Raw genomic sequence first — 49590 nt, 5'->3', positions numbered from 1 at the left:
TCAGTGACAAGGACCTAGCCAAAGAATTGGAAAAATCAGGCTACAGCTGGATTCATGACGCCCCTGAAGGTGTTGGCGCATGAAACAGCTCGCCGAAATCCACACCGCATTTATCGAGCGTGCCGATGATGTGAGCTTGTTAAACACGCCAGCAGTCAATGCTCTGCGCCACAAGGCCAAAGCGCAGTTCGAGCGTCATGGTCTGCCGGGTAAAAAACAGGAAGACTGGAAATACACCAGCTTATGGCAACTGGGTCAGGAACAGTTTGTTTACCAGGCTGCCGAGACGACACTCGACGCTGAAACAATTGACCGTCTGGCATTAGTTTCTGAGGCGTATCGTCTGGTTATTGTTGATGGTGTTTTTCAGCCTGAGTTGTCTCGCCTTACGGATTTACCGCAAGGTGTGAAATTACAGGCCATGTCACAGCTTGATGCCGATATTGCCGATCAACTCAATCAGCAAATCGATTTGGAAAAACCGGGCTTTAATGCACTGAACACCATGCTGTTCAGCGAGGGTCTTTACCTGCATATCGCCAACGATATTCGGCTGTCACAACCCATTGAGCTTGTGGTGGTTAATTCAGGTAAACCCGCCAATCTTGCCGTGCATCTCCGTCATCTGGTTCGGCTTGAAAAAGGCGCAAAAGCTACACTGATTGAGCATTATGTGTCAGCGAATGACGCCGCCACAGGGCTTAACGATATCGTGACTGAAGTTGCGCTTGCACAAGATGCTCAACTAGAACATTACAAACTGCAGCAGGAATCTGTTGCCAGTTATCACGTAGCGACCATGGCGGCCCATCAGGCGGCGGGCAGTCACTGGCATAATGCCAATATTTCTCTGGGTGGCAAGCTGGCTCGCAATGATGTGCACAGCAGACTGGAAGGCGAAGCAGCCCATGTCACCATGAGCGGTCTTTATCTTGTCGCTGGTGACCAGCACGTCGACAACCATACTCGTATCGATCACAGCGTAGCCAATACTTCCAGTGATGAAGTCTATAAAGGCGTGCTGGACGAAAAAAGCCACGCGGTTTTCAACGGTAAAGTATTTGTTCACAAGGATGCACAGAAAACAGACGCCAATCAGAGCAACCACAACCTGTTGCTCTCCCGTGGCTGTGAGATTGATACCAAACCCGAAATGGAAATCTACGCGGATGATGTGAAATGCGGTCACGGCAGCACTGTCGGGCAGATCGATATGGATCAACTGTTTTTCCTGCGCGCGCGTGGTCTTGATGAAGTTAGTGCTCGTAGTTTGCTGACCTTTGCCTTTGCTGTTGATGTGCTTGATCGTCTGCCATCAGACGAAATAAAACAGGCATTGTCCACCGTGATCGAACAGCGCCTGCCGCGGGGTGCCAAAGTCTGATGAGAGCTTTTGATATTGAACAGATCCGTGCAGATTTTCCAATTCTGCATCAGCAGATCAATGGTCAGCCTCTGGTATATCTGGACAATGCGGCAAGCAGTCAGAAACCGCTGCAAGTGATTGAGGCCGTTGATCATTACTATCGAACCGATAATGCCAATGTACATCGCGGTGTTCATCGCCTGAGCCAGAGAGCAACTGACGCGTTTGAAGCATCACGTTCAACTGTGCGTGACTATCTCAACGCCAGCAGTGACCGTGAAATTGTCTTTGTACGCGGTGCGACCGAAGCCATTAATCTGGTTGCACAGAGCTTTGTGCGTCCGATGATTGTCGAGGGTGATGAAATACTGATCAGTCATCTGGAGCATCATGCCAACATTGTGCCTTGGCAGATGCTTTGTGAGCAGACCGGAGCACAACTCAAAGTCATCCCGATGACGGATACTGGTGAGCTTGATTTGACTCAGATAGACGAGCTGTTGAATTCACGCACCAAAATATTGTCCATCGGTCATGTTTCAAATGCACTGGGAACTGTCAATCCAGTGAAAATGCTGACTGAAAAAGCCCGTGCCAAAGGCATTCCCGTATTGATTGACGGGGCGCAGGCTGTGCCGCATCTGCAAGTTGATGTGCAGGCGCTGGATTGTGATTTCTATGTGTTTTCCGGCCATAAACTATTTGCCCCAACCGGTATCGGCGTACTTTACGGACGTCAGCAGCTGCTGGAGGCAATGCCACCCTATCAAGGTGGCGGCGACATGATTTTGTCTGTCAGTTTCTCAGGCACGATCTATAACGAACTGCCTTATAAATTCGAGGCAGGCACACCACACATTGCTGGTGCTATCGGTCTGGCTGCAGCGATTGACTATATCCAGCAGTTTGGCATGGAGGTATTGGCTGCACATGAACATCACCTGCTTGATTTGGCAACAGCCAAACTGCAGGCAATGGACGGTGTGCGCATCATTGGTACCGCCAAAGAAAAAGCCAGTGTGCTGTCGTTTATGATCGATGGTGTCCATCCACACGACGTCGGTACCATTTTCGACCAACAAGGCGTGGCTATTCGTACTGGACATCACTGTGCCCAGCCAGTGATGGAGTATTTCGACATACCGGCGACCGCGCGTGCTTCGTTTGCTTTCTACAATAGCGAGCAGGAAGTTGATGCACTGGTCGCGGCCATCAAGAAGACCCAGGAGTTGTTTGGCTGATGAGTGATCTAAGAGACCTTTACCAACAAGTGATCATGGATCACAACAAAAATCCGCGTAATTTCAGGGAAATTGAAGACGCAAATCACTTTGCGCACGGCAATAACCCTCTGTGCGGTGACAAGCTGGTTGTCTACGTCAAACTGGATGGAAACGTCATCACCGATGTCAGTTTCAAAGGCAGTGGTTGTGCAATTTCCATGGCTTCAGCTTCATTGATGACTGAATCACTGAAAGGCAAAACACTTGAGGAAGCTGATGCGATTTACGAGCAGGTTCATAAAACCATGACAGGTGAAACTGCTGATCGACATCTATTGGGCAAACTGGAAGTGCTCAGTGGTGTGAAGGAATTCCCGGCGCGGGTAAAATGCGCGACTTTGTCCTGGCACACGGTGCATGCGGCCGTTGACAGCGATCACGATATCTCGGTCAGCACAGAGTGATGCTCATGAATGATAACGAAGTAAAACCCCATACCTACACAGCGGATGAATTGAAAGAAGATGTGATCGAGATGCTCAAAACTATCTTCGATCCAGAGATTCCGGTCAATATCTACGAACTTGGCCTCATTTACCAGATTGATGTCAGTGCATCAGGCAATGTGGTCATTCAAATGACATTAACTGCCCCGGGATGTCCGGTTGCTCAATCGTTTCCAGGTGATATTGAGGCAAAAATAGGTACCATAGCAGGCGTTAACAAAGTACACGTTGAGCTGGTGTGGGATCCACCATGGACCCGCGATATGATGAGCGAAGCCGCCCAGTTGCAGCTTGGCATGTTTTGATAAAAAAACCGCTTCGGCGGTTTTTTTATCAGCGGCTATTGATCTCTCATGGACGTCTGCAGTTATGAACGAACTTTAGTGTGCTGACAGCTTCAGGCCGCTCAATTGACACGCCGGGCTGTCTGCGGATTCGCAAATCATCGTGCTATCCATTTCAGCGGTCAATACGGCCTTTGCCGCAAAACCACTCAGCAGAGCGACTATCAAGATCAAGGCGGGAAGGGGTGAATATTTCATGGCAGCTTCCGTTGTATCGTGGCAACAGACAGTTTTAAAAAAACTGTGGGTGGTTTTACTCACCCACATAAGGGGCAGGATCGAGAGTCATGACCTGCAGGACAACATTACGAAAAACAAAGGTGGCTGGTTTCAGCACCTACAATCAGCACAGACAGATCCTGTGAAGTGCCAGGAGTCTATCTGCTTGCGGCAAGCTGTATGACCGCACATCCTCTGCCAACTGTTGGAGTCAATCATAGTGATCCGCTGGCGACGGAGCTATAGGAGGATTTCCTTTTGACCGCTGGCGTCGACTGAAATGAAAAATGCCTGATGGCGCTTGTTCTGAAGGCTGTGAATAATCAGGGAATATTTCCTATAGGTGGCTTGTGAGCGGCTGACTATCATTGATGCTACTCCACATCCAGATGAGTCAGTTGATGACCAACCAAACAGCATTGCTTGATGAAACAAAACAAATCCTCATCGAGCTCTTCGATGACGCTATTCAGCATGATGGTTATTCCGATATCGGTATTCAGATAAGAATTCTCAAGCGCGGTCAGAAAGAAGTTATTTTTCATTACGGAAAGCAATATCGCTTTGTGCTTGACGTGCCAAACAATATGATTAATTCACAAGCTGGTTGAAAGCACAGTGGCATCAGTGTTGATAACTGATTGCATTTTTAAAAACATGTCGAAGCATACCTAACTTTACAGGGCTGACCAGGTTAACGGCTCCCATGGAATATAGCGTTATGATTGAGCTTTTCTGTTGGAGTGAATAAGGTGAGCAGGGTAGAGCCGTTGTAGAGAGAACTGTATGAGTCTTACTCGTCTGATTAACTTGCGCATATTGTTGAGCGTTGTGGTCATCATGTGCCTTGGAAGTTTTTTTGCGATCTGGCAAGCACGTCAGTCAGTCGAGCATGAAGTTCAGTCTTCATTTAATTTAGCGGTGCAGTTGTTTGATCTGAGTTTCAAACAGTTTGCTGAAGCAGGACAGTCAGAGCAGGACTGGTTACGTCATCTGAGTGCACTGCGCGAGACACGCCACTTGAATCTGGCGCTTGAAAATGATCAAGGCGAACAGGTTGCGCTGTTTACAGAACCCACTGAAGACTTTTATGCACACTTGCCTCGCTGGTATGTGTATCTGGTGATGACCGAGCCCCTGGCCGTTGATTACATGCTGACACTGGATGACGGGCGTATCAAAAGACTCGTGTTAAGTGCTGATCCTATGGATGAAATTGATGAAGCATGGCAGGAATCTCAAGCTTATTTCTGGTCAGTAATCGCGATGATTATCGTCATATTTGTAGCGATTAACCTGGTATTTCATAGTATGTTGAAGGCTGTTCGAAGTATCTTGAGTGGTTTGCGACAAATTGAATCCGGGCAATATGGATTGAGCCTGCCACAGTTCAATATCAGTGAGTTTGATGCCATCTCAACCGAGATCAATAGCCTGTCTTCAGCGTTGAATACTGCGCGCAATAATAATCAGGCGCTGGCACGCCACAGTATGCAAATTCAGGAACAAGAGCGTCGCAACATGTCACGTGAGCTGCACGATGAAATGGGGCAGTCATTGACAGCGATCAAAGCCATGGCGGTTGCTGTACGACAACCGGCGGCAGACCGTGAAGCTGCTGGAACAGCGATCATTGATGTCTGTAACCATCTGTCAGGTGTCGTAAGATCGATGATGCGTACATTGCATCCACTGAGTCTCACAGATCTGGGGCTGGGCGCGACCCTAACTGACCTGATTAACGAGTGGCAGCGACGCGATACATCAGTCAGCATACAACTTGGTTATGATGAACGAGTAGATACACTCCACCCGGAACAGGCAATTCATGTCTATCGCATCGTTCAGGAGTGTCTGACCAATGTGGTGCGTCATGCGAATGCTACTGAGGTGATAATTGCCGTCAATAAAAATACCTATGATGACGGGCGCTGCCTGGTCAGCGTTGTGGTTGAGGATAATGGTATCGGTAAACAGAATAACAACGTACAGGGCTTTGGTTTGCTGGCGATGCGAGAACGCGTTGAAAGCATGGGTGGAGATTTCAAGTTTGAATCGGTGTCCGGCGTAGGCGTTCGTGTCGAGGCCTGGATACCTTATACCGAGAAGCAGGAACAGAATGAATCAGAACAAGATTAGCGTTTTACTGGTCGATGACCATGAAGTGGTGAGAGCCGGATTTCGCATGCTGCTCTCAGCGCAGTCCTTTATCGGTGACATTTCCGAAATTGACCGCGGAGAGTTGGTCTGTCACGAGTATGGTCGGGTCAAACCCGATGTCGTTGTGATGGACTTATCAATGCCCGGCATTGGTGGGCTTGAGGCAATCAGACGTCTTAGACGTCAGGAGGCCAATGCAATTGTGTTGGTCTACAGCATTCATGATGAATCAATTTATGTTGAGCGTGCACTTCAGGCCGGTGCACAGGGCTACGTGAGTAAAAACAGTGCTGCCGATGTTCTGGCTGAAGCCGTCCAAGTCGTTGCAAAGGGGAGTCAGTATATCGAGGAGGGCTTATTACCCGGTTCACACGACCTCAAACGCTCAAACTTTGATGCCAGTAACGAAATTACTGATGTCTTATCTCCTCGTGAGTTTGATGTCTTTTGTCGTCTTGCTAGCGGGATGACTGCCCATGAAGTGGCTGCTGATCTTCATCTCGGTTACAAAACAGTTGCCAACTATAACACTACAATCAAAAACAAACTCAAAGCTGATACTGCTGCAGATTTAGCGCACATTGCCGTGGCGCTGGGCATTATCAAGCCTGGCTAAGATGCTGTTATAAAAGGCGATGCTGATCTAGATCATCAATCACGCTTTTTCCCATTTCGCCTGCTTGAAAAGCAAAATGATCGGCCACATTATTGTTGCCGAGGCAGAAATTGACTGCCTCGATTGTCTGGTAATGATAAGAGGTGTCTATATGGCTATTCAACGATACAGACCTTTGACTTTGCTGGATCAGTTGCAGCGGGAAATGACAAGCCTGTTCAATGCGCAATCGCCAGCTACCGAAGTTAACTTTAGTAGTGAGGAGTGGAGTCCGGCGGTTGATATACAGGAAACGGATGCGGGTTATGTGATTCACGCTGATTTGCCCGGTGTCAAATCGGCAGATATTGAAGTTACGGCTGAAAATGGTTTGTTGACCATTAAAGGTCAACGTGAGAGCAGCAAGGAAGAAGACAAAGATAATTACAAACGCATAGAGCGTTTCAGTGGCAGTTTTATGCGTCGTTTTACCCTGCCTGAAACAGCGGATATGGATAATATTAGCGCCAAAACCAATGACGGCGTGCTGGAGTTGGTGATTCCCAAAATTCCACAGTCGCAGCCCAGACGCATTGAAGTCAAAGTTGATTGATTTATAACAAAGACTGGTTATTGGCCAATAACCAGTCTTTTTTCCCGGTCAATACGGGAATTTTTCCTGGTCAAAAAAACCTTGTTTCTGTACAATAAATTAACGGCTATTTGTCGTGATCTATTGCTCTTGTGGGTAGAGAATGGAAGCAAAATAACAACACAAGGACAATGTTATGAAATCAAATAAATCTACCCTGGCTGCCCTGATCTCTGCGGCAGTGTTATTCGCACCAGCCCTCGCGCAAGCAAACAAGCATGATTCTGCATTGGATAAATGTGTCGCTTCTGCGATGGAATTACATCCAGGCACTATCCTGGGTATGCGTGCTGAGCTCGAAAACGGCAAACGCCAGTACGAGCTGGATATTGCTGGCAATGACGGTCAGCATTGGGAAGTGGAGTGCAGTGCTAAATCTGGTGAAATTCTGGAAGTTGAACGTGAAGTCGCGCCAAATGATCCTGAATTCACATCAAAAGCAAAAGTCAGACTGGATGAAGCGCTGAAAACAGCACTGGATGCCTATCCAGGTGCTGTAATGAAGATTGAGTACGAAATCGAAGCGGATGACAGCGTTTCCTATGAATTTGACATCTTGATGGCTGATGGCAAGTTAATGGAAGTTGAAGTCGATGCTGTTACCGGTGCTTTGAAAGATCCAGAAGAAGTGCTGTATCAAATTGGTCAATAAACGCCGATAGGTACACGCTTTCTATAGTGACAAAATAAACCCCGGTCTTGCCGGGGTTTATTGTTTCTGGATGTTGTTTTTTCTACTTCAGAGCAGCACGTTGTTGTTGCAACTGACTGAGCGCCTGTTGCAGTTCTGCCAGTTTGGCGCGTTCTTTTTCAACCACTTCTGCTGGCGCCTTGGCGACATAGTTTTCATTTCTCAGCTTGCCGGATGATTGTTGAATCACTTTGTCCAGTTTGCTGATTTCCTTATCCAGTCGGGCGATTTCGGCTTCTTTGTCAATCAAACCTTCCAGCGGGATCAGGATTTCCATTTTGCCAACCAGCGCCGTCGCAGCCGCCGGGGCCGCACCATCCAGCAATTGAATATCACTCAAGTTGGCCAGACGACTGATAAAGTCCCGATTGGCCTGCAGGCGCTGCTGATCCTGCGCTGAAGCCTCGTTTAACAACACAGGTAATTGTTGTTTGGGCGCGATATTCATTTGCGAGCGAATCGAACGTACGCCGGTAATGAATTGCATCACCCATTCCATATCGGCAACGGCGGTTGCATCGATCTTTTCAGCATCGGCGACAGGGTATGGCTGACGGGTAATGGTTGAACCCGATTTACCGGCCAGTGGTGCAATCGTTTGCCAGATTTCTTCGGTAATAAACGGCATGATGGGATGTGCCAGGCGCAGCGTTGTCTCCAGCACTCTAACCAGCGTGCGGCGTGTGCCACGCTTCGCGGCGGCTGTGGCACTGTCACTGTTTAAAACAGGTTTGGACAGCTCCAGATACCAGTCGCAGTAGTTGTTCCAGATAAATTCATAGATAGCCTGTGCAGCCAGATCAAATCGATAGCTGTCGAGCGCACGCGTGACATCCTGTTCGGTCTGCTGCAATGTGCTGATGATCCAGCGATCGGCAAGGCTTAGTTCAACTTCGGCATTATCAAGGCCCGTGTCCTGACCTTCGGTGTTCATAAGCACATAACGCGCGGCATTCCACAGTTTATTGCAGAAATTACGGTAACCGGCGATGCGATTCATATCAAAATTGATATCGCGGCCGGTGGTAGCCAGTGATGCAAAAGTAAAGCGCAGTGCATCGGTGCCATGCGGTGCGATACCCTCCGGAAACTCCTTACGCGTGGCCTTGTCGATTTTGGCGGCCAGTTGCGGTTGCATCATGCCACTGGTGCGTTTTTTGACCAGTGTTTCCAGATCAATGCCATCAATGATGTCGATCGGATCGAGCACGTTACCTTTCGATTTGGACATTTTCTGTCCCTGGGCATCACGAACCAGACCATGGATATACACTTCACGGAATGGCACATCGCCCATGAAGTGAATACCCATCATCATCATTCTGGCGACCCAGAAAAAGATAATGTCGAAACCGGTGACCAGCACACTGCCCGGATACCAGGTTTTCAGGGCGGTATTATCTTCAGGCCAGCCGAGTGTTGAGAAAGGCCAAAGGGCCGATGAAAACCAGGTATCAAGCACGTCTTCATCTTGTGTCAGTTCAAGGTCGGCTGAGAGCTGATATTTTTGACGTGCTTCAGCTTCATCATGCGCGACATAGACATTGCCTGCTGCGTCATACCAGGCCGGAATGCGGTGGCCCCACCAGATTTGCCGGGAAATGCACCAGTCCTGAATGTCTTCCATCCAGTTAAAGAAGGTCTTATCCCAGTTGGCAGGAACAAACTTTACTTTGCCTGATTTTACGGCTTCAACTGCTGGTGCTGCCAGCACATCAGCTTTGACATACCACTGGTCCGTGAGCAGGGGTTCGATAACCGCGCCGCTGCGATCACCACGAGGCACCATGAGTTTGTGATCCTGAATGTCTTGTAGCAGTCCCAGTTCTTTAAGATCATGCACAATGACATCACGAGCTTCATAACGATCGAGGCCACGATATTTCTCCGGGGCGTTATCGTTGATGGCGGCATCAATGGTCAGGATGTTAATGACCTCAAGCTGGTGACGTTTGCCGACCTCGGCATCGTTAAAGTCATGTGCCGGGGTAATTTTGACACAACCGCTGCCAAACTCCGGATCGACATATTCATCGCCGACGATGGGTATTTCGCGTCCTACCAAGGGCAAACGGATGGTTTGACCGATGAGATGTTTGTAGCGTTCGTCTTCCGGATGCACCGCAACGGCAGTATCGCCCAGCATGGTTTCCGGTCGTGTGGTGGCGACGACCAAGTGGCCACTGCCATCGCTGAGTGGATAGCGGAAATGCCATAAATGGCCAGATTCTTCTTCAGAGAGGACTTCCAGATCCGAAACAGCAGTGTGCAAGACCGGATCCCAGTTGACCAGTCGTTTGCCTCGATAAATCAGGCCTTCCTCATGCAGCTGCACAAAGACACGTTTAACGGCCTCAGAGAGTTCTGCATCCATGGTGAATCGATCACGAGACCAGTCCAATGACGAGCCAAGGCGACGAAGTTGGCGGGTGATGTTACCGCCGGATTCTTCCTTCCATTCCCAGACACGGTTGATAAAGTCATCGCGGCCCAAATCATGACGTGTCTTGCCTTCAGCATTAAGTTGGCGTTCAACCACCATTTGCGTGGCAATACCGGCATGGTCTGTCCCTGGTTGCCACAGCGTGTTGTCACCTTTCATACGGTGATAACGGGTCAGGGTATCCATGATGGTGTTGTTAAAACCATGCCCCATATGCAGACTGCCCGTGACATTGGGAGGTGGCAGCATGATCGCATAAGGTGTGCCTTCGCCGGAGGGCTTGAATTCTCCGTTATTTTCCCAGTGTTGGTACCAGCGTTGTTCGATTGCGTCGGGGTTGTAGGTTTTGTCCATGCGTCTCTGCGTCAGGTTATTCGGAAGTAAGAAAAGCGGGCATTATACCCGCAGATGACTGCGAGGTCAGTGCTCAGCCACTTGTCTGCAGATTGATGTTGTGTGTGTCGATGTGATAGCCGCGGTCTCTGTAGAACTGGTAGCGCTTGCGTCCGTGGTTTTTGATATCCGGATTGTCGTCAATAATTTCCAGTAAACGCTCGAACTGACTGAAAAATCCGGGCTGTTCAGGACTCAGATTAATCAGCACATCCATCAGTCTTGGCGGAGCCGTTTGGTGGCTGATCAAGATAGGGGCAGGGTGCTCATCATGCTGCTCAAGCTGTTGATGCGGCACAAAACTGTCTGGTCGAAACTCCCACAAAATAGTGTCCATCGCAGCGCTTTGTTGAGCGTTCTCTGTATGAATAAATACCTGATGGCCTTCCCGCCAGGCTTTTTCAGCCAAGCGGCAGGCAAAAAGCTGCCGCTCTTGTTCTGACAGGCTGTTGATAACGTAAAAACTGACTCTGGTCATTCAGTCAGCTCAATTTTCCAGTCGGTTTAGCAGGTATTGCATCAGCAATGGAACCGGACGGCCAGTGGCACCTTTTTCTTTGCCGCTGTTCCATGCGGTACCGGCGATATCCAGATGTGCCCATTTGAATTTTTCGGTAAAACGTGACAAGAAACATGCTGCGGTGACGCTGCCGGCCTCTTTACCACCCACATTGGCAATATCAGCAAAGTTACTGTCCAGTTGTTTTTGATAGTCATCCCACAGCGGCAGTTGCCATGCCCGATCAAAGCTGTCGTTGCCTGCTTTGAGCAAGTCAGTAGCCAGCGCCTCATTGTTACTCATCAGTCCGGTCGCGTTATTACCCAGCGCGACGATAATAGCGCCTGTCAGTGTGGCAATATCAATCACTGTGTCCGGGTTAAATCTTTCGCTGTAAGTCAGTGCATCACAAAGCAACAGTCGACCTTCTGCGTCAGTATTGAGAATTTCGATGGTCTTGCCAGCCATGCTGGTGACAATGTCTCCGGGCTTGTTGGCATCGCCATCTGGAAGATTCTCAGAGCTGGGGATTACGCCAACAACGTTAATCGGGAGTTGCAGTTCGGCGACCGCTTGAATTGTTCCCAGTACACTCGCAGCGCCACACATGTCATATTTCATCTCATCCATGCCCTGTGATGGCTTGAGTGAAATACCGCCGGCGTCGAATGTCAGACCTTTACCGACCAGAACAACCGGTTTGCTGTCACCACCACCGCCGTAGTTGAGCGTAATCAGTCTGGCAGGTTGTCGACTGCCACGTGATACAGAGAGAAAGGCCCCCATGCTCAGCTCGGCGATATCGTCTTCATCCAGTACATCTACCGCCAAATCATCAAACTGCTTTTCCATTTTCAAAGCCTGATCAGCCAGGTAGATTGGGGTGCAGATATTGCCTGGAAGATTACCCAGCTCGCGGGCCAGATTCATGCCGCGTCCGATAGCCTGACCAGTTTTGGTTTCAGTTTCAGCTTCGGCTGGAGAGGCATCAGCACAGGCAACAGTGAGTTTTGCCAGCGGCTTTTTGATTTCTGCAACCTGACTCTTGGTCTGGCTGTAGCGATACAAGGCGATTTCGTTGTTGATAACCGTTTGGCGAACCAACCAGCCTGCACTGCGGCCGTTAATTGATACTTCGGTAGCAAAGCTGACTGCGTCCACACAGGCACTGTCATTCAGCCATTTGCTGACAGCAATTGCGGTGCTGTTGAAGTCATTTTCAGTGGTTTTACCCGCCTTGCCAAAACCTGCCAATAACACGCGTGGACTGGTAATGCCTGGCAGATCATTGAGCAGCAGCACTTGACCGGGTTTGGCAGCAAAATCACCACGGTTGATAATCCGGCTCAGGCTTCCTTCACTGGCGGCATCAAGTGCCTGTGCAGTTGGGCTCATTTGTCCGTCTTCATGAATGGCAACCACCAGACAATCGGTTGCGATTGTGACGGGATTATCGTTGGTAACAAAATACTGCATGGATTTCTCCTGTGACTGTAGATAGTTTAGACTGCGTGTTTGTTGCAGCGTCTGTGAAACGTATTCTAACCAAGACCTTTTGATAATGCGCGTGTCTTCTCGAGTTTTGCCTTTGCGGTTGTCGCTGATAGACCGCTATATGTTCAGAGAGTTTTTACTCAACTTGATCGCAGTGACCAGTGTCCTGTGGTTGATTTATGTTGCGACTCGATTTGCGCGTTACCTGGCTCAGGCGGCAGTAGGTAATTTACCCGCTGAGGTTATTTTCAGTCTTCTGTGGTTCAGTTCTCTGGGCGCCTTGTCGATCTTGTTACCGATTGCGACTTTTCTGGCCGTGATGCTCTCTCTTGGCCGGATGAGTTCCGACAGTGAGCTTACGGTCATTGCCGCCTGTGGAATTTCTGGCAATCGCATCATGCGCAACGTCGCCGTGTTTTCCGGCGCCATGGCCATCATCATCGCATGGCTGGCATTGTTTGTCGTGCCACAGATGAATAATGATCGCTATGCTATTGAGGAGCGTGCCAGGGTTGCGGCCAACACCGGGGGCGTGGTGGCTGGCAGCTTTAAGGAAAGCCGAGACGGACAGTGGACTTTCTACTCTCAGGGTGTCAGTGATGACAAGCAATCGATGGAAAACATATTCATCGAGATTCATCGTTCGCAGCGGCCGCTGATATTCAGAGCTGAGCGTGGTCATTTTGAAGTCGATAGAATGACCGGTGATAAGTATTTGGTTCTTGAGAATGGTTATCGCTATGAGGGCGAGGCGGGCGACCTGGACTTTGTGATTGCTGAATATGAATCGCACAGCATGCTTATCGAAAAAGGTCAGCAAACCGAGGTACGTGAGCGTCAGAGAACCATGTCCAGTATGGAGCTTTGGCAGCGCGGTCATATCAGGGATCTTGCAGAATTACAGTGGCGATTCTCTTCGGCAATCATGACCGTCATTCTTGGCTTGATAGCTATTACGCTGGCGAACGCTGGCCCCAGACAAGGGCGCTATGCCGGATTTTTCCCAGCGGTGCTGATCTACATTATCTACAGCAACTTATTGGGTGTCAGCAGAGCCTGGATTTCGGCAGGTACTTTACCTCCGTTGTTTGGGGCACTGTGGGTGCATGTGTTAATGCTTGGGGTATTTGCAGCACTCTATTATCGTCAGCGATTGAGAATCTACTGGCGTCAACTGAAGAATAACGCCACATGAAGATTTTGCATGTCTACATCACCAAAACCATTATCAGCAGCACCTTGCTGGTGCTGGTCGTTTTGATGGGGCTGTATACCTTCATGGACTTCATCAATGAACTTGATGATTTGGGCAAAGGAAGTTACGGACTGACAGATATTTTCAGTTATCTGGCTTTGTCCATGCCAAAACGCATATACGAACTATTACCCGTTGCAGCCTTGCTTGGCAGTGTATTGGGGCTTGGTAACCTTGCCTCACAGAGTGAACTGGTGGCTATGCGCGCAGCAGGACTTTCGGTTGCCAATATTAGTCGAGCGGTGCTGACGGTGGCGGTGATGTTGTTGCTGTTTGCGGTATTTGTGGGTGAAGTGATTCGACCTACTGCAGAGCAAAAAGCTCGACAAATCCAGACCATGGCGCAAACCGGCACGGAAGGGGTGCAGACGGAGCATGGCTTTTGGACACGTGATGGCAACCATTTCAATCACATCGAGCGAATCCATGCGGATGGCCGATTTGTCGGTGTGACAATTTATGAATTTGATGATGCTTTTCGACTGAGAATTCTGACAAGAGCGGCACAGGCTCACTATGAGCAAGGCAGCTGGATATTGACAGATGTACTGCAGAGCACCATTGACGAAGCAGGTATTGAAGTGCGCTCGGTCAATCATGCTCGTTGGCGATCAAGGCTCAATCCGGGAATGCTAAATATCGTGGTGATGCCCCCCGAGTTTCTTCCGGTCTGGAGTTTGGTCAGCTATATCGATTATCTGCAGGATAACCATCAGGCGGTCGATCAGTATCAGCTGGCATTCTGGAGCAAAATCATGATGCCGGTCAGTGCCGCAGTGATGGTGTTCCTGGCGGTACCTTTTGTCTTTGGGCCGCTCAGATCGGCGCCAGTCGGTGGCAGGATTTTAGCCGGTGTTTTGGTAGGTATCGGTTTTCACCTGTTTAATCAGACTTTCCAGCACATGGGGTTGGTATTTGGCGTGATTCCCTGGCTTGCAGCCTCTTTCCCCACCATGATGTTTGCCGTTTTAGGGCTTTATTTGCTCAGGCGCGTCAAGTAACTCACTTCGCGGGTTAAAACTCCAAAGCTCTGTTGAGTTTCAATTCTTCAATCACCTGACGATTTGTGTTGAGTGTGTTGCGAGCATTCTGTATCGCTTCGAAGTCTTGTTCAACAAAGCCTTGCATCACGTCGACGGAAAAACGCTCCAGACTGTCAAACACTCTGAAAACTGGTTCGAGTTGCTGGGTTTCAATGAGTTGGCGGTTGTGTTCCAGCATCGCCTGATAAAACGCATTACGGTTTCTTACGGTGGGCGAGAATGCGTTCTGCCTCCACACCATATAGCCTCGGTGGTCGCCTCTTTCCTCGTAAAAGCGGCGATAATCAATCACTTCTTGTTGAAAGCGTTGATAATCGCTGATCATTTCGACCAGAAACGTGTCGACACTGTCGTCATTCAGGGTGAAGATTTGGTCAACGGTTTCTGCTTTTAGTGGAGCTGTCAGCAGGAGCACAATCGACGCACACAGTGAGAATATGACCTGGTGGAATTGTTGGGTGGAGAGTCGCATGGAAACCTCGAGCAAATGAACTAATTATTCGTTGCTTTTGAGACGAGGTAAATAAGGAAAGTTCGTGCTACGGAAAAAGTTGGCGTCCCCAAGGGGATTCGAACCCCTGTTACCGCCGTGAAAGGGCGGTGTCCTAGGCCTCTAGACGATGGGGACCTAAAACAATTTTGTATCTGTAAAGAAAAACCCCCGACCAGGTCGAGGGTTTTTGTTTGGCGTCCCCAAGGGGATTCGAACCCCTGTTACCGCCGTGAAAGGGCGGTGTCCTAGGCCTCTAGACGATGGGGACCTAAAACGTTTCTTTCGAGTATTTGGTGGAGCTAGGCGGGATCGAACCGCCGACCTCTTGCATGCCATGCAAGCGCTCTCCCAGCTGAGCTATAGCCCCCGAAAGGAAGCGCATACTATATGGATTGGCAGGAATACTGTCAACACAATATTCAAATTATTTACTCCGTTACAGGCGCTATTCGTGCAAGCTGAGAGTTCGTTGCCAGCTGTCAAACTACGGATGATGCAACTAAGTTATTGATGTAGTGAGATCGGGCTGTCAGAGATTTGATGAATAGTGATTTCTGTGCGATAAATTAGCCTCTGAATCGGCATGTTGGGCGGCCTGTGTCGATACTCGAAATCTTTGCTTGAGGGTGGTCATGCGCAAACTGGTGTTTTTTTCTGCAGGAATCGTTTCCTGCTTGAGTTCCGTCAGCTTTGCCCAGGAAGACATGCTATGCAAGCGTTCTACTCAAGATGTGTTCCTGCCTTTTGCCGTTTATCCTGAGGAACCTGAAGTCCAGGTTGAGGCGGACACCGCTCAAATCAGACAGAGTGGGACATCCGTTTTTACCGGCAATGTTGATGTGATTCGTGGCGGGCAGCAATTGAATGCTGATCATGCTCGTTATAATCAACAGACTGGTGAAGTACATGCCAGCGGCAATGTTCGTCTTCGGGATAGTGACATTGTGTTGCGTGCTCAAGAAGCCGAATGGTCAATGGTGGATGACGAGGGCGCATTGCTTGACGTTGAATATCAGACAAGGGAAATGCACGCTCGAGGCCGAGCTGACAATGTCTATCGACAGGGCATGAGTTGGACGTCGATGAAAAACGCTACCTACACCACCTGTATGGAAGGTGATGATACTTGGCTGCTCAGTGCGGGCAGGGTGTACCTCGATCATGATAGTGCGGTGGGTGAGGCCACCAATGTGGTTGTGCGTGTCAAAGGGGTACCGATCTTTTACACGCCTTATATCAACTTTCCCCTCAATGACGAACGAAAGTCCGGCTTTTTGCCACCGTCCATTGGTAACTCCAGCAAAAATGGTTTTGATGTCAGCACTCCCTATTACTGGAATATCGCCCCCAATCGTGATGCGACCATCACGCCCCGATACATGGGCGACCGTGGTTTATTGTTAAGTGGTCAGTACCGTTATCTATACGAAGGTGGGGAAGGGCAGATTGAAGCCGGATTCTTGTCCAGTGATAACAAACGACGTGATGGCGAGCTGCTTAACCCCAACTATCGTGATGATCGCAAACATTTTACATTGCAGCATCTTGGCGATAGCGGTTCCAACTGGTTTACCGAAGTTGATTACAACTATGTGTCGGACAGACAATATCTGGAAGATTTCGGTACTAATCTGAGTCTGACCAGCACGACACATCTCAATCGTTTGCTGCGTGTCGGTTACAGTAACCCGAACTGGACACTCAATGCCCGACTTCACGGTTATCAGACGGTAGCTGACGTCAGCAGGCCTTATCAGCGATTGCCGCAAATTGTTTTCAGAGGCAACTTGCCTGACCAGGCATTCGGGCTGTCATACGAAATGAAAGCCGAATATGTCATGTTTGATCATTCAGACAGGGTGCGTGGTCAACGTGTGGATCTTGAGCCTGGTATCAGTTTGCCGATGGGCACGCCGGGCATGTTTCTGACCCCAAGAGTGGCCGTGCGTCATACTCGTTATGATCTCAACAACACAAGCGATACCGACTTTAACCGTAATATTAACCGGACCCTGCCGGTATTGAGCCTGGATTCGGGGCTGTTTTTCGAGCGACCATTGAGTTTTCGTAATGGCAGATACACACAAACACTCGAACCAAGAGCCTTCTATTTATACATACCGGAGAGAAATCAGGATCGCATCCCGGTGTTTGATACCAACCTGAGAACATTTGGCATGGCCAGCCTGTTCTCGCATGATCGTTTCACTGGCACCGACCGGGTGGGCGATGCAAATCAGTTGACAGTGGGGCTGACCAGCCGGTTCATCAATAATCGCACTGGCCGCGAAGGCTTCAGAATGACGGTAGGACAGATTCGCTATTTCACTGATCGAGATGTTGTGCTGCCTGACAGAGGAGAGGTTGGTCGTCGATCTGATTCTGATATTGTTGCCGAGGTGGTTGCAGCGGTGACACGTAGCTGGTCGGTTGCCGGTGAGATGCAATGGGATGCGCGGGATAGCAAATCGAGCATGTCGTCAGCCCAGATTCGTTATCGTGGTGATGACGGTGGTGTATTCAATATCGGTCATCGCTATCGCAGAGATTCAAGTAATTTTCTTGAAGGCCTTGAACAGATCGATGTATCTGCGGCCTTGCCAGTCAATGAGCGCTGGAGCGTAATTGGTCGATACTATCGTTCAATCAAGGATGGCCGTAATCTCGAAATGTTGGCCGGTTTTGAATATCGCAGCTGTTGCTGGGCGACCCGCTTGGTGTACAGAGATTATCTGAAGTATTCATTTAACGACGCTTTTGACGATGCGCCAAGAAATAGCGATCGTCGTGACAAAGCGATTTTCCTGGAATTTGAACTCAAGGGACTGGGCAGTTTCGGCAAGCGCTCAGACTCTTTGTTGCAGCGCAGCATTATCGGCTATCAGAACTGAGTTTGTTGTCGTGCAGTCAAATCCTGAAAGGTGTTGATTCCCTTAAAACCCGACGTGTCGATGAGGCTTGCTGTATCCTTGTCGGCGATATTCGTCTGATACTGGAGTTCTGGAACTAGATGTTGAAGCACATATTATTCACGTTACTGTTGATAAGTCCCGCTGCGATGGCAATGCAACTGGATCGTATTGTCGCAGTGGTTGATGATGAAATTATTCTGGAAAGCGAGTTGGCAGAGATGGAGGCCAACGTTCGTCAGCAGCTGCGTCAAAGAGGTTCAAGCCTGCCATCACCGGATATGCTGCGACGGCAAGTACTGGAACGACTGGTAATGCAGAAGATTCAACTACAGCATGCCGATCGAATTGGTATCCGCGTTGGTGAAGATGGCCTGAATGCCGCGCTTCGTCAGATTGCCGACAACAATCAGATGACATTGCGTGAGTTCAGGGACGCGCTTGAAGCCGATGGTTTCAGTTTTGCTGAATTTCGTGAGTCTATCCGTGAGGAAATGCTGATTGCGCGTTTGCGCAAGAGTGAAGTTGAAGATCGCGTCATCGTTTCTGAACGTGAAGTAGACAATTTCCTGGCGACTGTTGCCAGACAGGAAGGTAATCCTGAAACCAGTTACCTGGTACAGCATATTTTGATCAGTCTGCCGGATGCTGCTGAGCCAGAACAGGTACAGGCAGCACAGGCCCGGCTGGATCAGGTCTTGGCTTTGCTTAACGACGGCGCAGATTTTGCCGAAGTGGCAGCAGGCTACTCAGATGGTCAGACAGCCTTGGAAGGCGGTAGTCTTGGCTGGCGTACCGAGGCCGAAATTCCCAGCTTGTTTGTTGATCATGTGACCAATATGCGAGTCGGACAGATCAGTGAACCCATCCGTGCCGGAAGTGGCTTTCATTTGATTCGACTTGAAGATCAGAAAAGTGAGGAAACTTTTCTGGTACGCCAGACACGGGCGAGTCATATTTTAATCCAGTCCAATGAGCTACTTACTGACGAAGATGCCAGTGCCCGTCTTGAGCAATTACGTAATCGTATCATCAATGGTGAAGATTTTGCCGAGTTGGCAAGAGCCAATTCAGATGACACTGGTTCGGCTATTGACGGTGGCAGCCTCGGTTGGGCCAGTCCCGGCGTAATGGTGCCCGAGTTCGAAGAAGTGATGGACTCGCTGGCACCAGGTGAACTGAGCCATGTGTTCCAAAGTCGTTTTGGCTGGCATCTGATCAAGGTGCATGAGCGTCGTGAACAGAATATGGCGGATGAATATCGACGCAATCAGGCACGTGAAACGCTTCGTCAACGCAAAATTGAAGAAGAAATGGAAAGCTGGATGCGCGCACTTCGTGATGAGGCCTATGTCGAATATCGTAATCTCTGAGTGATGACTCACCGGATTGCTGTTACCGCGGGGGAGCCGGCAGGAATTGGACCTGATTTGTGCCTTCAGCTGGCACAGTCCGCTTACCAGGATGAGTTGCTGGTTATTGCGGATGGCGACGTACTTCAACAACGTGCGGAAATGCTTGGCCTCAATGTTCGTCTCGAACAAGCTGATCTTGAACAGCCTGCCAGGCCCTCTGAAGCAGGACTGCTCCGTTATATTCATACTCCGACTGCGGTTTCAGTCTCAGCGGGTGTTTTGTCGGTAGACAATGCAGCAGCAGTCATTAACGGCTTGCAAATCGCGCTTGATGGTTGTCTCGATAGACGGTTTTCAGCCGTTGTCACAGCCCCCGTTCACAAGGGTATCATCAACGACTCAGGCTTAAACTTCAGCGGACATACCGAATTTTTTGCTGACGGTGCTGGTGTCGATAAAGTAGTCATGATGCTGGCGACATCCTCACTCAGAGTGGCACTTGTCACAACACATCTCCCGCTGCGACAAGTTGCGGATGCGATCACCGAGTCAAACTTGCGCCGCACAATTGAAATTACCCATCACTCCCTGCAGCAGCAATTTGGCATTGAAAGTCCAAAAATCGCTGTGTGTGGCCTCAATCCGCATGCCGGTGAAGGTGGACATTTGGGGGACGAGGAGCAAACCATCATTACGCCGGTGATAGAGCAGCTTGTTGAGCGTGGAATGCAGCTCACTGGTCCCTGGCCTGCAGATACGATTTTTGTGAAAGAAAAGTTGGGTGACTATGACGCCGTGCTGGCGATGTATCACGATCAGGGCCTGCCAGTACTTAAACATCAAGGCTTTGGGCAGGCGGTCAACATCACCTTGGGACTGCCATTTATCAGAACTTCGGTTGATCACGGTACAGCACTTGTACTGGCAGGCACTGGTCGGGCGAATGCGAGTAGTCTGATCCATGCCATTGGCATGGCACAGTCAATGATTCACGCATGAAATTGAGGCTCAGCTGAATGGACTATCCAAGGGCACGCAAACGCTTCGGGCAGAACTTTCTTCACGATGATTACATCATCAATGAGATTATCGAAGCAATCAGTCCAGAGCCTGGCGATCATATAGTAGAGATAGGTCCAGGACGTGGGGCACTGACCAAACCACTGCTTGAACGATGCAATCATCTGGATATTATCGAACTGGACAGAGATCTGGTACCGCTGTTGCAGCAGCGACATGCCTCACATCCGGGGCTGAAGATTCACCTGGCTGATGCGTTGCAGTTTGACTATCGAAGTCTGAGGGTATCGGATGAGCAACTGCGCATTGTCGGTAATCTGCCATACAACATTACTACTCCATTGCTGTTTCATCTTCTGGACTATTCTGACATCGTTGAAGACATGTGTTTCATGCTTCAGAAAGAGGTTGTCGAGCGCATTTGTGCGCAGCCGGGCAGTAAACAGTATGGCAAACTCAGTATCATGATTCAGCATCGCTGTGATGCACAGTTATTGTTCCTGGTACCCCCAGAGGCTTTTGACCCAGCACCCAAAGTGGATTCAGCAATCATTTATTTGCAACCACTCAAACATCGAGTCGGTGGCGAAGTTGATCTTGTCCTACTCGGTCAATTGGTGAGTCAGGCTTTTTCACAGCGTCGCAAGACAGTTTCTAACACGCTGAAAAATATGGTTTCTTCGGAAACACTTCGTGCCTGCGGCATTGATCCGGAGCAACGTCCTGAGACTATTGATGTTACTCAATATGTCGAATTGACCCGGACACTTTGCTGACGGCTTTACACATGTCAGTTGTGTACGACTATTTTGCTGTGTTTTACTCAGTTTTTATTGTGTTGATGACCCCGTGATAAAAATACCGAGAACACGTTCAAATCCAGATGGAATCTGTCTTGACAGTGCAAATTTGCTGTAGTTAGATACTCACAACCAATGGCCGGGACGCGCTGGGTCGTCATTGGGAAATACATAACAGATAAATAACGAATATGAGGAATTAAGCTGTGAATAAATCTGAACTAATCGATGCAGTCGCTGCCGCGGCCGATATCTCAAAAGCAAAAGCAGCTCTGGCCGTTGATGGCGTGACTGCTGCAGTAACATCAGCACTGAGCAAAGGCGATCAAGTAACGCTGGTTGGCTTTGGTACTTTTTCTGTACGTGAGCGTGCTGCCCGTACAGGCCGTAACCCACGCACTGGTGACGAAATTAAAATCGCAGCTGCAAAAATTCCTGCATTTAAGGCTGGCAAAGCCCTTAAGGATGCTGTAAACTAGTCGTTTTTCTGGGGTGCTTAGCTCAGCTGGGAGAGCATCGCCCTTACAAGGCGAGGGTCGGGGGTTCGAACCCCTCAGCACCCACCAGAAATACAGGAGCGGTAGTTCAGTTGGTTAGAATGCTGGCCTGTCACGCCGGAGGTCGCGGGTTCGAGTCCCGTCCGCTCCGCCATTACGAAGAAAGGGCGCATTCAATGCGCCTTTTTTTTTGCCTGAATTATCGTTAGGATTGACTCGTTTTTTCTTGAAGGTTCTCTTCTTATGCTACATATCATACGAGATCGCGCCCAAGGCTGGGTTGCCTGGTTTATTGTCGGCTTGATCAGCATTCCATTCGCGCTTTGGGGCGTTAACTCTTACATGACAGGGCCTTCCGATGTGGTTGTTGCCAAAGTCAATGGCGACAACATCACTCAAAACGAGTTACAACAGGCAATTTCACGCTACAGAGAGCAAATGAGAAGTATGCTTGGCGATGACTTTGACCCCTCCATGTTCGAAGGTGCAAACGTTCGCAGTACTATTCTCGACAGCCTCATCGAACAACGTCTGGTTCAGGAAACCACACGCTCACTGGGACAAACAGTGGACGATGCTGCGGTGGCCAGAATTATTCGTTCCAATCCTGCGTTTCATCGTGACGGCGTTTTCGATCCGGATCTCTATTCGATGATGTTGTTGCGTGCGGGCTTCTCACCCGCAGGTTATGAGGCTCAACTGCGTTCCGAAATTCTGACAGAGCAACTGAGTCAGAGCATTCAGAACAGCACTATCGTGACCGAACAGGAAATGAATCACCTGTTAGCGTTGGATATGCAAACACGTGAAATCGCTTTTGGTGTGTTGCGTGCGCAGGATTATCTTGATGAAGTTGAAGTCGCTGAAGATGATATCCGCACCTACTATCAAGTTAATCAATCGATGTATACCGCGCCTGAACAAATATCGGTTGAATATCTGCAACTTGATATCTCAGTGGTTATGGCCGATATCGATGTAGATGAAGCTCAACTGCGTGGCTATTACCTGGATAACAGAAATCAGTTCAGTGGTCCTGAGCAACGCAGAGCCAGCCATATCTTGATCGAATCTTCACCTGCAGAAGCTCAAGCTATTGTTGAAGAAATCATGGCAAAGCTGGAGTCTGGTGAGGACTTTGCAACACTTGCACAAACCTACTCTGCAGACTCTATCTCGGCAGCTAGTGGCGGTGATTTGGGCTTCTTCCAGATGGGCATCATGGACCCGGAATTTGATGAGGCGGTGTTTGCACTTGCCAACATCGGCGATATCTCTGAACCCGTGACAACCGAATATGGTGTTCATTTGATAAAACTCACTGATATCGAACGTGCTGAACAAGTCGAGTTTGAGGATGTTCGCGAAGAAGTTGAGACGATGTACCGTCGTCAACAGGCTGATCTTCGCTTCTTTGAAATGGCTGAAACACTGGCCAACCTGACCTATGAACATCCTGAAAGTCTGGACACAGCGGCCAATGCACTTGGCCTTGAAATTCAGACATCGGAGTTGTTTACCCGTAATGGTGGTTCAGGTATTGCTGAAAACGCTGCCGTCGTTCAGGCTGCTTTCAGCGATGATGTAGTCAATCACAATCTCAACAGTACTGTAGTCGAGATTTCTGACACACATTACGTAGTTGTTCGTAAAGATAGACTCATTCCTGCCACAGCATTGCCGTTCGAATCTGTCGCTCCGGCAATCGAAGAGCAATTGCGGTTCGAGCAGGCAAGTGACAAAGCGCGGGATCATGGCTTATTGAAGCTAAGCCAACTGGAAGGTGGCGCTGATCCGCAGTCACTCTTCCTGGAGGCGAATTGGCAGGAAAGCCAGACATACTCCCGTGACAATACTGATATCAGTGTTCAGATCCTGAATCGTGCCTTTGGCATGCCCAAGGTAACTGACAGACCAAGATTCAGTGGCTTTACCGCCAATAACGGAAACTTCATTGTCATCAAGCTGACCGCAGTGAATGACGGTGATCCGTCGACTGCATCAGAAGAACAGCGAGATGGCCTGCTGGCTCACCTGCATCGTCTGAATGCCAATGCTGAGGTACAGGCATTTATCGACAGTCTCAAAGCCTCTGCAAAAATCAGGATTTATAACCAGAGACTGGCTGAAGAGCAGTTCTAATCCTGACCTGTAGTCTGGCCATGAATGGTCAACAAGTCCTGGTTAAAAAGGCGCCTTATAAGGCGCCTTTTTTATGTTGACTGTTGATAGCCACTTTTTCAAGTACTGCGGCACCTACACTGTCACCCCATACATTAGTCACCGTTCTGAATCTGTCCAGAAACCAGTCAACTGCCAGTAATAATGCAATACCATCAAGAGGCAGACCAACCGCAGAAAGTACAATTACCATGGTCACCAGCCCCGCTTCTGGGATACCTGCTGCACCAATGGCTGCGAGGGTAGCGGTAATAAAGACGATAATCTGTTGGGTAGTGGTCAGATCGATGCCATAGGCCTGCGCGATAAACAGAACTGCCACAGCTTCATATAAGGCCGTGCCGTCCATATTGACCGTACTGCCAAGCGGCAGCACAAATTTGACTGAGCGATCATCAACACCGCTTTCACGAGCACATTCCATTGTCAGTGGCAGGGTTGATGACGAGCTGGCGGTACCGAAGGCGGTGATCAATGCTCTGCCCATGGAGACAAGATAATCAAATGAGCGGCCTGTCATTGCAAACAGCAGACCCAGTAGCAAGCAAAAATGTATTGCGAGACCAGCAATCACACTGACCACATAAAGCCCGACGGCACGGATTTCAGCAAAAAAAGCTTCACCGCCCCCAGCTTGTCCAAGTCTTGAGGCAATCAAAGCGAAAATACCGATGGGGGCGAATACCATGATCCAGGTGACCAGCTTCATCATGGCCTCATTGACACCATCAAAGAAGCTGAAAACAGCCTTTGCCCTGTCACCGATAGTGGTCAGAGCCATTGCAAACAAAATGGCAAACACGATCAACGGCAACAGTTGCATATCACTGGCAGATGCGACCAGGTTGGGCGAAATCATTGACAGAAAAATATCACCAACGCCTGTTCCCTGTTTTTCCAGAATATGTTCCGGGGTAGCTGCGGCACTTTGTGGAATGCCTGCTCCGGGCTGGATCAAATTGACTACCACTAAGCCGATTAACACAGCGATGGCCGTGGTCATGAAGTAGTATGTGACTGTCAGCCCGCCGAACTTGCCAAGCCGTCTGACATCACCGAGTGCGCCAATGCCTGAAATTACGGAGGCAATGATCAACGGGATGATAGTCATTTTCAGCGCATTAAGAAAAAGCTCTCCTAGCCAGTCGATTTGATTGGAAAAGTCGGCGAAATACCAGCCGACAAAAACGCCCATAATGGCCGCGATAATAATGGCAAAGAGCAAGTAACCGGCAAGTCGCGCATTCATCGTGTGACTCCTGCAGTTTTCTGTGACCAGAAACAAAACAGGGCATTGATATGCCCTGTTTTGAAGTGTATTTGATTAACTGGGTTTGCTTATTTGTCGCCGATACCGACAATGTTGTATCCGGCATCGACATAAGTAATTTCACCGGTTACCCCTGAAGCGAGATCTGAACACAGGAAGGCTGCGACATTGCCGACTTCTTCGATAGTAACATTGCGGCGCAGGGGGGAATTTCGCTCGCCGTAGGCAAGCATTTTGCCAAAGTCGCCAATGCCGGCCGCTGCCAGTGTTTTGATCGGACCAGCAGAAACAGCATTGACTCGAATGCCTTCCGGGCCAAGCGAGTAGGCCATGTAGCGCACATTTGCTTCCAGTGCCGCTTTGGCAACCCCCATGACGTTATAATTATCGATGGCACGTTCCGCACCGAGATAACTGAGCGTCAACATTGAGCCATTTCGACCAGCCATCATGGCTTTGCCGGCTTTGGCAAGTGCCGCAAAACTATAGGCACTGATGTCATTTGCCATTGAAAAACCTTCACGAGTGACACTGTCAACATAACTGCCTTGCAGCTGTTCACGAGGCGCAAATGCGACTGAGTGGATGATGATATCCAGTCCATCCCAGTGTTTGCCGAGTTGTTCGAAGACCGCGTTGATTTCTTCATCACTGCTGACATCACACGGAAAAAGTAATGCCGGATCCGATTGACATTCTTCAGCTATTTTCTCAACTCGTGACTTTAACTTGTCGTTCTGGAAGGTAAATGCGAGTTCAGCACCTTCACGGGCCATGGCGTGTGCAATACCGGCGGCGATTGAACGATTGCTGGCAACGCCAACGATTAAGGCACGTTTACCTTGAAGAAATGCCATGTTGATCTCCTGATACAAAAATCAAATTAAAGTACCGTATTTTGATGGTCTCTGGAAGTCCAAGCCAATCGTAAGCGTACAAGGCGAAATAAATCTATTGCACTGTGTATGGATTTTCGTTTTGATTGGGTAGAATGAGATGTGTTTAACATTTCAATTGTTTCTCCCTGCACACCTACTTAAGGAGATAATTCGTGGATTTGGCTACGCTAATCGGCCTGCTCATCGCTTGGGGCCTGATCGTTGGAACAATTGCGCTTGGAGCAGCGGCAGGGACATTCCTAAACCCACCTTCGTTTGCCATTGTGGTCGGCGGGACCTTTGCGGTGGTGATGATGCGCTTCACCCTTAAACAGTTCATCGGCTCACTGAAAACGGCGATCAAAGCTTTCATGTACAAGTCCGATACCCCCGAAGAACTTATTGCCAGAGTGGTCGAGCTGGCCGGGATCGCCAGAAAGGAAGGATTGCTGGCACTGGAACGTCAGGAAATCTCCAATCCTGTGTTGGCTCTGGGGGTTCGAATGATGGTCGATGGTCACGAACCGGCAGTGGTTCGCAAAGCCTTGATCACCGAGATGAACGAGACGGTTAACCGACATTCCAGAGGGCAGGAGGTGTTCAGGCAAATGGGCGATGCTGCACCAGCGATGGGCATGATCGGCACGCTGATAGGTCTGGTGCAGATGCTTTCTAATATGTCAGACCCCAAATCAATCGGCCCAGCGATGGCCATCGCACTGCTGACAACACTCTATGGTGCCATGATTGCCAATATGTTTGCCTTGCCGATCGCTGACAAACTTGCACTTCGCAGCAATGAAGAGCTGATGAACAAAAATATCATCATCGAGAGCGTCATGGGGATCATGGAAGGGCAAAACCCCAAAGTGCTGGAAGAGCTGCTGAAAAACTTCTTGCCCGCCTCGCGACGTGACGCTGAGGCCACTCCTGCAGAACAAGCCTGATAGCACAATATGTCTACAGAGACGGAGTCGTTTAAGAAACAACAAAAGAAAGGGCTGCCTGCCTACATGGCAACATTTGCCGATTTGATGGCATTGTTGTTGTGTTTTTTTGTATTATTGCTGTCTTTTGCCGAAATTGATGCCATCAAGTACAAAATGGTTGTCCGTTCGCTGGATGCGGCTTTTGGTGTTCAGCGTGAGGTTATTGCTGACGCCATTCCCAAGGGCACAAGCATTATCGCTCAGGAATTCAGTCCTGGTGAGCCGAGACCGACACCACTGAATGTCGTCCAGCAAGAAACCACGGACATTCCTCAGGATGAATTAAAAGTGACCATGGAAGCAGAAGCTATCATGGAGGCGATGGCCGAGCAGATAAGACAGGAAGCAGAAGAATTCAAGGAAGCATTGGCAGAAGAAATAGAGCAAGGATTGATCAGTGTAGAGAATCTGCACAATCGCATCATCATTAGAATTCAGGAACAGGGTTCGTTTCAGTCAGGTGACGCTGCACTGAGTCCGGCGTTTATGCCGATATTGAAAAAAATTCATGATGTGTTGGCGGAAACAGAAGGCATGATTGCTGTAGCTGGACATACCGACGATGTCCCCATCAGGACGGCCCGGTTCAGATCAAACTGGGAATTGTCGACCTCAAGAGCTACCTCGGTGGTTCATGAGTTACTGAGTTACGAGCAGATACCGGCCAAGCGATTCTTTCTGGAGGGTTATGCGGATACACAACCGCTGGCTCCGAATGACAGTGCCGAGAACCGCGCAAAAAATCGCAGGGTGGAAATTGTGGTACTCAAGGGATTACAAGGAGAACTCACCCGCTCTGTAGATGAACTGATGCGCGAAAATACTGCCTTAGAGACAGAGGTCAGTCCTCTGTAACCAAAAAATTTAAGGAGTGAGAAATGACACAAAGAAAAACAGTCGCGCAATTGATAGCCTTGGCTTTTGCAGGCACTTTGTCTGCCACTACATTGGCGGCAGACTGGCAGCTTGATAATAGTGCATCAAGATTGAACTTTGTCTCCATCAAAGCAATTCATGTGGCTGAAGTCGGCCAGTTTAGAAGCTTTAGCGGCAAGATTTCAGAGGCAGGTGAACTTGAAATACAGTTTGACTTGACCAGTGTTGATACCAAAGTCGAGCTTCGCGATGACAGAATGCGTGAGATGCTGTTCAAGGTTGATGAATTTACCACTGCCAGCCTGACAGCAGAAGTTGACACCAGTATCATTGACGAGTTAGCCGTGGGCGAAAGCATCACCAACAACATGACAGCCACCCTTGATTTACATGGCAATCAACAGAATGTTGCTATGGAAGTGCTGATCAGCAAACTTTCGGAACAACGCATTCTGGTGAATTCTGCGCACCCGGTATTGCTGGATGTGACTGACTTTGATCTGGTCAAAGGGGTTGAAAGGTTGCGCGATGTTGTTGGCTTGCCCAACATCAGTCATGCAGTTCCAGTCACGTTTTACATGACCTTCAATACTGCAGAATAATTAAAACAAAGAGTAACAGCAGACATGCAAAAATTTTCGGTTGAGAACGGTATCGTTATTCCATTGGACAGGCCCAATGTTGATACTGATGCCATCATTCCCAAACAGTTTCTGAAATCAATCAAGCGTAGTGGTTTTGGGCCCAACCTGTTTGATGAATGGCGATATCTGGACCATGGCGAGCCCGGTCAGGACTGTTCCGGGCGTCCCATCAATCCTGACTTTGTGCTTAACCAGCCGCGCTATCAAGGCGGTACCATCCTGCTGGCCAGAGAAAACTTTGGTTGTGGTTCCAGCCGGGAGCATGCTGTCTGGGCACTTGCTGATTTCGGCATTCGTGTGGTGATTGCGCCTACATTTGCAGATATCTTTTTCAGCAATACCAGCAAGAACGGTATTTTGGCGATCCGCCTTGATGAAGCAATTGTCGATGAACTATTCAGCCTGGTTGAGCAGCAGGCCGGCTTCAAACTCACGGTAGATTTACCAGCACAGACGATTAGCTACCCGGATGGAAAAACCATCAATTTCGAAGTGGATGCATTCAAGAAACACTGTCTCATCGAAGGGCTTGATGACATTGGTTTGACACTGCAACACACAGACGAAATCAAAGCCTATGAGCAAAATCGCCGCGCCAACGCGCCTTGGCTGTTCAGTTAATTTTCTTCATTTTCAACAAGCAGAATCACAATGACAAAAAAAATAGCAGTATTGGCTGGTGACGGCATTGGTCCGGAAATCGTTGCCGAAGCCGTCAAAGTTCTGGAAAAATTCAGTGCAGAAGGCTTGGACATCAGCCTTGAATATGGCCTGGTTGGCGGTGCCGCTTATGACGAAACCGGTACGCCATTACCAGAAGCTACGCTGACTCTGGCCAAATCTGCAGATGCAATCCTGCTTGGTGCGGTGGGTGGTTACAAATGGGAATCACTGGATATTAGCGTTCGTCCTGAAAAAGGTCTGCTTGGATTGCGTTCTGAATTGAACTTGTTTGCCAATCTGCGCCCAGCCATCCTATATCCTCAACTCGCCGATGCTTCGACGCTCAAGCCTGAGGTTGTGTCTGGCCTGGATCTGATGATCGTGCGTGAATTGACCGGCGGCATCTACTTCGGTCAACCAAGAGGCATTCGTGTGCTGGAAAACGGCGAAAAGCAGGGGTTCAACACCTTGATCTATCGTGAAAGCGAAATTGAACGCATCGGCAAAGTGGCTTTTGACATTGCCCGTAAACGTCAGGGACGTGTTTGTTCTGTCGATAAGGCCAACGTGCTGGAATGTACAGAGTTGTGGCGTGAGACCATGACTTCATTGGCTGCTGACTACCCGGACGTTCAGCTCAGCCACATGTACGTAGATAATGCAGCCATGCAACTGGTGCGAGCCCCTAAACAGTTTGATGTGATGGTGACCACTAATATGTTCGGCGACATTCTTTCTGATTGTGCCTCTATGTTGACGGGCTCGATCGGCATGCTGCCTTCGGCATCGCTGGATGAAAACAGCAAGGGCATGTACGAACCTATCCACGGTTCAGCACCCGATATCGCGGGGCAAAATATTGCAAATCCATTGGCAACAATATTGTCTGTTGCAATGATGTTACGATATACACTTAACGAACCGATGTTGGCTGACCGCGTTGAGTTGGCTGTCAGTCGAGTGCTTGACCAAGGCCTGCGTACTGCAGATATTCATTCTGAAGGTATGCAGAAGGTCTCCACATCGGAAATGGGCGATGCAGTTATTGCGGCCCTGTAAAAATTATTCAGATAATCAGGTGAAAAGTGACTAAAAAAGTTGATGTTGCTGTTGTAGGCGCTACAGGTGCAGTCGGTGAAGCGATGCTGGAGATCTTGCACCAGCGTAACTTCCCGGTCGGTAAAATCTATGCTTTGGCGAGTGAACGCTCTGCTGGCAGTGGCGTGAGTTACGGCAACAAAACATTGATCGTAGAAGACTTGGCGACCTTCGATTTCAGCAAGGTTCAGGTCGGTTTGTTCTCACCTGGTGCCAGTGTCTCAGCAGAATATGCGCCCAAGGCTGCCGCAGCAGGCTGTGTGGTCATCGATAACACTTCGCAGTTTCGATATGACGATGATGTGCCATTAGTGGTACCGGAGGTGAATGCCGACGCTATTGCTGGGTACACTCAGCGCGGAATCATCGCCAACCCTAATTGCTCTACCATTCAGATGCTGGTTGCCTTGAAACCCATTCATGATGCGGTGGGTATCAGCCGGATTAATGTCTGTACCTATCAGGCGGTATCTGGCAGTGGCAAACCTGCCATGGATGAACTGGCGCACCAGACTGCCGCTCTTCTTAACGGCAGATCAGTTGATGCTGAAGTCTATCCAAAACAGATCGCATTCAATGTATTACCTCAGATCGATGTTTTCATGGACAATGGCTACACAAAAGAAGAAATGAAAATGGTCTGGGAAACCAGAAAAATCATGGGCGATGATCGAATCCAGGTCAATCCAACAGCGGTCAGAGTCCCGGTGTTTTTTGGTCATTCAGAAGCGTTACACATCGAAACCCGCGATAAAATCACTGTAGAACAGGCAAGAGAACTGCTCAGCAATGCACCGGGCGTTGTCTTGCTTGATGAGCGTAAGGATGGTGGGTATCCAACGGCGGTCACAGAGGCATCAGGGAAAGATGCTGTTTATGTGGGACGCATTCGTGAAGATATTTCACATGCAAATGGCTTGAACCTCTGGGTTGTTGCGGATAATGTCCGTAAAGGTGCCGCGCTCAATAGTGTACAAATTGCTGAAGTGCTGGTAGATAAATACCTTTAATCACTGATTATCTGTGACTAAGGAAAGGGAGCAGTCATGAAAAAAAGATCGTTTGCCGGAAAATCGGCATTAGCGGCGTTTGGTTTACTTGGCTCTCTTGACGTCTATGCCTTCGGACTCGGACAAATAGAAGTATTTTCGGCGCTGAATGAACCTTTCAGCGCCGAAATTCCTTTGACTGCCGTTCGTGATAGCGAACGAGACACATTCAGTGTGGAATTGGCATCGCCCCAAGAGTTTGAGCGAGCAGGTCTGGAACGAAACTTCATTCTGTCCCAGTTAAATTTTGAGATAGTTGAACGCAACGGTCAGCCCAGAATTCGCATCAGCTCTAATCAGTCAATTCGAGAACCTTTCCTGAACTTTCTGGTGATGGCGACCTCGGATGATGGTCGTATCCTGCGCGAATACACCGTATTACTCGACCCTCCGAGATACGCGCTGAGCGATAGTCGTGCAGCGGCTTCGCCTGAAACTAGCACTGCTCGCAGTGAAACGCTGACTGAACGCACAGTGACTGCGACGACTCAGGCTCCTCGTACTGAGAGTCGATATCAGGGGAGCAGCTACGGCCCTACCAATCGACAAGATACTCTTTGGACAGTCGCTCAGCGCACTCGCCCCAATCAGAATATCAGTGTCCAGCAAATGGCAATGGCCTTGTTTGATGCCAATCCGGGTGCTTTTAACAACAACAACGTGAATGGCTTGAGAGCAGGGCAAACACTCAGAATCCCGTCACTGGAAGAAATTGAAGCAAATTGGTCAGATCAAAGGGCAAGAACTGCGTTTTCAGAACATCAGAGACGCTGGAATAATCAGATCACTGCACCTGTTACCGCACAACAGGCTTCAGAGCCTGCTACTGAAGTCGCTGATACACCAGCCACTGCCACTCAGGAAGCCGAGACCGAGACTACTGCTGAGTCTGAAGCTCGTCTCAGCCTGGTGGCCGCAAGTGAAAGTTCAGATGATGCAACTTCAGTTTCACCACAGGGTGATCCCGAGTTATACGCACTCAGTGAACAGTTGACACTCGCACAAGAAACCATCGAAGCCCAAGCACAGGAAAATATTGATTTCCGTGCGCGCATGGACGCGATGGAACTGCAACTGGAAACATTACGCAAACTCATCGCTATTAAAGATGCGGATCTTGCCCGTTTGCAGAGCATTGCCGAGGGAAGTCTCGCAGATGCCGATGATGCTTCAGGTGAAGCGGATTTCAGTGCTGAATCGCTTGCTGACCAATTACTGGATGAGTTTGCCCTCGCTAACGGTTATCAGCGAGACGCGGTTTCAGAACAAGCCGATGATATTGAAGCTGCCTACGATGATGCTGCTGCACCGGATGCCGATGTTGCCGAAGAGCAAATGATTAGCCAGGCTGCAGAAACTTTCCAGCTTGATGAGGCTGAAGTTCGCAATATCGTCAGTCGCGTCAGCCAGTTTGTCAATCAGAACCGGCTTGAAGTCATGCTGGGCGCTCTGCTGTTACTGCTCATTCTCTGGCTCATTGCCCGTCGCCGCAAACAGGGTGTTACCTGGAATCAGGCCATGCATGACATGGAACGTACTGTGACGGTAGCTCCTGTGACAAGTGCGACAGAAGGTGATGAAGCGGAAGCATCCGAACAAAGCTTTGATTCACCGGAAACATCACAACCGCTTCCAAATAAATCGATTGATGAACTGGTTGAACAAGCGGATATGTTTGTCGGTTATGCCGATTACGTGCAAGCTCGCAGTTCACTGGAGCAAGCGCGTTTACAGGCGCCTGACAATCTCCTGGTCGCTTACAAACTGTTGTTTGTATTGTTCAGACAACACAAAACTGAGGAGTTTATTCGTCTGGTTGAGTCGAGCGAATTTGATGAAACCAGTGAGCATTGGGACGACATTCGCGGCTGGGGGCAACAACTTGCACCTTATGATGAACGTTTCAACGCGCCAGAAACGCAAGATAGCTTGAACGATGAGCTAGAAACTGAGCAGGCCGAACCAGTAGAGGAATCAACTGCTGAACTAAGCGACAAAATCATCGACGAAGATTTAGCGTCGGATAGTGAAGAACACCAAGTTGAGCCAGATCATATCGAATTTGATCTTGATGCCTTCAAGCTTGATGATGAGCCAGCCGAACAAGCCATTTCAAGTGATGAAGTGCTGCGTGAAGATACCGAACTACTCGATTTCAGTACTGATTTTTCACTTGATGAAAAGTCTGATGATGAAACACCTGAAGAGACCCTTCCAGAACCTGAAGCATTTGAGCCAATTCCGGATCTTTCACTGGATGATGACAGTTTGTCTGACAGCACCTCCAGTGTTGACGATGATGAGCTGCGTATCGACATTGAAGAGCTGTCAGTTGGCACAGAAGAGATGGACTCGCCCGACGAACAGGCATTTGAACTGGATCAACCAGACGAACTGGTGCAATCAAACGATCTGGACCAAATAGATGAGTTGGACATCAATATTGATGATTTGAGTGAATCATTGCCCGATGACACCGAGATAACTTCAGAAAGACCATTGAGTGAACTGACCGATATTGAGGATGATGAAGTCGATCTTGAGTTCAATCTTGATGAGTTTGATGCAATTGACGAGGCTGAAACAAAACTGGATTTGGCCGTCGCATACATCGACATGGGCGATCTGTCGGTGGCGAGAAACATCCTCTCGGAAGTCTTGCAGGAAGGTGATGAGCAGCAACAGGCGCGGGCACAGGAATTGCTCAATACATTGTCTTGAGTGTGTCTGAATGCGAATAGCGCTAGGCGTGGAATACCACGGCTCCAATTTTAATGGCTGGCAAGCTCAACCCGGACAACGCACCGTTCAGGATAGTCTGACTCAGGCGGTGAGCTTTGTTGCCAATCATCAAATAGAAGTTCATGCGGCTGGGCGAACGGATACCGGCGTGCACGCGCTGAATCAGGTCGTGCATTTTGACACAGAGGCCCAACGCAGCGACCGCGGCTGGCTGCTTGGTATCAACACAAACCTGCCTGAGGACATCAGCATCAACTGGGTCAAGCCAGTAGATGAAAGTTTTCACGCACGATTCAGTGCAACTCAGCGAAGCTATCGTTATCTCATCCTCAACAGACTCAGCCGTTCTGCTGTTCACTATCAGCGCATGTGGTGGACTCATAAAGCCATTGAAATCGAGCACATGCAGGCAGCCGCTGATTTGCTGACAGGGCATCATGACTTTTCAGCTTTCAGAGCTGTTGAATGTCAGGCAAAAAGCGCCATGAAAACCGTTGATACCATCACCGTCAGTCGTCATCAGGATTGCATTGCGATAGACGTCTCGGCAAGGTCATTTTTACATCATATGGTGCGCAACTTAGTGGGTGTTTTAGTGCCAATTGGAGAGGGCAAGAAGCCTGTGCAATGGGCCGCCGAAGTACTTGAAAGTTGTGACCGTAATCAAGCAGGCATCACGGCTCCAGCCGAAGGTTTGTATCTGACAGATGTGCAATATCCCCAGCACTTTCAACTTCCGGGAGTGTCGGGTTTTCCGGTGCTCTGGTAAAGTATCGGGTTGATTGATTGATTGAGTCAGACAGCAAACCATGAGAACGCGCGTCAAAATCTGTGGAATTACCCGTCGCCAAGACGCTGAATTTGCAGTGAATATCGGTGCTGATGCGCTTGGCTTGGTGTTTTATCCGCCGAGTCCAAGGGCGGTCAATATAGAGGCAGCACGGACAATTGTTGCGCAGTTGCCGCCATTTGTCAGTCTCGTGGGTTTATTTGTCGATGCACACGCTGAAGAGGTTAACGCCTGTCTGGAAGCATTACCCATCGATATTCTGCAATTTCATGGTGATGAATCAGCCAGTTATTGTGAGCAATTCGATCGGCCGTATCTGAAAGCAATTCGAATGCGTGACGGTATCGACTTGCAACAGCAGTCTAGGATTTATTCATCGGCAGCAGGATTGCTGCTGGATGCTTATCAACCTGGCGTTCCCGGTGGAACTGGTCAGGTTTTTGATTGGTCGATGATAGGTCAATTGACACAACCTATCGTGCTGGCCGGTGGCTTGGATGCTGGCAATGTCGCTTCGGCGATTCGTCAGGTTCGTCCCTATGCTGTTGATGTCAGTGGTGGGGTTGAAGCCGAAAAAGGTATTAAGAGTCATCAGAAAATCAGCGCTTTCATGCAAGAGGTCGCAAATGCCTGAGTTAAAATTTACAGATTATTTCAAGAGCTATCCGGATAAAGAAGGGCACTTTGGTCCTTACGGTGGGCGCTTTGTCGGTGAAACGCTGATGGGAGCGATTTACGAACTGGAGGAGGCTTACGAGCAGTATCGTAACGATCCGCAGTTTATCGCTGAAATGGACAAAGACCTTGCAGACTTTGTTGGTCGTCCTTCACCTGTTTACTTCGCCGAGAACTGGACTAAAAAACTGGGTGGTGCGCAAATCTATCTTAAACGAGAAGATTTGAATCACACCGGCGCTCACAAGGTGAACAACACCATCGGTCAGGCACTCTTGGCCAAGCGTATGGGTAAAACCCGCATTATTGCCGAAACAGGCGCTGGTCAGCATGGTGTTGCCACAGCGACAGTTGCAGCCAGACTTGGGCTGGAATGTATCGTCTATATGGGCGCTGAAGATGTGCAACGTCAGGCGCAGAATGTTTACCGGATGAAATTACTCGGCGCTGAAGTTGTGCCGGTTCAATCAGGTGCAAAAACCCTCAAGGACGCGCTGAACGAAGCGCTGCGTGATTGGGTGACCAACGTCGATAACACTTTCTACATTATCGGAACGGTTGCTGGACCGCATCCATATCCAGCGATGGTTCGCGATTTTCAGGCGGTCATTGGCCGTGAAGCCAAAAATCAGATGCTGAATGCTACCGGTAAGTTACCTGACGCATTGGTCGCTTGCATTGGCGGCGGTTCTAACGCCATAGGCTTGTTCTATCCATTTATTGAAGATGAATCTGTAGCGATGTACGGCGTCGAAGGTGCAGGTCATGGCATTGAATCTGGTCAGCATTCTGCTCCGTTGTGTGCGGGTACGCCTGGTGTTCTGCATGGCAACCGGACGTACCTGATGCAAAACAAGGCAGGGCAGATCACGGCTACTCATTCAATCTCAGCGGGTCTGGATTACCCTGGTGTGGGTCCTGAGCATGCATGGCTGAAAGATATCGGTCGCGCCAATTATGTGTGTGTGACTGACGACGAAGCACTCGAAGCCTTTCATGAGTTGACCCGCACGGAAGGTATTATCCCGGCACTTGAAACCAGCCATGCACTGGCTTACGTAAAAAAACTGGCGCCAACCATGTCTTCGGACCAGACTATCCTGGTGAATGTATCCGGACGGGGTGACAAGGATATGCATACAGTGGCGGCGATGGCCGGGCTGAGTTTCTGAGGTAAACATAATGAGTCGAATTAGTGAGTGTTTCGCGAATCTGAAAGCGGATGGCCAAACGGCCTTGATTCCTTATGTCACTGCAGGCGACCCAGAGCCATGGGTAACCGTACCTTTGCTGCATGCATTGGTAGATGCCGGTGCTGACATTATCGAGTTGGGTGTGCCGTTTTCGGATCCAATGTCCGATGGGCCGGTGATTCAAAAAGCCTGTGAAAGGGCTCTGAAAAATGACGTCACATTGCAACATGTGCTCGACATGGTTCGTCAGTTTCGCGACAAAAACAAAACGACTCCTATCGTACTGATGGGGTATGACAACCCGATAGAAGCCATGGGTTATGCGGTATTTGCTGAAAAAGCGGCCGAAGCGGGTGTGGATGGTGTGCTGACTGTTGATTCGCCACCTGAAGAGTCTTCGGTACTGCGCCAGGAACTGGACAAATACGAGATTGACAGTATCTACCTGGTTGCGCCAACAACCAGTGCTGAGCGCATGCAGCGCATTGCCAGTTTTGCCAAAGGCTTCATTTATTACGTTTCTATCAAAGGTGTGACCGGTACGGCTGCACTGGATGTTTCCGAGGTCAGAGGAAAACTGGCGCAACTGAGACAATATACCGACCTGCCGCTTGGTGTAGGTTTTGGTATCCGTGATGGTCAATCTGCAGCAGCAGTGTCCGAAATTGCCGATGCCGTAGTGATTGGCAGTACACTGGTGCGTTGCATCGAAGAACATGAAAAACGTCCTGAAGCACTTCCTGCGGCGGTGGCCGGCTTACTTGCCGAGATGCGGCATGCAATCAATGCCCGCGATCTGGCCAGTGCCTGAATTCAAATTTGCAGATAAGGTGACTTAATGAGTTGGTTTGAGAGATTACTCCCGTCGAAAATTCGTACCACCGGTAAAAGCCGTTCAGTACCTGAAGGTGTGTGGTGCAAATGTCCGTCCTGTGATGCTGTTTTGTATCGAGCAGAACTGGAACGAAACCTGATGGTATGTCCAAAATGCGATCATCATCAGCGCATCTCTGCCAGAAAACGTCTGGAAAGTTTTTTGGATGAAGAAGGGCGCCTGGAAATCGCTGCTGAGGTAAAACCAGTCGATACACTGCGCTTCAAAGACAGCAAGCGCTACAAAGATCGAATCGTTCAGGCACAAAAATCCACCGGTGAAAATGATGCACTGCTGGCCATGCAAGGTACTGTTAAGTCGGTACCTGTGGTCGTGGTTGCCTTTGATTTTGATTTCATGGGCGGCTCAATGGGCTCTGTAGTCGGCGAAAAATTCGTCCGCGCAGCGCAAGTTGCGTTGAAAAACAAAATACCACTGATTTGTTATGCTGCCAGTGGTGGTGCCAGGATGCAGGAAGGCCTGTTTTCATTGATGCAAATGGCAAAAACAAGTGCCATTTTGAGTCAGTTGAGTGAAGCGGGTATTCCGTTCATTTCGGTGATGACGGATCCAACGATGGGCGGTGTTTCAGCCAGTCTGGCGATGCTGGGTGACATTAATGTTGCCGAGCCAAAAGCACTGATCGGTTTTGCCGGACCTCGTGTGATTGAGCAAACAGTGCGTGAAAAACTCCCAGAAGGTTTTCAGCGCAGTGAATTTCTGCAAGAACATGGCGCTATTGATCTGATCATTGATCGACGTGAAATGCGTGATCGACTGAGCAAGATTCTGCAAATGCTGCAGCACGCTTCTGCGGCTTGATGTGATCCGCGAAAATGCGCTTTGATACCCTGCCGGAATGGCTGGCATGGCAGGAAAGACTTCATTTTACCGAGATTGACCCTGGTCTTGATCGCATTGCCGAAGTCTGGAAAAGAATGGGGGGCAGTCACAGACTGCCCTTTACCGTAATCACGGTTGCAGGCACCAACGGTAAAGGCTCGTCAGTGGCCATGCTGTCGTCGATTATGCGTGCCGCTGGTTACAATACAGCAACCTACACCTCACCACATTTGTTGGCATACAACGAGCGTATCGTTATTGATGGTCAAAGCTGTTCCGATGATGAGATTTGTGCCAGTTTTGATCGCATTGATCAGGCTCGTGCAGAAATTTCGATGACCTATTTTGAGTTTGCAACATTGGCCGCGGCGGATATTTTCTGTCGTGAGCAGGTAGATGTGGCCGTGCTCGAGGTTGGCATGGGTGGGCGGCTGGATGCAGTGAATCTGTTTGATGCCGATATTGCACTGATTACTCCAATCGCACTTGATCACGTCGCCTGGCTGGGTGATACACGAGAAAAAATTGGCTTCGAGAAGGCGGGCATCATGCGTGCCGGCAGGCCTGTCGTCAGCAGCGAATTTTCCCCACCCGACAGCATTATTAATCGCGCCGCTGAACTGGCAGCGCCTTTGTTTATTGCTGGTCGTGATTATCAATATTCAATCAATGAAACTGATAGCAGCTGGAACTGGCAATCTAGTCATCTGCAATGGCAGGAATTACCGAAACCTGCATTAACCGGACGTTATCAGGTCCACAATGCGGCAGCAGTGTTGCAAGTGGTGAATCAATTGCAACAATCCGGGCTGGACAAGCTGGATCGACATGCTGTTGAACAAGGGCTTCAGCAGGTTCAGCTGAATGGCCGTTTTCAAATGTTCCCCGGCCCAGTAACCACAATTTTTGATGTGACCCACAATCAACAGGGCGCTGAAAACCTGCAAGCACTGCTCAAGGAAATTCCCTGTGCAGGCAAAACCCATGCCGTGGTTGCCATGTTACGCGACAAAGATGCCAGTGCTGTATTTGCATCGCTCAAAGATGTTATCGACCACTGGTATCTGGGCAGTCTGGAGGGTGACAGAGGCCTGAGTGGTGAAGCGCTTGCCACACAGTTGTTGCCTCAGGTTGATGCTGAGCGGGTCAGTATTTTTGATGCAGTGAGCAATGCTTATGTTGCGGCATTGTCAGCGGCCAACACCAATGATCGCATACTGGTATTTGGTTCGTTTCATACCGTTGAGGCCATCATGTTGTTTGAACAGCAACAGATCAGGAATAAAGTTTCCTGATCTGTGCTTCAAAATGTTGGGATACCTGTGCGCGCTTGACCTTCATGGTCGGCGTTAGCATTCCGTTTTCAATCGTCCACGGGTCAAGCGTCAGAATCAGCCGGCGAACTTTTGCATAAGCTGGAAACGCTTTCATCAGCTGGCGTATTTCTCCAATCAGATGCTGATGCAGTTTTTTCTCATTGAGACTGGCATCGGACATCGGATCTAACTGTAGCTTTCTGGCCAGTCCAAACCAGTTATCAGGATTCAGCACAACAATGGCTGACAGAAACGACTGACCTTCGCCGATCAGCATGGCCTGATCAAAGTACTTGTCGCTGACAATGCTGCTTTCAATGTCTGAGGGCGAGACTTTTTCGCCATTGCTCAGTACCAGAATATCTTTGATACGGCCGGTAATGGTGATATGTCCGGTATCGTTAATGGATGCCTGATCGCCAGTATGTAACCAGCCGTCAACATCAATCGTGCTTGCAGTTGCCTTGTGATTATTCCAGTAACCCAGCATGTTACCTGGACTTAATACCTGTAACTCATCCTGTTCGCCAATGCGTACTTGTACACCGACAATCGGCTGACCGACACTGTCAGGAATATTGGCATCAGGTCTGTTGACACTGATCACCGGACTGGTTTCTGTTAAGCCATAACCTTGCAATAACTCCAGGCCAAGACCGATAAACAGCTTTGCGGCATGTATTGGCAATGGCGCACCGCCACTGACTGCCAGTCTTAATTGTCCGCCCATACGCTGTTGTACTTGTGAGGCCACTCGTTTTTCTAACAAGGGCCATAATGCAAAGCTCAAACGTTTAGGGCCGCGTCCCTGCTGGAATAAAAAGCGTTGCCAGCCAATCTTTACAGTCAGTTTGAATAGCTGTCTGGCGATCCACGGCTTTTCAGCTAACTGAGATTGCAGACGGTCATGAATGCGTTCAAAAATCCGCGGCACAGCAATCAGAATGGTGGGTTTGACGGTTTGTATATCTTCTGAGAGTTGGGGAATACTGCGTGCAAATGCAACGGTTGCGCCGGCCATCATCGGCAGGTAATAACCGCCCGTTCTTTCCAAGGTGTGAGATAACGGCAAAAAAGACAGGAAACAGTCATCAGGGAAAATATCAAAGGCCTGAAGTGAAGCATGAGCAATCGATAACATGTTCAGGTGACTGAGCATCACGCCTTTGGGGCGACCGGTTGTGCCGGAGGTGTAGATAATGGATGCCAGTTTGCCAGGATCTTCACGACGCTCGGATAGCGTGGTATCTGAGGGTGCGGCCCCCAGCCATTGTGAACAACTGATACAGCGCGAATCAGAGACTTCTGATTCATCATTCAGAATGACGACACGCGCCAGGCTATGACCCGAGGTCAGTGCTGTTGCAAGTTTGCTCCATTGTGAAGCACTCTGCAGCAACAGTAGTTTTACGCCGGCATCTTCAAGAATGTAGGCAACATTATCAGGTCGGTCATCCGGGTAGAGTGGCACAACCACCAGACCAAGCCCCATGGCGGCCAGATCAAAACTCACCCAATCAACACTATTACGCAGATTCAAGGCGACCCGTTCGCCGGGTTTGAGATTTTCCTGTGCTAACGCGGACTGCCACCGACAGACATTATCAGCCAGTTGTTGCCAGTTGATATCTATCCATTGGGATGACTCAGCATCAAAACGACGATAGGCGGGATGTTCAGGACTGCGTTTGAGTCGTTCAAGAAACAAGCCATACAGACTGATGGCTTCATTGGGAGCAATTATGTCGATCTGTGCTTCAGACATGGCACCGTCCTCTGCTGTGTTAAGTTCTGTCATTGTACATGCTTGGCAAAGCTCGGTGATTTGATGGCTTGAAAGGCAGCCCTAATCAAACTGCCATCGCAGTTGCAAGCTTGCGATGTTGATCGTGGTGCGGTAACGGCCGTCCAGGATATAACCGTTGGCATTACGCTGACGAATATTGACTTGACGGCCCATGATATGAGCTAAGCCCGCATCAATGACTATCTGCTCATTGAACTGATAACTTGCGCCCACTGAAAGCCATGTGCGATCACTGTCAGGTGTCCTCGGATTGCGGCGGGCACTGTCTGGAACTGGCGTTTGATCAAAGGCGACACCGGTTCTAAAGGTCCAAGCATCGTTGAACTGGTGGGTTAATCCCAAGCCATAACGCATGCTGTTTTTCCAGTTTTGTGCCTGCTCACTGCTCAGGCGTGGATTAGCAGAATCTATGGCTAATGTCTGATATCGACTCCATCGAGTCCAGGTGGCATCAGCATTGATGGCCCAGTCAGGAGCAAATTGATGATGAACTGCAACAGAAAAGGTCTCAGGTAAGCGAACCTTGCCATTGACGCGAGCATTGTTGAAACCGGCAGCTTGCAGCCCTCCGCTGAGATCATCAGGCAAACGGAAGCGTCCTTTACCCTTGAGTCGATGAGAAATACTTGAGCGATAGGCAAGGCCTAATCGAGTGATTTCTGTCAGCTCATAGGTCATACCAAGGTTGAAACCAACACCCCAGTCGTTAGCGTTAATTTTGACTCGACCATCCTGTTGCTGCGGAAGCGAACCAAGAGGGGAACTGCCAAAATCGATTGCCTGAGACAACTCCAGGTCGATGTATTGCACGTTAATGCCAAAGCCTAGTGAAAGTCTGTCATTTGCCTTGATCGCAATCGCCGGATTGAAGTTGACGGTCATCAAGTCAGATCGCAAGGCATGATAACGGCCTTGCCAGTTAGTTCGATAATCTGTGGCCAGTCCAAAGGGAGAGCCGATTCCCAGGCCAAGTACTACCTTGTCGTTCAATCGATGGGCAAGATAAACATTGGGTGCGATAGGCGTTTCAGAACCATTACCGCCAGAACCACCGCGGATGGCCGTACCATCCGGCAGCCTTGAATTACGGTTACGAAAACGAATATCGGGCGCAATGTAGTTGAGGCCAACGCTGATTTCACTGTCTTGTAGCTGTGTCATTCCCGCTGGATTAAAAAACATTCCGCTGGCATCTTCTGTAATCGCTGCGGCTCCGGCATAGGCACGACCAAGATGAGTGATGCTTTGTTGCTGATTGGCAAAGCCAGCTGCCTGGACGGTGACTGAAAAGCTGGTTGCAACGACAAAGAGTACCGACAGTTGATGGCGGATAAACATGACCGTTCCTAGTTAAGAGTATTTGCGAACACTATCCGATATAGTGTTGATCTGCAATTATTTTCTCTTAAACAATAAATCCCAAACACCATGACCCAACCGATGTCCCCGCTGCTCGAATTTGGTCAGTGGTCGATAGTCCGGTCGAGGGATGTAAGTGCCATCGCTGGCGCAGTTCACAAAGTCTTTGCTGCCAGACAGATCTTCCAGCATTTGTTCTGCATAGTCTTGCCAGTCAGTCGCCATGTGCAAATGGCCGCCGGGTTTGAGTTTTTTTGCAAGCAGACTGACAAATGCCGGTTGAATGATGCGGCGTTTGTGGTGTCTTTTCTTGTGCCAGGGATCAGGAAAATACAGTTGAACCCTATCCAGACTGTGATCTGCAATTCTTGTCTTGAGCAGTTCAACAGCATCGGTGCAGGCGACACGAAGATTACTCAGCTGGTTGTTTTCTATCAGTTTGAGTAATTGCCCAACCCCCGGTCGGTGCACTTCAACACCAATAAAATCTGCATCTGTCTGCTTGGCTGCCATTTCGGCCAGTGAGCTGCCATTGCCAAAGCCGATTTCCAGAACCCGCGATGCTTCACGACCAAATAGCTGAGCAAAGTCCAGTTCAGGCCCGGTTTCTTCGATGCCAAACATCGGCCACAAATCATCCAGTGCTTTTTGTTGACCCGGTGTCAGTCGGCCTTCTCTGCGTACAAAGCTGCGCACGGTTCGCATGGGTTTGCTTTCAGTCATGATGCGGTATTTCCAGTGAAAAACAATATCAAACAAGCGGCACATCATACCGGAGAAGGGCGGTGAAATCGCCGATATATTCCATGCCGTTCAGTTTGATTAAATGATCTTGACCGTGCGACAAAACGGATTTCAAGCTATAATTGTCGGTCTGTAGAAAATTCTGACGGGTTATTGTTGTTGAACATTGGCAGCGTCCAACCCAAATTACGACAAGCATATACGAGAGAGATTTTATGGTTCATGCAGTATTGGATGCGGTCACCAAAGACGTGATCGAGCGCAGTAAAAAGACCCGTGAAACCTACTTGCAGCGCATCGACGAAGCTGCCAGCAAGAAACCCCACCGTGGCATGCTCGCCTGTGGCAATCTGGCTCACGGTTTTGCAGCATGTTCTGCCACTGAAAAAGCAGATTTGGCCGCAGATAAAAAAGCCAACATCGCGATCATATCCTCATATAACGATATGCTCTCTGCGCATCAGCCGTTTGAGACGTTCCCTGCGATTATCAAAGAAGCCGCCACACAAGCGGGTGGTGTTGCCCAGTTCGCAGGTGGTGTACCGGCCATGTGTGATGGTATTACCCAAGGTCAACCAGGCATGGATCTGTCGCTGTTCAGCCGCGATGTTATTGCCATGTCTACCGCGATTGGCCTCAGCCATAACATGTTTGATGCGGCACTTTACCTTGGTGTGTGTGACAAAATCGTTCCGGGTCTTTTGATAGGTGCTTTGAGTTTTGGTCACCTGCCATCGGTATTTGTCCCTGCTGGCCCGATGCCAAGCGGATTGCCAAATAAAGAGAAGGTACGCATCAGACAACTCTATGCTGAAGGCAAAGTTGGCCGTGATGAACTGCTTAAAGCAGAATCCGAGTCTTACCACAGCCCAGGTACTTGTACCTTCTACGGTACTGCCAACAGTAACCAGATGATGGTTGAAATGATGGGCCTGCATTTACCTGGTAGCTCATTCATTAACCCGAACACACCATTACGTGATGCACTGACTGCCGAGGCAGCCAAGCAAGTGCTTAAATTCACCGCCATGGGAGATGATTACCGTCCGATTGGTCACGTGATTAACGAAAAGGCGATCCTGAATGCGTTGATCGGTCTGCTGGCAACCGGTGGTTCCACTAACCACACCATTCACTTGGTCGCTATTGCGCGTGCTGCAGGTGTGATTATCAATTGGGATGATTTTGATCGGCTTTCTAAAGTGATTCCTCTGCTGACCCGCATTTACCCTAATGGTAGCGCCGATGTAAATCACTTCAATGCTGCCGGTGGTATGGGCTTGTTGATCCGCGAGTTGAGCAAACATGGCCTGATGCATGAAGACATCATTACCATTGGTAATGATAGAGGCATGAAGCAATACACACAGGAACCAAAACTCATCGACAACCAGCTGGTTTGGGAAGAGGGCACAGAAGTGTCGCTGGACCCAACAGTCGTTGGCAGTGTTGAAAAACCCTTTGCCAGCACCGGTGGCTTGCATTTGATCAAAGGTAACCTCGGCCGCGGCGTTTCAAAAATCTCTGCGGTTGATCCCGAGCACCAAGTTGTTGAAGCACCTGCTGCGGTATTTGACGACCAGAACGACGTGGTTGACGCATTCAAACGTGGTGAACTGGATCGTGACGTTGTCGTGGTGTTGCGCTTCCAGGGACCAAAAGCCAACGGTATGCCAGAGCTACACAAAGTAACGCCACCGTTGGGTGTTCTGATGGATCGTGGTTTTAAAGTGGCACTCATTACCGATGGTCGTATGTCTGGTGCCTCTGGTAAAGTCGCCTCAGCCATCCATCTCAGCCCTGAGTGTGTAGATGGCAGCATGCTGACCAAAGTTCGTGATGGTGATTTGATTAGACTTAACACCCAAACGGGCGAATTAAATGTGCTGGTCGACGAAGACGAGCTGAATTCAAGGGTTGCCTGTGTGATGGCTAATACAGAACATCACTATGGTTGTGGCCGTGAATTGTTCGACAGCTTCCGTCGTGCGGTTTCAACGGCAGAAACCGGTGCCATCAACATGTTTAACAACGAATAACTCGGATAATCTGAATCATGACAACAAGAACTATTCACGAAATCATGCGTGTATCACCGATTGTACCGGTGATGGTCATCAACAAGGTTGAACACGCAGTTCCACTGGCAAAAGCCTTGGTTAAAGGTGGCCTGAAAGTATTGGAAATCACCTTGCGCACTGAAGCCGCGCTGGAATCAATTCGCCGCATCAAGGCTGAGGTGCCAGAAGCTATCGTTGGTGCCGGTACCATTATCAATGTCGAAACGCTCAATGCAGCGATTGATGCAGGTGCTGAGTTTATTGTCAGCCCCGGCACTACTGACACACTGATTGATGCCGCCCTGAAAACCGGTGTGCCGCTATTACCAGGTGTTGCCAACCCAAGTGAAGCAATGCGCTTGCTGGAGCGTGGCATTACCGCAATGAAGTTTTTCCCTGCTGAAGCAGCCGGTGGCGTGCCCATGCTGAAATCGATTGGCGCACCGATTCCACAAATCACCTTCTGCCCGACAGGTGGCGTAAGTCAGAAAAACGTTGCCAGCTACTACGGTCTGTCCAATGTGGCTTGTGTGGGTGGTTCATGGATGTGTGCAGCTTCTTTGGTAGAAGCTGAAAACTGGGATGAAATTACCCGCTTGTCTGCGGAAGCGATCCAGCTGGCGACCAGTTAAGCAATCGCTGTAAATAATCCAAAAGCTCGAGCATTGCCATAATGCCGGTCAGATAAACTGACCGGCATTTTTGTTTATCTGAGTTGAATGAAATATTTCACATAGCTTCGATTGACAACATGCGCACAGGAACGCACGAGACTAACCCTCATTTGGAAGCCGAAAAAAAAACGCCGTCATTTGGAACGCGTAAAACCAACTCCGTCATTCCTGAAAACATCCCTCCACTGCCGTCATTTCGGAAAACGCCGAGCGTTTGTCCGGAGTCTCCGCACGGCCTCACAGATTCCCGCCGTCGCGGGAATGACGGGGGTGTGTGCGGGAATGACGGGATGAGTGCGGGAATGACGGGGTGTGTGCGGGAATGACGGGATGAGTGTACGAATGACGAGGGTGTGTGTACGAATGACGAGGGTGTGTGTAGGAATGACGGAAAAGTAAGTCGGTGTGGGAATGACGTAAAAGGTACGCTGGTGTGGGAATAACGAAAAAATACGCAGGGTGGGACTGACGAAAAAGTTGATGTCTTGCTATCTGTCGGCAGGTGACAATACACCATTCTGGCACCAGTCACTGATCAAGCCAGCCGCTGCAGTTGCTAATTGCTGGCTATCCGGATGTTGCAACTGAATGGCAATTTGCTCTGCAGCTTCATAGCCGCTCAATCCCTGATTGACTAAATCCAGTAATCTGGCGCTGACGGCGTTCAGCTCGACAAAGCGAACCTTGTCGGTTGGATCCCGGTAAACCAGCAGACAGCAAGGCTGTTCAGAGGGCTGCTGTGGCTGATGATTGACGCCTATTTGATGCACCGGATAGTGGTAGAGTTGTAACACCGCTGTTGGCGGCATCTGCCAATAGCTCGACATTAATGCTTCAACAGTGTCCGGCAAAGATGCCTGTATTTCATATTCGACTACAGATAGTGCCAGCTCCAGCCACTCGTAATGTGCCAGTTCATTTAAAAACGGTTGCTGTGCTGGCACGGGCCGTTGATTCAGGTACTGAACAAATTCTGCGGCAATCTGATGAAACAGTGGGCTGTGGCAGCGATGTTCTACCATGAAGTCGCGAATCAGTGACTGCCATTGCTGATCATCGTGTAATTGGCGTATCACTGGAAAGGCATTACTGATGAAGTTATCCAGATTATTGAAGAATAAACGCCGGTAGATGGCCATACGACGCGACTCTATATCATCAGGTGCTGGCTGGTGTTGTGGATCGCGTATATGAGCGGCAAATTGATATTGCAGCTGTCGGAAATCAGTGTGCTCTGTCATGCGGCTGCCTGCGCCGATTGTTGATGGCGACGGATTTGTTCGACTTCTTCAAGCAATATCGAAAGATCAGGAATATTGAAGTCACGTTCAAGCAGGGTCGGTATGACGCCGTGATGCTGGTATGTGTCCATTAACAGTTGCCAGACAGGCGGAATCACATCAGCACCATGGGTATCGATAATCAGATCATCGGCTTCGTTGTAATGTCCGGCAATGTGCAAATAGGTGATGCGCGCTGAAGGGATTTGCCGGATAAAATCCAAGGCATCGTAACCATGGTTGATGCTGTTGACATAGACGTTGTTAACATCAAGCAACAGGCCACAATCAGCTTCCTCAAGGATGGCGTTGATAAACTGGGTTTCCGTCAGTTGTCGACCTGGTGCTGCGTAGTAAGAGACATTTTCAATCACCAGTTGCCGTTGCAGAATATCCTGAACTTCACGGATACGGTCAGCCACATAAAGCACAGCCTCTTCTGTGAAGGGGATTGGCATCAAGTCATACAAATGACCATCATCGCTGCAATAGCTCAGGTGTTCGCTGTAACAGACCACCTGATGCAAGTCGAGAAAACGTCCCACCTCAGCGACAAATTGTCGGTCCAGTGGCGCGGGGCTGCCAATCGACAGTGACAGTCCATGACACAACATGGGATAACGCTCACTGAAATAGCGAAGGCTTTTGCCAATTTTGCCGCCGATACCCATCCAGTTTTCCGGCGCAATCTCCAGAAAATCAATGCTCGGTGACTCAAGCTTGGACAGCTCATCACAAAAACTGCGGCGCAGGCCCAGACCTGCGCCATTCACTGGATATTGTTTATCAATCATTTGCACTCCAGGCTACTTGAGTAACAGACGCTTAAGTGGCCCGATTGTTACAAATTCTCTCAGGGTTTAGTAATTTCAAACATGGCGCGATCCACACCGACATTGGCATTGTCTGCATCAAAGATATAGACGATAGCTTTGTAATGACCGGGCTCTGGTAATTCGAGCTTTGCACTGAACAGACCGACCGGCCCGGTGAATGCCAAATCGACCTCGGTGATTTTTCGCTCGTCCTGCATGATCATGGCTTTAACTTCGTAATTGGCAGGGTCCCAAAGGCCGTCAGGTTTGATTGGGCAGCCACACATCAATGAAGCCTTGGCGAGTATTTCAACCTGACCGTTTTCAGTCACACTTGCCCAGGCATCAACAATAAAGCCGGGCAGGGTGAGTATCAGGCCATCATCAAGTATATGTTTGCCTGGAACAACCCAGCTGGTGACTGAGGTTTCCTGTTGGGATTGTCGGTGACCATAAGGACCAATCGCCGTGAATCGAAGCAGGCGTGGACTGTTGATATTCAGTGTTGCCAGATAACCTGCGGTTTTATCATCGGTCAGACGGCTGCCGCGAGCGATAGGGTTTTCCATCAATAAAGGTGTGTCACCAGTATTGCCGTTGATCCAGCCTTGATCCAGTATCTCTCCAGTTTCCACATCTTCAACAACGACCCGCATGCCGCCAACGCCAGTGCCGATGAATTTTGAATCGCCGGCCAGCACACGCACCATGACTTGAGTCTCGTCGGCATATACGGGTGAAGCTAACATGGCGATGATGCCAAACATCCACAAAAACCGAGATTTCATTGTTGTACCCCTCAAAATAASTTGA

The 49590-nt window shown here is 49.3% G+C and carries 45 protein-coding genes and 5 tRNA genes; 34 read left to right on the top strand and 16 right to left on the bottom strand.

Annotated features, from left to right (window positions below; genetic code table 11):
- Nucleotides 1-79 precede the first annotated feature (79 nt).
- From sufD to MPL1_RS04875, 4 genes are read left to right on the top strand one after another with little or no spacing between them, the layout of a single operon-like run.
- A complete protein-coding gene (sufD, locus tag MPL1_RS04890) occupies nucleotides 80-1384 on the top strand; it encodes a Fe-S cluster assembly protein SufD (protein WP_009726014.1) in 1305 nt (434 codons plus the stop codon).
- A complete protein-coding gene (locus MPL1_RS04885) occupies nucleotides 1384-2607 on the top strand; it encodes a cysteine desulfurase (RefSeq protein WP_009726013.1) in 1224 nt (407 codons plus the stop codon). Before sufD ends, MPL1_RS04885 begins: the two co-directional genes overlap by 1 nt.
- Complete coding sequence (gene sufU, locus MPL1_RS04880; protein ID WP_009726012.1) at nucleotides 2607-3053, top strand: Fe-S cluster assembly sulfur transfer protein SufU; 447 nt, start codon at nucleotides 2607-2609, stop codon at nucleotides 3051-3053. The genes MPL1_RS04885 and sufU overlap by 1 nt, the downstream gene beginning before the upstream one ends.
- 5 nt (nucleotides 3054-3058) lie before the next feature.
- Entirely contained in the window at nucleotides 3059-3400 is a 342-nt protein-coding gene (locus tag MPL1_RS04875) for an SUF system Fe-S cluster assembly protein (RefSeq protein ID WP_040576894.1), read from the top strand.
- Between the two features lie 75 nt (nucleotides 3401-3475).
- On the opposite strand, the gene MPL1_RS13690 is transcribed toward MPL1_RS04875, so the two are convergent.
- A complete protein-coding gene (locus tag MPL1_RS13690) occupies nucleotides 3476-3637 on the bottom strand; it encodes a hypothetical protein (RefSeq protein ID WP_161604007.1) in 162 nt (53 codons plus the stop codon).
- 422 nt (nucleotides 3638-4059) lie between these two features.
- Between MPL1_RS13690 and MPL1_RS04865 the strand changes: the two genes are divergently transcribed.
- From MPL1_RS04865 to MPL1_RS04845, 5 genes are all read left to right on the top strand, one after another.
- Nucleotides 4060-4269 (top strand): hypothetical protein, encoded by a 210-nt coding sequence (locus MPL1_RS04865; RefSeq protein ID WP_009726009.1) that lies wholly within the window; start codon nucleotides 4060-4062, stop codon nucleotides 4267-4269.
- 175 nt (nucleotides 4270-4444) lie between these two features.
- Nucleotides 4445-5797, top strand: coding sequence for a sensor histidine kinase (locus tag MPL1_RS04860; RefSeq protein ID WP_009726008.1), 1353 nt, complete (start codon nucleotides 4445-4447; stop codon nucleotides 5795-5797).
- The gene (locus MPL1_RS04855; protein WP_009726007.1) at nucleotides 5778-6434 is read left to right on the top strand and encodes a response regulator; all 657 of its coding nucleotides are present in this window, start codon (nucleotides 5778-5780) and stop codon (nucleotides 6432-6434) included. Before MPL1_RS04860 ends, MPL1_RS04855 begins: the two co-directional genes overlap by 20 nt.
- A gap of 76 nt (nucleotides 6435-6510) precedes the next feature.
- The gene (locus MPL1_RS04850) at nucleotides 6511-7026 is read left to right on the top strand and encodes an Hsp20/alpha crystallin family protein (protein ID WP_009726006.1); all 516 of its coding nucleotides are present in this window, start codon (nucleotides 6511-6513) and stop codon (nucleotides 7024-7026) included.
- Between the two features lie 175 nt (nucleotides 7027-7201).
- Nucleotides 7202-7717: a PepSY domain-containing protein gene (locus MPL1_RS04845; RefSeq protein WP_009726005.1), complete on the top strand. Its 516-nt coding sequence runs from the start codon at nucleotides 7202-7204 to the stop codon at nucleotides 7715-7717.
- A gap of 82 nt (nucleotides 7718-7799) precedes the next feature.
- Here the strand turns inward: MPL1_RS04845 and MPL1_RS04840 are convergent, their stop codons facing one another.
- The 3 genes from MPL1_RS04840 to MPL1_RS04830 form a co-directional block, all read right to left on the bottom strand.
- Nucleotides 7800-10553 (bottom strand): valine--tRNA ligase, encoded by a 2754-nt coding sequence (locus MPL1_RS04840; RefSeq protein ID WP_009726004.1) that lies wholly within the window; start codon nucleotides 10551-10553, stop codon nucleotides 7800-7802.
- 73 nt (nucleotides 10554-10626) lie between these two features.
- Nucleotides 10627-11070 (bottom strand): DNA polymerase III subunit chi, encoded by a 444-nt coding sequence (locus MPL1_RS04835; protein ID WP_009726003.1) that lies wholly within the window; start codon nucleotides 11068-11070, stop codon nucleotides 10627-10629.
- A gap of 9 nt (nucleotides 11071-11079) precedes the next feature.
- Complete coding sequence (locus MPL1_RS04830; RefSeq protein ID WP_009726002.1) at nucleotides 11080-12567, bottom strand: leucyl aminopeptidase; 1488 nt, start codon at nucleotides 12565-12567, stop codon at nucleotides 11080-11082.
- Between the two features lie 85 nt (nucleotides 12568-12652).
- Here MPL1_RS04830 and lptF point away from each other — a divergent pair, with 85 nt between their 5' ends.
- Complete coding sequence (gene lptF, locus MPL1_RS04825) at nucleotides 12653-13780, top strand: LPS export ABC transporter permease LptF (protein WP_009726001.1); 1128 nt, start codon at nucleotides 12653-12655, stop codon at nucleotides 13778-13780.
- Complete coding sequence (lptG, locus tag MPL1_RS04820) at nucleotides 13777-14841, top strand: LPS export ABC transporter permease LptG (RefSeq protein WP_009726000.1); 1065 nt, start codon at nucleotides 13777-13779, stop codon at nucleotides 14839-14841. Before lptF ends, lptG begins: the two co-directional genes overlap by 4 nt.
- Before the next feature lie 13 nt (nucleotides 14842-14854).
- Here lptG and MPL1_RS04815 read toward each other — a convergent pair whose 3' ends face one another.
- The 4 genes from MPL1_RS04815 to MPL1_RS04800 form a co-directional block, all read right to left on the bottom strand.
- Nucleotides 14855-15355 (bottom strand): hypothetical protein, encoded by a 501-nt coding sequence (locus MPL1_RS04815; RefSeq protein WP_009725999.1) that lies wholly within the window; start codon nucleotides 15353-15355, stop codon nucleotides 14855-14857.
- A gap of 80 nt (nucleotides 15356-15435) precedes the next feature.
- Nucleotides 15436-15511: transfer RNA gene (locus MPL1_RS04810), tRNA-Glu, on the bottom strand.
- A gap of 57 nt (nucleotides 15512-15568) precedes the next feature.
- Nucleotides 15569-15644 (bottom strand) — tRNA-Glu (locus MPL1_RS04805).
- A 23-nt stretch (nucleotides 15645-15667) separates the two neighbouring features.
- Nucleotides 15668-15743 (bottom strand) — tRNA-Ala (locus tag MPL1_RS04800).
- A 265-nt stretch (nucleotides 15744-16008) separates the two neighbouring features.
- Between MPL1_RS04800 and MPL1_RS04795 the strand changes: the two genes are divergently transcribed.
- The 8 genes from MPL1_RS04795 (at nucleotide 16009) to MPL1_RS04760 (ending at nucleotide 24099) form a co-directional block, all read left to right on the top strand.
- Nucleotides 16009-18267, top strand: coding sequence for an LPS-assembly protein LptD (locus tag MPL1_RS04795; RefSeq protein ID WP_009725998.1), 2259 nt, complete (start codon nucleotides 16009-16011; stop codon nucleotides 18265-18267).
- A 119-nt stretch (nucleotides 18268-18386) separates the two neighbouring features.
- Nucleotides 18387-19658, top strand: a complete 1272-nt coding sequence (locus MPL1_RS04790; protein WP_009725997.1) for a peptidylprolyl isomerase — start codon at nucleotides 18387-18389, stop codon at nucleotides 19656-19658.
- Nucleotides 19659-19661: 3 nt separating this feature from the next.
- Nucleotides 19662-20639: a 4-hydroxythreonine-4-phosphate dehydrogenase PdxA gene (gene pdxA, locus MPL1_RS04785; RefSeq protein ID WP_040576889.1), complete on the top strand. Its 978-nt coding sequence runs from the start codon at nucleotides 19662-19664 to the stop codon at nucleotides 20637-20639.
- Nucleotides 20640-20656: 17 nt separating this feature from the next.
- Nucleotides 20657-21436 carry a 16S rRNA (adenine(1518)-N(6)/adenine(1519)-N(6))-dimethyltransferase RsmA gene (gene rsmA, locus MPL1_RS04780; RefSeq protein ID WP_009725995.1) on the top strand — a complete coding sequence of 260 codons (780 nt, stop codon included), beginning with the start codon at nucleotides 20657-20659 and terminating at the stop codon, nucleotides 21434-21436.
- Nucleotides 21437-21666: 230 nt separating this feature from the next.
- On the top strand, nucleotides 21667-21939 hold the full coding sequence (locus MPL1_RS04775; RefSeq protein WP_009725994.1) for an HU family DNA-binding protein: 273 nt from the start codon (nucleotides 21667-21669) through the stop codon (nucleotides 21937-21939).
- A gap of 11 nt (nucleotides 21940-21950) precedes the next feature.
- Nucleotides 21951-22026: transfer RNA gene (locus MPL1_RS04770), tRNA-Val, on the top strand.
- An 8-nt stretch (nucleotides 22027-22034) separates the two neighbouring features.
- A tRNA-Asp gene (locus MPL1_RS04765) sits at nucleotides 22035-22111 on the top strand.
- A gap of 89 nt (nucleotides 22112-22200) precedes the next feature.
- A complete protein-coding gene (locus MPL1_RS04760) occupies nucleotides 22201-24099 on the top strand; it encodes a SurA N-terminal domain-containing protein (protein WP_009725993.1) in 1899 nt (632 codons plus the stop codon).
- A 55-nt stretch (nucleotides 24100-24154) separates the two neighbouring features.
- On the opposite strand, the gene MPL1_RS04755 is transcribed toward MPL1_RS04760, so the two are convergent.
- Both MPL1_RS04755 and MPL1_RS04750 read right to left on the bottom strand, forming a co-directional pair.
- Nucleotides 24155-25387: a dicarboxylate/amino acid:cation symporter gene (locus MPL1_RS04755; RefSeq protein ID WP_009725992.1), complete on the bottom strand. Its 1233-nt coding sequence runs from the start codon at nucleotides 25385-25387 to the stop codon at nucleotides 24155-24157.
- An 89-nt stretch (nucleotides 25388-25476) separates the two neighbouring features.
- The gene (locus tag MPL1_RS04750) at nucleotides 25477-26265 is read right to left on the bottom strand and encodes an enoyl-ACP reductase FabI (protein ID WP_009725991.1); all 789 of its coding nucleotides are present in this window, start codon (nucleotides 26263-26265) and stop codon (nucleotides 25477-25479) included.
- Nucleotides 26266-26459: 194 nt separating this feature from the next.
- Between MPL1_RS04750 and pomA the strand changes: the two genes are divergently transcribed.
- From pomA to folC, 13 genes are read left to right on the top strand one after another with little or no spacing between them, the layout of a single operon-like run.
- Nucleotides 26460-27233: a flagellar motor protein PomA gene (gene pomA / locus MPL1_RS04745; protein WP_009725990.1), complete on the top strand. Its 774-nt coding sequence runs from the start codon at nucleotides 26460-26462 to the stop codon at nucleotides 27231-27233.
- A gap of 9 nt (nucleotides 27234-27242) precedes the next feature.
- Nucleotides 27243-28130, top strand: coding sequence for a type VI secretion system protein TssL, long form (tssL, locus tag MPL1_RS04740; protein WP_040576888.1), 888 nt, complete (start codon nucleotides 27243-27245; stop codon nucleotides 28128-28130).
- A 23-nt stretch (nucleotides 28131-28153) separates the two neighbouring features.
- Nucleotides 28154-28753 (top strand): YceI family protein, encoded by a 600-nt coding sequence (locus tag MPL1_RS04735; protein ID WP_009725988.1) that lies wholly within the window; start codon nucleotides 28154-28156, stop codon nucleotides 28751-28753.
- A gap of 24 nt (nucleotides 28754-28777) precedes the next feature.
- The gene (gene leuD, locus MPL1_RS04730; RefSeq protein ID WP_009725987.1) at nucleotides 28778-29416 is read left to right on the top strand and encodes a 3-isopropylmalate dehydratase small subunit; all 639 of its coding nucleotides are present in this window, start codon (nucleotides 28778-28780) and stop codon (nucleotides 29414-29416) included.
- 30 nt (nucleotides 29417-29446) lie between these two features.
- A complete protein-coding gene (gene leuB / locus MPL1_RS04725) occupies nucleotides 29447-30517 on the top strand; it encodes a 3-isopropylmalate dehydrogenase (RefSeq protein ID WP_009725986.1) in 1071 nt (356 codons plus the stop codon).
- 26 nt (nucleotides 30518-30543) lie between these two features.
- Nucleotides 30544-31566, top strand: coding sequence for an aspartate-semialdehyde dehydrogenase (locus MPL1_RS04720; RefSeq protein WP_009725985.1), 1023 nt, complete (start codon nucleotides 30544-30546; stop codon nucleotides 31564-31566).
- A 36-nt stretch (nucleotides 31567-31602) separates the two neighbouring features.
- Nucleotides 31603-34326 (top strand): FimV/HubP family polar landmark protein, encoded by a 2724-nt coding sequence (locus MPL1_RS04715; protein WP_009725984.1) that lies wholly within the window; start codon nucleotides 31603-31605, stop codon nucleotides 34324-34326.
- Nucleotides 34327-34336: 10 nt separating this feature from the next.
- Nucleotides 34337-35116: a tRNA pseudouridine(38-40) synthase TruA gene (gene truA / locus MPL1_RS04710; protein WP_009725983.1), complete on the top strand. Its 780-nt coding sequence runs from the start codon at nucleotides 34337-34339 to the stop codon at nucleotides 35114-35116.
- A gap of 40 nt (nucleotides 35117-35156) precedes the next feature.
- Nucleotides 35157-35771, top strand: coding sequence for a phosphoribosylanthranilate isomerase (locus MPL1_RS04705; RefSeq protein WP_009725982.1), 615 nt, complete (start codon nucleotides 35157-35159; stop codon nucleotides 35769-35771).
- Nucleotides 35764-36984 (top strand): tryptophan synthase subunit beta, encoded by a 1221-nt coding sequence (gene trpB, locus MPL1_RS04700; protein WP_009725981.1) that lies wholly within the window; start codon nucleotides 35764-35766, stop codon nucleotides 36982-36984. Before MPL1_RS04705 ends, trpB begins: the two co-directional genes overlap by 8 nt.
- A 10-nt stretch (nucleotides 36985-36994) precedes the next feature.
- Complete coding sequence (gene trpA / locus MPL1_RS04695) at nucleotides 36995-37816, top strand: tryptophan synthase subunit alpha (RefSeq protein WP_009725980.1); 822 nt, start codon at nucleotides 36995-36997, stop codon at nucleotides 37814-37816.
- Between the two features lie 27 nt (nucleotides 37817-37843).
- Entirely contained in the window at nucleotides 37844-38701 is an 858-nt protein-coding gene (gene accD / locus MPL1_RS04690) for an acetyl-CoA carboxylase, carboxyltransferase subunit beta (RefSeq protein WP_009725979.1), read from the top strand.
- A 14-nt stretch (nucleotides 38702-38715) separates the two neighbouring features.
- Complete coding sequence (gene folC, locus MPL1_RS04685; RefSeq protein ID WP_009725978.1) at nucleotides 38716-40017, top strand: bifunctional tetrahydrofolate synthase/dihydrofolate synthase; 1302 nt, start codon at nucleotides 38716-38718, stop codon at nucleotides 40015-40017.
- Here folC and MPL1_RS04680 read toward each other — a convergent pair.
- The 3 genes from MPL1_RS04680 to trmB form a co-directional block, all read right to left on the bottom strand.
- Nucleotides 39998-41803, bottom strand: coding sequence for an AMP-dependent synthetase/ligase (locus MPL1_RS04680; protein ID WP_040576892.1), 1806 nt, complete (start codon nucleotides 41801-41803; stop codon nucleotides 39998-40000). The genes folC and MPL1_RS04680 overlap by 20 nt on opposite strands.
- 81 nt (nucleotides 41804-41884) lie before the next feature.
- Nucleotides 41885-43183 (bottom strand): OmpP1/FadL family transporter, encoded by a 1299-nt coding sequence (locus tag MPL1_RS04675; RefSeq protein ID WP_009725976.1) that lies wholly within the window; start codon nucleotides 43181-43183, stop codon nucleotides 41885-41887.
- 57 nt (nucleotides 43184-43240) lie between these two features.
- Nucleotides 43241-43927, bottom strand: coding sequence for a tRNA (guanosine(46)-N7)-methyltransferase TrmB (gene trmB, locus MPL1_RS04670; RefSeq protein ID WP_040576891.1), 687 nt, complete (start codon nucleotides 43925-43927; stop codon nucleotides 43241-43243).
- A gap of 236 nt (nucleotides 43928-44163) precedes the next feature.
- Here trmB and edd point away from each other — a divergent pair, with 236 nt between their 5' ends.
- Both edd and MPL1_RS04660 read left to right on the top strand, forming a co-directional pair.
- Nucleotides 44164-45987 (top strand): phosphogluconate dehydratase, encoded by a 1824-nt coding sequence (gene edd, locus MPL1_RS04665; protein ID WP_009725974.1) that lies wholly within the window; start codon nucleotides 44164-44166, stop codon nucleotides 45985-45987.
- Between the two features lie 17 nt (nucleotides 45988-46004).
- On the top strand, nucleotides 46005-46640 hold the full coding sequence (locus tag MPL1_RS04660) for a bifunctional 4-hydroxy-2-oxoglutarate aldolase/2-dehydro-3-deoxy-phosphogluconate aldolase (protein ID WP_040576887.1): 636 nt from the start codon (nucleotides 46005-46007) through the stop codon (nucleotides 46638-46640).
- A gap of 530 nt (nucleotides 46641-47170) precedes the next feature.
- On the opposite strand, the gene MPL1_RS04655 is transcribed toward MPL1_RS04660, so the two are convergent.
- The 3 genes from MPL1_RS04655 to MPL1_RS04645 are packed head-to-tail and all read right to left on the bottom strand — an operon-like array spanning nucleotide 47171 to nucleotide 49565.
- On the bottom strand, nucleotides 47171-47923 hold the full coding sequence (locus tag MPL1_RS04655) for an HvfC family RiPP maturation protein (protein WP_009725972.1): 753 nt from the start codon (nucleotides 47921-47923) through the stop codon (nucleotides 47171-47173).
- The gene (locus MPL1_RS04650; RefSeq protein ID WP_009725971.1) at nucleotides 47920-48756 is read right to left on the bottom strand and encodes an HvfB family MNIO-type RiPP peptide maturase; all 837 of its coding nucleotides are present in this window, start codon (nucleotides 48754-48756) and stop codon (nucleotides 47920-47922) included. Before MPL1_RS04650 ends, MPL1_RS04655 begins: the two co-directional genes overlap by 4 nt.
- Nucleotides 48757-48815: 59 nt before the next feature.
- Entirely contained in the window at nucleotides 48816-49565 is a 750-nt protein-coding gene (locus tag MPL1_RS04645) for a hypothetical protein (RefSeq protein WP_009725970.1), read from the bottom strand.
- Nucleotides 49566-49590: the final 25 nt, after the last annotated feature.

This window comes from Methylophaga lonarensis MPL (genome assembly GCF_000349205.1).
In the GTDB taxonomy this organism is placed as follows: Bacteria; Pseudomonadota; Gammaproteobacteria; order Nitrosococcales; family Methylophagaceae; genus Methylophaga; species Methylophaga lonarensis.
The sequence above is the reverse complement of the archived record's forward strand: the minus strand, read 5'-3'. Positions and strand labels throughout refer to the sequence as shown.

Excerpts from the sequence above, each read along its gene's own strand:
- sufD (WP_009726014.1), top strand. The coding sequence starts at position 80 with ATGAAACAGCTCGCCGAAATCCACACCGCATTTATCGAGCGTGCCGAT.
- MPL1_RS04885 (WP_009726013.1), top strand. The coding sequence starts at position 1,384 with ATGAGAGCTTTTGATATTGAACAGATCCGTGCAGATTTTCCAATTCTG.
- sufU (WP_009726012.1), top strand. The coding sequence starts at position 2,607 with ATGAGTGATCTAAGAGACCTTTACCAACAAGTGATCATGGATCACAAC.
- MPL1_RS04875 (WP_040576894.1), top strand. The coding sequence starts at position 3,059 with ATGAATGATAACGAAGTAAAACCCCATACCTACACAGCGGATGAATTG.
- MPL1_RS13690 (WP_161604007.1), bottom strand. The coding sequence starts at position 3,637 with ATGAAATATTCACCCCTTCCCGCCTTGATCTTGATAGTCGCTCTGCTG.
- MPL1_RS04865 (WP_009726009.1), top strand. The coding sequence starts at position 4,060 with ATGACCAACCAAACAGCATTGCTTGATGAAACAAAACAAATCCTCATC.
- MPL1_RS04860 (WP_009726008.1), top strand. The coding sequence starts at position 4,445 with ATGAGTCTTACTCGTCTGATTAACTTGCGCATATTGTTGAGCGTTGTG.
- MPL1_RS04855 (WP_009726007.1), top strand. The coding sequence starts at position 5,778 with ATGAATCAGAACAAGATTAGCGTTTTACTGGTCGATGACCATGAAGTG.
- MPL1_RS04850 (WP_009726006.1), top strand. The coding sequence starts at position 6,511 with ATGATCGGCCACATTATTGTTGCCGAGGCAGAAATTGACTGCCTCGAT.
- MPL1_RS04845 (WP_009726005.1), top strand. The coding sequence starts at position 7,202 with ATGAAATCAAATAAATCTACCCTGGCTGCCCTGATCTCTGCGGCAGTG.
- MPL1_RS04840 (WP_009726004.1), bottom strand. The coding sequence starts at position 10,553 with ATGGACAAAACCTACAACCCCGACGCAATCGAACAACGCTGGTACCAA.
- MPL1_RS04835 (WP_009726003.1), bottom strand. The coding sequence starts at position 11,070 with ATGACCAGAGTCAGTTTTTACGTTATCAACAGCCTGTCAGAACAAGAG.
- MPL1_RS04830 (WP_009726002.1), bottom strand. The coding sequence starts at position 12,567 with ATGCAGTATTTTGTTACCAACGATAATCCCGTCACAATCGCAACCGAT.
- lptF (WP_009726001.1), top strand. The coding sequence starts at position 12,653 with ATGCGCGTGTCTTCTCGAGTTTTGCCTTTGCGGTTGTCGCTGATAGAC.
- lptG (WP_009726000.1), top strand. The coding sequence starts at position 13,777 with ATGAAGATTTTGCATGTCTACATCACCAAAACCATTATCAGCAGCACC.
- MPL1_RS04815 (WP_009725999.1), bottom strand. The coding sequence starts at position 15,355 with ATGCGACTCTCCACCCAACAATTCCACCAGGTCATATTCTCACTGTGT.
- MPL1_RS04795 (WP_009725998.1), top strand. The coding sequence starts at position 16,009 with ATGCGCAAACTGGTGTTTTTTTCTGCAGGAATCGTTTCCTGCTTGAGT.
- MPL1_RS04790 (WP_009725997.1), top strand. The coding sequence starts at position 18,387 with ATGTTGAAGCACATATTATTCACGTTACTGTTGATAAGTCCCGCTGCG.
- pdxA (WP_040576889.1), top strand. The coding sequence starts at position 19,662 with ATGACTCACCGGATTGCTGTTACCGCGGGGGAGCCGGCAGGAATTGGA.
- rsmA (WP_009725995.1), top strand. The coding sequence starts at position 20,657 with ATGGACTATCCAAGGGCACGCAAACGCTTCGGGCAGAACTTTCTTCAC.
- MPL1_RS04760 (WP_009725993.1), top strand. The coding sequence starts at position 22,201 with ATGCTACATATCATACGAGATCGCGCCCAAGGCTGGGTTGCCTGGTTT.
- MPL1_RS04755 (WP_009725992.1), bottom strand. The coding sequence starts at position 25,387 with ATGAATGCGCGACTTGCCGGTTACTTGCTCTTTGCCATTATTATCGCG.
- MPL1_RS04750 (WP_009725991.1), bottom strand. The coding sequence starts at position 26,265 with ATGGCATTTCTTCAAGGTAAACGTGCCTTAATCGTTGGCGTTGCCAGC.
- tssL (WP_040576888.1), top strand. The coding sequence starts at position 27,243 with ATGTCTACAGAGACGGAGTCGTTTAAGAAACAACAAAAGAAAGGGCTG.
- MPL1_RS04735 (WP_009725988.1), top strand. The coding sequence starts at position 28,154 with ATGACACAAAGAAAAACAGTCGCGCAATTGATAGCCTTGGCTTTTGCA.
- leuD (WP_009725987.1), top strand. The coding sequence starts at position 28,778 with ATGCAAAAATTTTCGGTTGAGAACGGTATCGTTATTCCATTGGACAGG.
- leuB (WP_009725986.1), top strand. The coding sequence starts at position 29,447 with ATGACAAAAAAAATAGCAGTATTGGCTGGTGACGGCATTGGTCCGGAA.
- MPL1_RS04715 (WP_009725984.1), top strand. The coding sequence starts at position 31,603 with ATGAAAAAAAGATCGTTTGCCGGAAAATCGGCATTAGCGGCGTTTGGT.
- truA (WP_009725983.1), top strand. The coding sequence starts at position 34,337 with ATGCGAATAGCGCTAGGCGTGGAATACCACGGCTCCAATTTTAATGGC.
- MPL1_RS04705 (WP_009725982.1), top strand. The coding sequence starts at position 35,157 with ATGAGAACGCGCGTCAAAATCTGTGGAATTACCCGTCGCCAAGACGCT.
- trpB (WP_009725981.1), top strand. The coding sequence starts at position 35,764 with ATGCCTGAGTTAAAATTTACAGATTATTTCAAGAGCTATCCGGATAAA.
- trpA (WP_009725980.1), top strand. The coding sequence starts at position 36,995 with ATGAGTCGAATTAGTGAGTGTTTCGCGAATCTGAAAGCGGATGGCCAA.
- accD (WP_009725979.1), top strand. The coding sequence starts at position 37,844 with ATGAGTTGGTTTGAGAGATTACTCCCGTCGAAAATTCGTACCACCGGT.
- folC (WP_009725978.1), top strand. The coding sequence starts at position 38,716 with ATGCGCTTTGATACCCTGCCGGAATGGCTGGCATGGCAGGAAAGACTT.
- MPL1_RS04680 (WP_040576892.1), bottom strand. The coding sequence starts at position 41,803 with ATGTCTGAAGCACAGATCGACATAATTGCTCCCAATGAAGCCATCAGT.
- MPL1_RS04675 (WP_009725976.1), bottom strand. The coding sequence starts at position 43,183 with ATGTTTATCCGCCATCAACTGTCGGTACTCTTTGTCGTTGCAACCAGC.
- trmB (WP_040576891.1), bottom strand. The coding sequence starts at position 43,927 with ATGACTGAAAGCAAACCCATGCGAACCGTGCGCAGCTTTGTACGCAGA.
- edd (WP_009725974.1), top strand. The coding sequence starts at position 44,164 with ATGGTTCATGCAGTATTGGATGCGGTCACCAAAGACGTGATCGAGCGC.
- MPL1_RS04660 (WP_040576887.1), top strand. The coding sequence starts at position 46,005 with ATGACAACAAGAACTATTCACGAAATCATGCGTGTATCACCGATTGTA.
- MPL1_RS04655 (WP_009725972.1), bottom strand. The coding sequence starts at position 47,923 with ATGACAGAGCACACTGATTTCCGACAGCTGCAATATCAATTTGCCGCT.
- MPL1_RS04650 (WP_009725971.1), bottom strand. The coding sequence starts at position 48,756 with ATGATTGATAAACAATATCCAGTGAATGGCGCAGGTCTGGGCCTGCGC.
- MPL1_RS04645 (WP_009725970.1), bottom strand. The coding sequence starts at position 49,565 with ATGAAATCTCGGTTTTTGTGGATGTTTGGCATCATCGCCATGTTAGCT.